34 protein-coding genes are annotated in these 52,393 nt (G+C 48.9%); 12 read left to right on the top strand and 22 right to left on the bottom strand.

Features of this window, described 5'->3' with window-relative positions; genetic code table 11:
- Positions 1–227: 227 nt before the first annotated feature.
- A complete protein-coding gene (locus tag ADIS_RS08900) occupies positions 228–1,451 on the top strand; it encodes a glycosyltransferase (RefSeq protein ID WP_155907315.1) in 1,224 nt (407 codons plus the stop codon).
- 5 nt (positions 1,452–1,456) lie between these two features.
- Here ADIS_RS08900 and ADIS_RS08895 read toward each other — a convergent pair whose 3' ends face one another.
- The 3 genes from ADIS_RS08895 to ADIS_RS08880 form a co-directional block, all read right to left on the bottom strand.
- On the bottom strand, positions 1,457–2,650 hold the full coding sequence (locus ADIS_RS08895) for a sugar transferase (RefSeq protein ID WP_010854117.1): 1,194 nt from the start codon (positions 2,648–2,650) through the stop codon (positions 1,457–1,459).
- Between the two features lie 10 nt (positions 2,651–2,660).
- A complete protein-coding gene (locus tag ADIS_RS08890) occupies positions 2,661–3,056 on the bottom strand; it encodes a response regulator transcription factor (RefSeq protein ID WP_010854116.1) in 396 nt (131 codons plus the stop codon).
- A gap of 383 nt (positions 3,057–3,439) precedes the next feature.
- Complete coding sequence (locus ADIS_RS08880) at positions 3,440–4,387, bottom strand: UDP-glucuronic acid decarboxylase family protein (RefSeq protein ID WP_010854115.1); 948 nt, start codon at positions 4,385–4,387, stop codon at positions 3,440–3,442.
- 260 nt (positions 4,388–4,647) lie between these two features.
- Here ADIS_RS08880 and ADIS_RS22960 point away from each other — a divergent pair, with 260 nt between their 5' ends.
- Together ADIS_RS22960 and ADIS_RS08875 are read left to right on the top strand one after the other, a co-directional pair.
- Positions 4,648–4,788 carry a hypothetical protein gene (locus tag ADIS_RS22960; protein ID WP_010854114.1) on the top strand — a complete coding sequence of 47 codons (141 nt, stop codon included), beginning with the start codon at positions 4,648–4,650 and terminating at the stop codon, positions 4,786–4,788.
- Between the two features lie 181 nt (positions 4,789–4,969).
- Positions 4,970–5,461: an SNF2-related protein gene (locus ADIS_RS08875; RefSeq protein WP_010854113.1), complete on the top strand. Its 492-nt coding sequence runs from the start codon at positions 4,970–4,972 to the stop codon at positions 5,459–5,461.
- A gap of 1,089 nt (positions 5,462–6,550) precedes the next feature.
- Here ADIS_RS08875 and ADIS_RS08865 read toward each other — a convergent pair.
- From ADIS_RS08865 to ADIS_RS08845, 5 genes are all read right to left on the bottom strand, one after another.
- Positions 6,551–7,462: a hypothetical protein gene (locus ADIS_RS08865; protein ID WP_238325416.1), complete on the bottom strand. Its 912-nt coding sequence runs from the start codon at positions 7,460–7,462 to the stop codon at positions 6,551–6,553.
- A gap of 92 nt (positions 7,463–7,554) precedes the next feature.
- On the bottom strand, positions 7,555–8,943 hold the full coding sequence (locus ADIS_RS08860; RefSeq protein ID WP_010854109.1) for an aminopeptidase P family protein: 1,389 nt from the start codon (positions 8,941–8,943) through the stop codon (positions 7,555–7,557).
- A gap of 45 nt (positions 8,944–8,988) precedes the next feature.
- Positions 8,989–9,909 carry a dihydrodipicolinate synthase family protein gene (locus ADIS_RS08855; RefSeq protein WP_010854108.1) on the bottom strand — a complete coding sequence of 307 codons (921 nt, stop codon included), beginning with the start codon at positions 9,907–9,909 and terminating at the stop codon, positions 8,989–8,991.
- Between the two features lie 65 nt (positions 9,910–9,974).
- Positions 9,975–12,206 carry a S9 family peptidase gene (locus ADIS_RS08850; protein WP_010854107.1) on the bottom strand — a complete coding sequence of 744 codons (2,232 nt, stop codon included), beginning with the start codon at positions 12,204–12,206 and terminating at the stop codon, positions 9,975–9,977.
- Between the two features lie 351 nt (positions 12,207–12,557).
- Entirely contained in the window at positions 12,558–13,433 is an 876-nt protein-coding gene (locus ADIS_RS08845) for an AraC family transcriptional regulator (protein ID WP_010854105.1), read from the bottom strand.
- Between the two features lie 189 nt (positions 13,434–13,622).
- Between ADIS_RS08845 and ADIS_RS08840 the strand changes: the two genes are divergently transcribed.
- Complete coding sequence (locus tag ADIS_RS08840) at positions 13,623–15,191, top strand: L-serine ammonia-lyase, iron-sulfur-dependent, subunit alpha (RefSeq protein ID WP_010854104.1); 1,569 nt, start codon at positions 13,623–13,625, stop codon at positions 15,189–15,191.
- An 85-nt stretch (positions 15,192–15,276) separates the two neighbouring features.
- Here the strand turns inward: ADIS_RS08840 and ADIS_RS08835 are convergent, their stop codons facing one another.
- The 6 genes from ADIS_RS08835 to ADIS_RS08810 form a co-directional block, all read right to left on the bottom strand.
- Positions 15,277–18,003, bottom strand: a complete 2,727-nt coding sequence (locus ADIS_RS08835; protein WP_010854103.1) for a DUF6797 domain-containing protein — start codon at positions 18,001–18,003, stop codon at positions 15,277–15,279.
- A 64-nt stretch (positions 18,004–18,067) separates the two neighbouring features.
- Positions 18,068–19,663, bottom strand: coding sequence for a sulfatase family protein (locus ADIS_RS08830; RefSeq protein WP_202900565.1), 1,596 nt, complete (start codon positions 19,661–19,663; stop codon positions 18,068–18,070).
- The gene (locus ADIS_RS08825) at positions 19,653–21,395 is read right to left on the bottom strand and encodes a hypothetical protein (protein ID WP_010854101.1); all 1,743 of its coding nucleotides are present in this window, start codon (positions 21,393–21,395) and stop codon (positions 19,653–19,655) included. Before ADIS_RS08825 ends, ADIS_RS08830 begins: the two co-directional genes overlap by 11 nt.
- An 82-nt stretch (positions 21,396–21,477) precedes the next feature.
- Complete coding sequence (locus ADIS_RS08820; protein WP_010854100.1) at positions 21,478–22,962, bottom strand: SusD/RagB family nutrient-binding outer membrane lipoprotein; 1,485 nt, start codon at positions 22,960–22,962, stop codon at positions 21,478–21,480.
- Between the two features lie 60 nt (positions 22,963–23,022).
- Positions 23,023–26,223: a SusC/RagA family TonB-linked outer membrane protein gene (locus ADIS_RS08815; protein WP_081634896.1), complete on the bottom strand. Its 3,201-nt coding sequence runs from the start codon at positions 26,221–26,223 to the stop codon at positions 23,023–23,025.
- Positions 26,224–26,585: 362 nt separating this feature from the next.
- Positions 26,586–28,850 carry a TIM-barrel domain-containing protein gene (locus ADIS_RS08810; protein WP_010854098.1) on the bottom strand — a complete coding sequence of 755 codons (2,265 nt, stop codon included), beginning with the start codon at positions 28,848–28,850 and terminating at the stop codon, positions 26,586–26,588.
- Between the two features lie 267 nt (positions 28,851–29,117).
- Between ADIS_RS08810 and ADIS_RS08805 the strand changes: the two genes are divergently transcribed.
- Positions 29,118–30,173 carry a linear amide C-N hydrolase gene (locus ADIS_RS08805; protein WP_035805313.1) on the top strand — a complete coding sequence of 352 codons (1,056 nt, stop codon included), beginning with the start codon at positions 29,118–29,120 and terminating at the stop codon, positions 30,171–30,173.
- A gap of 102 nt (positions 30,174–30,275) precedes the next feature.
- Here ADIS_RS08805 and ADIS_RS08800 read toward each other — a convergent pair whose 3' ends face one another.
- Genes ADIS_RS08800 through ADIS_RS08790 form a run of 3 tightly spaced genes read right to left on the bottom strand, consistent with a single transcriptional unit; the run spans position 30,276 to position 34,409 of the window.
- Positions 30,276–31,376, bottom strand: a complete 1,101-nt coding sequence (locus tag ADIS_RS08800) for a DUF6544 family protein (RefSeq protein ID WP_010854096.1) — start codon at positions 31,374–31,376, stop codon at positions 30,276–30,278.
- A gap of 25 nt (positions 31,377–31,401) precedes the next feature.
- Positions 31,402–32,760, bottom strand: a complete 1,359-nt coding sequence (locus ADIS_RS08795; RefSeq protein ID WP_010854095.1) for a M24 family metallopeptidase — start codon at positions 32,758–32,760, stop codon at positions 31,402–31,404.
- Between the two features lie 59 nt (positions 32,761–32,819).
- Complete coding sequence (locus tag ADIS_RS08790; RefSeq protein ID WP_238325415.1) at positions 32,820–34,409, bottom strand: FG-GAP repeat domain-containing protein; 1,590 nt, start codon at positions 34,407–34,409, stop codon at positions 32,820–32,822.
- A gap of 288 nt (positions 34,410–34,697) precedes the next feature.
- On the opposite strand from ADIS_RS08790, the gene ADIS_RS08785 reads away from it, so the two are divergent.
- The 3 genes from ADIS_RS08785 to ADIS_RS08775 all read left to right on the top strand — a co-directional run bounded on the left by ADIS_RS08785 (position 34,698) and on the right by ADIS_RS08775 (position 36,957).
- Positions 34,698–35,195, top strand: coding sequence for a L,D-transpeptidase (locus tag ADIS_RS08785; protein WP_010854092.1), 498 nt, complete (start codon positions 34,698–34,700; stop codon positions 35,193–35,195).
- A 113-nt stretch (positions 35,196–35,308) separates the two neighbouring features.
- A complete protein-coding gene (locus tag ADIS_RS08780) occupies positions 35,309–36,574 on the top strand; it encodes a Putative polyhydroxyalkanoate depolymerase precursor (protein ID WP_010854090.1) in 1,266 nt (421 codons plus the stop codon).
- A gap of 149 nt (positions 36,575–36,723) precedes the next feature.
- Complete coding sequence (locus ADIS_RS08775) at positions 36,724–36,957, top strand: hypothetical protein (protein ID WP_010854089.1); 234 nt, start codon at positions 36,724–36,726, stop codon at positions 36,955–36,957.
- A gap of 52 nt (positions 36,958–37,009) precedes the next feature.
- Here the strand turns inward: ADIS_RS08775 and ADIS_RS08770 are convergent, their stop codons facing one another.
- Positions 37,010–39,295 (bottom strand): alpha-amylase family protein, encoded by a 2,286-nt coding sequence (locus ADIS_RS08770; protein WP_035805311.1) that lies wholly within the window; start codon positions 39,293–39,295, stop codon positions 37,010–37,012.
- Between the two features lie 445 nt (positions 39,296–39,740).
- Here ADIS_RS08770 and ADIS_RS08765 point away from each other — a divergent pair, with 445 nt between their 5' ends.
- Positions 39,741–40,271 (top strand): hypothetical protein, encoded by a 531-nt coding sequence (locus tag ADIS_RS08765; RefSeq protein ID WP_010854087.1) that lies wholly within the window; start codon positions 39,741–39,743, stop codon positions 40,269–40,271.
- Between the two features lie 350 nt (positions 40,272–40,621).
- Here the strand turns inward: ADIS_RS08765 and ADIS_RS08760 are convergent, their stop codons facing one another.
- From ADIS_RS08760 to ADIS_RS08745, 4 genes are read right to left on the bottom strand one after another with little or no spacing between them, the layout of a single operon-like run.
- Positions 40,622–43,729, bottom strand: a complete 3,108-nt coding sequence (locus ADIS_RS08760) for a PVC-type heme-binding CxxCH protein (protein WP_010854085.1) — start codon at positions 43,727–43,729, stop codon at positions 40,622–40,624.
- Complete coding sequence (locus ADIS_RS08755; protein WP_010854084.1) at positions 43,726–44,598, bottom strand: phytanoyl-CoA dioxygenase family protein; 873 nt, start codon at positions 44,596–44,598, stop codon at positions 43,726–43,728. The genes ADIS_RS08760 and ADIS_RS08755 overlap by 4 nt, the downstream gene beginning before the upstream one ends.
- 32 nt (positions 44,599–44,630) lie before the next feature.
- Positions 44,631–45,389: a 3-keto-disaccharide hydrolase gene (locus tag ADIS_RS08750; RefSeq protein ID WP_010854083.1), complete on the bottom strand. Its 759-nt coding sequence runs from the start codon at positions 45,387–45,389 to the stop codon at positions 44,631–44,633.
- A gap of 33 nt (positions 45,390–45,422) precedes the next feature.
- Positions 45,423–46,727 (bottom strand): Gfo/Idh/MocA family protein, encoded by a 1,305-nt coding sequence (locus ADIS_RS08745; RefSeq protein ID WP_010854082.1) that lies wholly within the window; start codon positions 46,725–46,727, stop codon positions 45,423–45,425.
- A gap of 16 nt (positions 46,728–46,743) precedes the next feature.
- On the opposite strand from ADIS_RS08745, the gene ADIS_RS08740 reads away from it, so the two are divergent.
- From ADIS_RS08740 to ADIS_RS08730, 3 genes are all read left to right on the top strand, one after another.
- On the top strand, positions 46,744–49,818 hold the full coding sequence (locus ADIS_RS08740) for an FAD-binding and (Fe-S)-binding domain-containing protein (RefSeq protein WP_238325414.1): 3,075 nt from the start codon (positions 46,744–46,746) through the stop codon (positions 49,816–49,818).
- Positions 49,819–50,104: 286 nt separating this feature from the next.
- Positions 50,105–50,896, top strand: coding sequence for a toxin-antitoxin system YwqK family antitoxin (locus tag ADIS_RS08735; protein ID WP_010854080.1), 792 nt, complete (start codon positions 50,105–50,107; stop codon positions 50,894–50,896).
- Positions 50,897–51,086: 190 nt separating this feature from the next.
- On the top strand, positions 51,087–52,259 hold the full coding sequence (locus ADIS_RS08730; protein WP_010854079.1) for a GmrSD restriction endonuclease domain-containing protein: 1,173 nt from the start codon (positions 51,087–51,089) through the stop codon (positions 52,257–52,259).
- The last annotated feature ends 134 nt before the right edge of the window (positions 52,260–52,393 follow it).

Genomic DNA, 52,393 nt, shown 5'->3' with positions numbered 1-52,393 from the left:
AGTGGACTTTCACCACCTAGTTAGTTAACATGCACGGCACACCATCAAAAAGCTGCCTTCAATGGGCAGCTTTTTTTATGCCTAGCAAGTTAAAACACACAGATATAAACAACTGCTGAAAACGAAAAAACCATGACCCTCAAAACACAAATAGTCTAGGTATTATTTAGTAGATTTACCCATACGTTGGCATTCAGACCAATTTATGGATAAAATTTTTACCCTACATGCTAGTTCTCAAACAGCTTCCGATTGTCATGATCAGTATGTCCCGATGGGACGGTGACTTTTCTTCCGCAGCCTGGTCCTTGGCAAAAACCTTCGCAAAAGATCAGGTCGTGATCTATGTAGATTACCCTTACACCCTGTTGGATTTTTTCAGGGAACGTAGTAAGGCGTCGGTACAGCGAAGAAAGGAGGCTTTACTCTTTGGAAAAAACGCACTGCTCCCATTGACAAGGTACAGTAGCAACCTTTATGGGCTGACTCCCCGACTCATGCTACCGATCAATTGGCTCCCTCCCGGTGCGATCTATCGATTTTTTTCCAGAATAAATGACCGCATATTGGTCGCAAGCATTAAAAAAGCACTTAAATCACTTGATATAGAAGAATTTATCTTTTTCAATTCCTTCAATCCACTTTACCTCACCAAGCTGCCTAACGGGTTTTCACCCCGGCTATTTATCTATCAGTCCAGAGATAATATTCGTGCCCTCGAACCCTATCTGAGAAAACATGGTGCCCAAGCAGAGGTGGAAGCGATTCGAAACGCCGATTTTACCATCGTAACCTCCAGGCAGTTGCAATCTGATTTGGCGGAGCTGTCTGGCAAAGCAGTAAACTACCTGCCCAATGCAGCCGACTTCGATACTTTCAAGCAGTCCTACTTGGAGGAAATCCCTGTTCCTTCCGATCTTCAAGGCATTCCTAAACCAATAATCGGGTATACGGGCAACATTTGCCATCGTTCGGATTATGACCTTTTGAACCATATTTGCCAACAGCACCCGGACAAATCCGTTGTAATGGTGGGTCCCAGAAACCACTGGGCCAGCACGCAAATCGACCTGGACGCGATCCCCAACCTTTATTTCCTTGGACCAAAGCCCATCGAAAAACTACCGGAATACCTTGCCCATTTTGATGTACTGATCCTTCCCTTTCTCCTCAATGAGGTCACCAAAAGCATCTATCCCCTCAAAATAAACGAATACCTCGCCTCGGGAAAACCAGTTGTTGCCACCCCATTTTCCGAAGACATTATGGCTTTTGCAGATGTAATCCGTCTTGAAAAGGACCACGACGAATTTGTTCGGGCCATTTCAGAGGAACTGGAGGGAGATTCGATCGAAAAACGAGGCAAGCGCCACCAAGTGGCCTCGGAAAATACCTGGGAAAACCGGGTGGCACAGGTATGGAAAATGGCCGAGACCTTGAAAAAACAGTGATCACCCTAAACGTTTTCGGTTTGAAAGAGTGCAGGGATAGTGCGAAGAATGATTTTTATGTCAAACCAAACACTGAAATTTTTGACATAGTCATTGTCTAAGCTCAAGCGTTCTTCCTCCGACATTTCACCCCTTCCCCTCTTTTCCACTTGCCACAGTCCGGTAATTCCCGCCGGCCCCAAAAACCTGAGGGCATACCTATCGGTGGTGATTTTTTCCGCTTCGTAGAGAGGCAATGGCCGATTTCCAACAAGCGACATATCCCCTTTAAATACGTTCCATAGCTGAGGTAGCTCGTCGATACTGGTATTTCGAATGAACTTTCCTATTTTGGTAATACGGGGGTCATCCTTGATTTTTATGAACGCCGCCTCTTTATTGGTTTGTTTTTTGGCCATGTAAAGGCGCTCACAAACTATCTTTTTGTCATCATACAAGGGTTGCATACAACCCCCACCTGCCTGTTCGCAAAACTCGCAGATCTCCTTTACCTCTGCCTCGGGAGCAGCTGTGGTGCTTTGGACACTTGTATACTGATTGAGGTGCTTCAGGTTCTTCAGCTTAGCGTCTGCGTCGGTCTGCATGGACCGCAGCTTATAAAACTTGAAAATATTGTACCCAGTACCCACCCTGTACGAATAGTAAAATACCGGCCCTTTCGATTCCAGCTTAATCAAGATCCCGATGATAAGAAAAACAGGGGACAGCAACAATAATGCAAACCCAGATGCCAAGATGTCTACCAACCGCTTGATAAATGGGATTTTATATTCCTTCAGACGGGGATCCGTGCTTATCTCCCGCTTCTGATTGTTCAGAATAGGATACTTGGTTTGAAAATCCAAACGATTTCTTAACCTGTTTTTATTGACGGGCAGGACGAATAAGTCGGTCACACCGCCTTTCATTGCATCCCGAATATGGTCAGGTTTTACTTCATCTACTACCAAAAAAAAGGGGATATTGCCATATCCCAAGTCCATCATGGTCTTCCGCAAAGCCAAACCATGAACATCTCGTAACGCAGAAACACTCAAAACATAGTGAAATGTCTTCTTGTCTTTCGTCAAGGCATTGTAGAAAAAAATACCATTGGCAAAATGCTCGACTTCGTAATCTACCTCCAAGGCTGATATGATTTCAGTTGCCGCAGCTGATTCCGAGGAGATCAACGCAACCAAAGGCTTTACTTCATTCATAAAAATCGGTTTATAAATACTCCAGTTTTCCGAGTCGTCTTAAAATTGAATTAATCCTGGCCTCCAGTTCCTTGGGATTAAACGGTTTAACCATAAAGTCATCCGCCCCCGCATTCAAAATGGCAATCTTCTTTTCCGAGGATTCAGTAGCCGAAAGCATAATCACAGGAATCGATGAAAAGAAACCAGATGAACGTAAAAACACCACAAACTCCTCACCGCTGATCTCAGGCATGTTGAGGTCACAAATAATGAGATCAGGGACATTCCCATCCTGCATCCAGGTAATGGCATCGGCAGGTTTATTAAAAACTTTGACTTGAAACTTCTCTTTAAAATAATGCTGTATAATCAACAATACAGAAGGCTCGTCATCTATTGCCAGAATATTCAATTGCTCTTTCATTTCATTTCTTTTTCGTCTTCAACTCCTATTCCTCTGCATCTTCCAAGGAAGCGAGTGGCTAATCTATGGGCAACATTGCCCCCCTGAGTAAAATTCTCCCCTTTCTAGAAAATAGACACTTACAAAACGGTGATTACTGATAGTAGAGGTATCCTACCTGCTTCCAAGACTAAAGATACGATTCTAGCTAATATTCTGTACACATTATCCCAATATAAAAGGCAAAAAACCGAAAAAAAAACCGAAAAACCAACCAAATACAGAATAAAAAATTACAAATTACATTTTTTTAATCACAAAATTCATTTAATTGGATTCAAAAAATTAAAAAACGCCAAGCATTTTTTTGCACGCCTGGCGTCAAAAACCTGTTGTTGAACGTTCTATTCAACCAGGCTCGCCAACTCTTTGTCAAAATAACCGATTGTTTTTTCCAAGCCTTCGCGTAACTGCACTTTAGGTTCCCAATCGAGTTCCTTTTTGGCCAGATCTATCACCGGCTTTCGTTGCATAGGATCATCTTGAGGAAGCGGCAAAAACTTCAACTTACTCTTTGAACCAGTGAGATCGAGCACATTTTCAGCAAGTTCCAGCATGGTGAACTCAACCGGATTGCCAATGTTTACGGGACCGGTGAATCCGTCCCTGCTGTTCATAAGCTTATACATGCCGGATATAAGATCGTCTACGTAGCAGAAACTCCTTGTTTGCGTACCGTCTCCAAAGATCGTTATGTCCTCGCCCTTCAATGCCTGAACGATGAAGTTGCTTACCACCCTCCCATCGTACGGATTCATGCGCGGACCATAAGTATTGAATATCCGCATCACCTTAATCTTCAACTTATTCTGCCTATGATAGTCAAAAAACAGGGTTTCTGCGCAGCGCTTCCCCTCATCGTAACATGCCCTTGGGCCGGTCACACTCACGCTACCCTTGTAACTCTCCGGTTGGGGGTGGATCTCCGGATCTCCGTATACCTCACTGGTAGAAGCCTGTAGAATCTTTACCTTCAACCGCTTCGCCAGCCCCAACATGTTGATCGCCCCGATCACGCTGGTCTTGGTAGTCTGTACCGGATCAAATTGGTAGTGGATCGGACTTGCCGGACAAGCCAGGTTATAGATCTCATCCACTTCCACGTACAGAGGCATGGTGACATCATGCCTCAAAAACTCAAAATTTTTGTTTTCAAGTAAATGATGGATGTTCTTTCGCCGTCCCGTAAAAAGATTGTCCAAACAAAGCACTTCGTTCCCTTCATTCAAAAGCACATCACACAGATGGCTTCCTAAAAAACCGGCACCACCGGTAACTAAAATTCTCTTCATAACGATGAACCCTTAAAATGTTTACTAACCAATCTTTAAAATTAACCCCTGAATTTCCAAAGTTCCAAAACATAAAAATATGGATAAAATAAAAACTTACCCTAATTTTTACTCCCTAAATTTACGTAAACAAGAAAACACACCCAATACACCTCTATGTTATCTTCCTGTCTCGGATTAGCCAACGTATTCAACACCAACTTCGCAGTGGCACAGAAAAATCCATACAGCCGCGAGCTTGCGACAAAGTTTGAAAAGAGGTGACAAACCTTGCCCTCTGGGGATTGGATCTCAATCAGTGCCGCGGACTATCCGACGCGGTCATTCGGGAAGTGCGGGCGTTGATGGACGGAGAATGGGCTTGTCAGGTTTATGGAAGAAGTCCCATTGCTTTTGAGTGAGTTGTAAAAAGCTAAACGGAAAGTCATGGCCAAACTGAACCGCCGAATGTAAAACCTATACTTTTGGCTCGGTCTATTCCCCAGTTTGTACCATTTTTACCGGCAACCTGACAGCAACTTATCTCAATTTGCCTAAACTAAATCTTGAGAGATTTGCCTTTATTTTTGCATATTGCTTCAAATGAGCGTTCTTACTCCCTACCACGCCAAGTATTTTGCCTTTGAACTTATCAAACAGGTAGCTTCCGATTCGGTGGAAAAGCTGGCCTCTACGCTGCTGGATGCCCAAGTGGATTTTAACCCACATCAGGTGGAAGCGGCACTTTTTGCTTTTAGATCTCCTCTTTCAAAGGAGGCTATTCTGACCGATGAAGTGGGATTAGGAAAAACCATTGAAGCAGGATTGGTAATCTCACAAAAATGGGCTGAACAAAAACGAAAGATATTATTCATTTCCCCTGCAAACCTTCGGAAACAGTGGGGACAAGAATTACAAGATAAATTTTTTCTTCAGGCACTTATTTTATTATCCAAATCCTTTCTGGAGGCTGATTGCCACATCGCCTCAGCCATAACGGTTGATGGCCAAACCGTCCCGGCAGAGCCTGGGCCACACTTTTTTCCTTGTAAGCCACCGTACCGGAGCCAGCCTCACCAAATCAAGAACCTCTAGGCCGGCTAGTACAGATCAGCGATGAGCTATGCGAAGAAATGAGAGCCTACGCTGTGGAAGAATAGACAGCCTATTTTTCGGAAGAGTACGAAAAGCCCGACCATTGGGCGGACGATATGAAAATCACTTTGGAATAGAAATTAGCCCAAGCGGAAAAATTAGAGAAACTGCTACTCATTCGATAGAGAATAAGTTAATACATTTAGGATTGGGGTTCAGGTAGAAAATCAGAAAATGGAAACCAACGCTGCGTCTTATTTGCTTTCGTCCCCATGGGATACCATTATGGAATCCATAGAGCATTTGGAACCTTATTAAAAAAGCTTGCTGAAGGGTTAGAACTATCCTTAGAGGCTTTCGATTTGCATTTGGAAGGAAAAATAGCAATCACTGAAAAATGGTCATTCGCTTGGAAGAAGCGTTGGATATCCCTGCCTCGTTTTGGGAATAAAGGAAGGAGAACTTCAGAAACGATTTGAGCTTCAAAAAGGACCTGTAGTGGATAAATAACCGCGGCCAAAACTGGATTTATCCAGTCCTCTTGGTTAGTAGGTATCACGTTGGCATTTTATTCATATCTAATGATCTTTTCGTCATGCTCGGAACAGACGCCTAAATTGCCTTACTTTAGTTACCGGAGTTTTTCCCTTTAACCAATCCTTGGTTTCATTTCTATGAGGAAACAAGCCTTCGACACCTAAAAACACAAACTAATCTGGATAGGCAAGAGGAAAGAAACCTAGCTGGAACCACGTGTCCTGATCGAAAATCCCGGGTATAGCTATGGGGAACATCTTATCGAAAAAGTCCGCTTTGCATTATTGTAAATACGCCTCAGAATTCACCGTTCCCAATGGAGGCAAGCCGTGGAACCACCTGCTTATACAACCCCATGATGAGGTAAAGTTGACCGGTAGTTCTGGGTATTTTAGGGGAAGTTTTCAAGGTTAAAAATCAACATCTTGAATGACACCGTAGAGGAATAAAACCGTAGAGGAATAATACCGTACGAGGGTGAATTTTTATAGGCTTTCTACCCTCGTTACCCGAATGCAAATAACTAGTGCCTACGTAAACCAAGGGCCTTCCCTACTCCAACAGCTCCATAAAATAGAAAAGTGCATGCAGATGATCGATGTGGTCGGGAGCGGTGTTGCCAGCAAATGCCAGTACCTGAAAGTTTCCCGATTGGGACTGCCCTACCTGCTGCATTCCCAAAGGCCCTTCTCTCAATACCGGCTCCCTGGCAATCCCGTTTGCCCGGAGAAGAAGGTCGGCACACTCTGTGGTACTGGCAAAGGTGCCGGGAAACACACTACTGTGGGTTATAGCAAAGTGCTTTTTGCCCAAAATGGCGTCTGTCGCCAATCGCTGAAACGCATCCAAGTCCCGCTCGTCTATAGTACCTCCATCTGAAAGTGGTGTTCGATCGGGCACATAGCCTGCATGCAGGCCATCCAACAACAGCACCCCATCAATACTCGGGTAATGTTCGCTCCTCAAAATAGCCCTCACCGCCCCGTACCCTGCACTAAATCCGGACAGGTACACCAGGCGTATCGGCACTCCTACGCTTTCGGCAATCGCAGCCAGCAACGCTTCAAAGGCTCCGCTGCCCTCGAAAGGAGTCCCATAAGCGCGGGATCCGCTTCCAAGGTTAACCGATACGCCCACCCAGCCGCTGTGCTGCTGAATGGCATAGCCGACTACCGCTTCGCTTCCATGAAAATGGATCAGCAGGTTGACGGAATCCATACTCTCCGTAGCAGGCATAAACAACACGGGATCCCGGTGAAAAATCCCCGGCAGCACGCTCCGATCCCCTGTAAAACCCCCTTCTTCCACACGTGTGTGAGGCCGAATGAATTCCTCCATGGGCGAGGGATACTGTGAAAGCATACTGCCCTCCTGCCGAACCTTACAGGACAAAACACACAGCAGTAATCCAAAAAAGAACTTTATACCAATCCTTATACCCATTACTCCCACGCCAAATGCCATGGATAAATGTAGCGCGAAAGCAAGAAAAAACCAACCGGAAAGAGAGGTCTAGACTGGCATGGAAACCCAACAACCCAAAAAAAGGATCCTCCTTACAGTGCCCTGAGTGCCTCCACCTCTTCGATCTCAATCTCCAATGGTGGTCCCAACACCTCAGATCCCTTGGGAGTGATTAGATAGGCATCTTCTACGCGAATGCCTCCAAAATCCCGGAAATGCTTCAGTTCCCCATAGTTGATAAAATCGGTGTGCAGACCCGCTGCCTGCCATTGATCCATAAGCTGGGGAATAAAGTAAAGGCCAGGCTCTACCGTGACCACGAAGCCCGCTTCCAGTTGCCTGCCCAGCCGGAGGGATTTCAGCCCAAACTGGGTGCTTTTCTTTAACGTATCGGTATAGCCCACATACTGCTCGCCGAGGTCTTCCATATCGTGGACATCCAAACCCATCATATGTCCCAAACCACACTGAAAAAATAAGGCATGTGCGCCCTGCGCCACGGCCTCATGGGTATCGCCCTTCATCAATCCCATGGACTTAAGACCTTCTGTCAGACGGGCACAGGCCATCAAATGCACCTCTTTAAAAAACATCCCCGGCTTTAGGGCACCCACGGCGAGTTGATAAGCGTCCAGTACCAATTGGTATACCTCCCGCTGTTGGCTCGAAAAAGTAGGATCCACCGGAATGGTACGCGTGATATCGCCAGCATAGTGGGATGGAGCCTCTGCCCCGAAATCCCCCAGCAACATGCCTCCTTCCGCCAACTTGCGGGAATACACATGGTTGTGCAAGATCTGACCCTGCGTGGTAATGATCGGCGGAAAGGACAGGGATCCACCGGCAGCAGCCGCGCCCCCCATCACCTTGCCCAATAATTCGTATTCGTACATGCCCTCCCTGGCACCACGCATAACGGTTTTGTGCAACTCCACGGAGAGGCTGACCGCGTGGTTCAACTCGACCAGCTCTGCCTCCGATTTGATGGATCGGAGCGATACTATAGACCGGATAAAACTCTCCGAAACCAACCTGGGAACCTGTGGAACCGGCACACGGAACCACTCGGCGATCTTGAGCAGGTTTTCCGGTCTATAAGGCGGCAAAAGGTGTACACGCTCCAGAGACACCGTTTTGGAAAAGGTATCCATGGCCGCAGCCGGTCGGACAGAGGATACGCCCACGGATTCGGCAAGCGTACTTAGCGCCGGCACCGAACCGAACCAAACCGTATCCTCTGTACTGACATCGTCTCCAAAGATTACCTCCAGGTTTTGGTCCACATCGATGATGGCCACCAAGCCGGGAAGATCCAGGCCGAAAAAGTAGAGAAACGAACTATCTTGGCGAAAGGGATACCAGTTGTCTTTATAATTGATGGAGCTTTCCTCATTGCCCATAAAGACCAACACACCTTTGCCCATCAGCTGCTTTAGCCGTTTTCTTCGCTCTTGATATACCTCTTTTGGAAACAGTTTCATGGATTACCGCATTTTAAGAGAACGAACCCCGGTGAGGCCGACAATCTATTGAACAGTCTGCCGATCCCACACGGGCAATTCTGGACGCGAAATAAGCGATTCCTCTATAACTTTCAAAACATGCTTCCGCTCCTCTCCCACAAGGGTCAAACGGGGAGCCCGTACGTATTCCGTACCGATGCCCGTTGCTACTTCTGCCAGTTTGATGTACTGCACCAACTTGGGATGTATGTCCAGCTCCAGCAATGGAAAAAACCATCGATAGATCTTCAACGCTTCTTCAATCCTGCCTTCCTGAACCAGTCGATAGATCGCTACCGTTTCCTGCGGAAACGCGCAGACCAAGCCGGCAACCCAACCATCTGCACCCAGCACCAGGCTCTCAAGCGCAAGCGGATCCACGCCGCCGAACACTTTATACCGATCTCCAAAACGGTTTTTCATTTTGGTCAATTGGTTCAGGTCTCGGGTAGAGTCCTTCACAGCCAGAATATTGTCGCATTTGGTCAGCTCCTCAAACATATCGACCGTCACCATGATCTTGTAATCAATGGGGTTGTTGTAGATCATAATCGGGAGATCGGTGGATTGCGCGATATCCGTAAAATAGGTGATGGTCTCCCGGTCATCGGACTTATACCGCATGGGTGGCAGCACCATAAAACCAGCGATGCCGCTGTCTGAGGCCTCTTGGACAAGCTTCATGGCTTTCCTGGTGGCCTGTTCGGCGATGGTAAGTACTACTGGCACCCGTCCCTGCACAAAATCCACGGTCTCTTTTACCAATACTTCCTTCTCATAGTCGGTAAGTGTGCTGGCTTCGCCCAAACTGCCTCCTAAGATTATACCGTGAACCCCTGCATCCAACTGGGCATCGACTCCCTTAAGAAACGCAGGAATATCAAGTTTATCGTTTACGGTAAACTTGGTTGTTATTGCCGGAAAAACTCCCTTCCACTGTAACATAGCTTTAAAATTTGTGTTTATCGTGTCCTTTTTTTATCAAATTAGTAATTACATCCTACTGCCTGTTAGATGCCTCCGCTTGGAAGTTTCTCCAACAAAAATTTCTTCATCGTTTCACGCAAGTGCAGGGAGGTGTTTTCCCGTTCATTTATCCCATGCGCCCGCATAGGATAAGACATCATGGAAAACATCTTATTGTGCCTGATCAACTTATCCACCAACATTTCGAAACTCTGGTAATGTACGTTATCATCCGCGGTACCGTGCATGATCATCAGGTCACCTTGGAGCTTTTCCGCATGATGGAGCGGAGATCCTTCGCGATAGCCCCATTCATTTTCTTCCAGCAGTCCCATATAGCGCTCCTGATAGGTTGCATCGTATAGGCGCTGATCCGAGACAAAGGCGATGGCAATGCCTGTCTTATACACATCGGGATACCTGAACATACAGTTCATCGTCATCTGACCACCTCCACTCCATCCCCAAATGCCCACCCGCTCCGGATCAAGGAATGAATGGGTGCTTAGAATTTTTTTCGCAGCCCTGTGCTGGTCTTCCGAAGCCAAGATGCCTATCTGCCCATAGATGGACTTGCGCCATTCCCGACCACGGGGCGTTTTGGTTCCCCTGTTGTCGATGCTGATAACCACGTACCCCTGCTGCGCCATGTACTGATGCCAGAGATCGCCGTTCATCCAGCTATCCTGAACGGTAGATCCCGCAGGTTCTCCATAGACATAAAACAAAAGAGGATATTTTTTGGAAGAGTCGAAACCAATCGGCTTGATCATAAACGCATCCAATTCCACCTCCCCTATATCCACTTTAAAAAATTCTTTGGGATTGAGTTTTAATGCCAGGTATTTATCCAATAGCTCACGATTATCTTCCAAAACACGAAGCAATCGGTGATCGGGTAAGCTGACAACGGAATATAAGGGAGGTGTATTGGCATTTTGAAAGGTCTGTATGGCCAAGCTGGCATCCGGGGATATCTGATAGGAATGTTGTCCGGCATCGTCGATCGGGGAGATCCGCTCTGCTTTGTTCCGTCGATTCAATCGGCTCCTATACAAGTACCGTTGGGTATAATTATCCGGGGAGGCAATAAAATACACATAGCCTCCCTTGGGATCGATATGGCTTATACGGACAACATCAAAGTCACCTTCCGTAATCAATTCAACAGATTTTCCATCTCTGGACACCTTATACAGGTGTAACCAGCCATCCCGCTCACTGGTCCAGGTAAAATACTTGTCACCGTCCAGCCATTGGATATTGTCATGGACGTCAAGGAAAGCCTCATCCTTTTCCTCTATAATAACCTTAAGATCCATGCTGTCCACGCTTCCTACCCACACGGTATTGGTGTTTTGTTTGCGGTTAAGCTGCTGCACCATCACCTCCCTGGATCCAGGAATAAACTCCATGCGGGCCAGGTAATTATTTTGGGGGTCCCCGGGGAAGTCAAACCACTTGGTCTCTCCCCCACTCGCGGAGACTACCCCGATCTTGACCGACGACAGCTTCTCCCCTACCTTTGGATAGGGCAGTGGAATGGGCTTGGAATAGAGCGAATCGATGTTATTGATAAGGTAAAAGGTTCCCACGTCTTTGGTGTCCGAATGCCAATAGGCGATCGTCTCCCCATCCGGACTCCATCTAAATCCATCCCGACAGTCCAGCTCCTCCTCATATACCCAATCAAAAGTGCCATTGATGATGATATCACTTCCATCGTGAGTCAACTGCGTGATTTTGCCATCAGCCAGATTTTCTACAAAAATATTGTGCTCGCTTACATAGGCGACACGCGAAGCATCCGGTGAAAACTTCGTAAACATCAAGGTCCGTGCCGGCAGTCCTTTTCCCAACTGACGAAGCTGACGGGAGGAAATATCCATCACCCAATAATCACCGCGTGTGTGGTATCGCCAGACTTTGACGGTGTTGGTGAAAATAAGCAACTTTGAGTTGTCTTCAGACCACTGGTAGTCTGCGATTTTCAAAGGGCTATCTGCTCCCGCAGGGGTTAATTCCTCGGCAGAAAAGAGTACAGACCTGGCGCCACTGCGGGCATCGTACAATACAATATCATCGCCTCCGACTTGAGAGTTGGCTTCAATACTCGAATACCCTTTGGAGTCTTTCATCCACCGGATCGGGCCAAACCGCTTCTGGTCATAAGTTCCATGGCTGAAGATATCTGCTAGGGTAAGCTCGGCCTGTGGATAGACAACAGAAAAACATACACACTGAAAAAAGGCAACAAAAAGGAAAATACGCTTCATCCGTTATCTTTTTGATTTTGGTTGGCTTAATGAAATCAACTCGGCAGACCGGTAAGCTTTGGAAGCTCTTTGGGGACAGCCCAATTTATTTTAACGACTTTACAGCTTTAGTAGGTTGGTTTTTTCATAAAATGAAAGCCCCAAACAGGGACTTCGCTTTACGTGGTATAAAGTTAGCTCAATCGCGCCGATGAAGTATTCCAATTTATTAACCAAATCGTGTGGTATTTTAACGTCATCGGGTTTAACTGGCTTCTATATCCGTTTGAACGCAAGTACGTCCCAGTTGGAGCCTAGGACCAAGGCAGGAAGCCAAGCGCCTGCCCTGGGATTTTTTCCACCCCATGAAACCTAGTCAGGAGTCCTCGTTAGGCTATTTCTAAACTCTAGCGGGGTCATCCCTGTTACACTCTTAAAATGCTTATGGAAATTGGATAGGTTATTGTAGCCCGAATGATAACAGCACTCGGAGGTATTCAGATCATCCTGGCAAAGTAATTTACAAGCATTGGCTATACGCACCTCAATGAGAAAACGTGAAAAGGTCTTTTGACTTTTGTACTTGAAATACCGGCAAAATGCTGTGGGAGACATATTCACCATGGCTGCCACCTGTTTTAAAGTGATTTTCTCGTTGTAGTTATTTCGCACATAGTCAAACACCACGTTGATTTTGGGGATATTTTCCTGAACTGAATGTAGAGGAAGCCCAAGTGATGAGACAAAGTCAAGGTTGTTGTCCTTCGAGATCATCTCCAAAATCTCCAACAAACCCAAAAATTTCCCGAATGGGTTTTTGCTGGGGAGAGCCCTGAGGTATTGGCCTACAGACTCTTGCTTTTGATGGGAAACCCGTATGCCATATACAGAGGAATCAACCAGCTTTTGAACAGCATAAGCTTCGGGTATATCCGTCAAAATGGGTTTCAACACGTCTTGGTTGAAGAACACCGAAATGGCCTTCACCTTCTTGCCCTGACCTACAAAGAAATCCAATTCTCTGTTTCGAAATACATGGGGAAGGTTTTTTCCCAATAGGTAAATTTCTCCTTTTTGAAAGGGAACCACACTTTCGGAAACAAATAGAGACCCTTCGCCTTGTAGGATCAAGGTGATCTGAAATTCCTCGTGGAAATGCACAGGCTCGAAGAAACTGTCCAGATCCCAACATTCAACTCGAACCGTTTCTTCTTTTAACCGGGGTACTTTGAAGTAGAGTGGCTGCATAGTGTGTGTGTTTAAGAAATTGCCAATTATTGCTAACAGTACCTAATTTAATGCGATAAAAAAATTAAAGCAAGAAAGTATAAAAAATAGGCTCATTTTGCTAACATAGCATACAAATCGGCTAACATTTGAAAATAGTCCCGTTCTAATTTACGCTATCTTTATTACTGATAACTTACATCCTTAACCATGAGCTACCCGAGTATTTTCAACGACGTTGTTGGGCCAGTGATGCGGGGCCCTTCCAGTTCACACTGTGCAGCCTCCCTACGCATAGGCAAGTTTTGCCATGACCTGATGGCCGGAAGCATTTCGAAGATTGAAATTGAATTTGATCCGAATGGTTCCCTTGCAACCACCCATAAAGACCAAGGGTCAGACATGGGCTTGTTTGGTGGCTTTCTGGGCTGGGAAGCCTATGATGAGCGACTGCTCCATTCAGAGATGCACCTGGGAGCCGCTGGTATCCAATGCGATATCCACATTAGAGACATCGCAGCAGAACACCCCAATACCTACAAGATCAACCTGAAAAACCCCTGGGAATCCCACGAGGTAATAGGGATCTCCACGGGTGGCGGCATGATCGAAATTACGGAAATCGACGGAGCTCCCGTATCGCACGCGGGGGATTATTACGTCACGCTGATTTTCACAGAAGATTCGGCACCTTTGATGAAATTCATTGAAGACAACTGTGAGTACGATGAGATGAATCTTCGAGAAGGAAAGAAGCCGTTTATCGAAATAAAGTCACAACAGTTCCTAAACCCGTCCATAATCGACAAGATCAGCAACTTGGGCAACGGCAATGAGGTAAAGGAAATCCGACCCGTACTTCCTATCGGCGCCAGAAAAAACATGACCGTGCCCTTTATCACCTGTGAGGAAATGCTTGCCTACAACGAAAGCGAGCAGTTATCTCTATGGGAACTGGCCGTCAGGTACGAAAGCATACGCGGAGGCATCTCAGAACAGGAAGTGTTGGCCAAAATGGAGGAGATCCGGGTTATCCTGAAAAACGCTGTGGAAACGGGGCTGGCAGGAACCTCGTTTGAAGATCGAATACTGGGTCCACAGTCCGTCACGTTCAAATCCATGATGGATGAAAAAAAATTGGTGGACGGCCAGGTATTAAACAAAATCATCCTATACGTATCAGCCATCATGGAAGTAAAAAGCTCCATGGGGGTTATAGTGGCTGCTCCCACGGCCGGCTCCTGCGGGGCCATGCCAGGTGCTGTGTTGGCTGTAGCCGATACGCTCGGCCTGTCAGATGAAGACACAGTAAAGGCCCTGATGATTGCCGGTTTGATCGGTATATTTATCGCTGCGCACTCGACCTTTGCAGCAGAAGTCGGTGGTTGTCAGGCGGAATGTGGATCAGGCTCGTCGATGGCAGCTGCGGCCATCGTCGGCTTGGCAGGCGGATCGCTAAAGCAAAGTCTATCCGCAGCCTCCATGGCTTTGCAAAGTTCGCTGGGAATGATCTGCGATCCTATCGGCAACCGGGTGGAAGCCCCCTGCCTTAACAAAAACGTGATGGCTGCCTCCAACGCACTTTCCTGCGCCAATATGGCTCTCGCCAATTACGACCATCTGATCCCGTTGGATGAAGTAATCGAGACCATGTACCAAGTGGGCAAGAGCATACCCAATACCCTCCGATGCACCAACCTGGGTGGATTGTCAATCACAAAAACCGCAAAGGAAATTGAAAAACGGTTAGGACAGCAGCAGTTTTACAAAAGCTGTTGATAGGCAATCCAATAAACCTAGCAAATAGGAAAAGGGCGAACCGATAAACTGTAATCGGCTCGCCCTTTTTTTCGTATGGCGGTGACTATACCTCTCCCAAGGTATGTATCGTATTTTGGACAAGCCCCTTTACTTCCGATCCTTTCTCATTTAAGAGGTTGAAATCAATTTCCATTACCCAGGTGGGCTTTATTTCAGGTAAAAATAGCTTGACCGTTTTTCCATCGGCTTGGAGTTCCGCTCTTGCCACCGATAATTCCTTCTCATTGTGATGGCCTGAGCCGTATTTTCTGGATCGCAGCAGATCCCAGGTCTTTACCGTGTAATTAGCCACCTGCTGAACACTGGCTGCATCCAGCTTTTCGGAAAACGTCAGTACAATCCCGGATTTATCCGCCTTGATATCCACTGGGATATACATGGGTGTGTCGGTGACCCGGATACGATAGAGCCCCCCAAGCTGTGGCTGGGAAGATCCCCACGCGGAAAGCCCGCAGGCATACAGTTGGCCATCGCCCGGATTAAATCGTCCCCGCATAATACCCGTTGCAAACCGCTTTATGGGCAGTTCAAACACTCCACCTTGGTATTGCCCATCTACCTTTTCATGGGGTACCACAAAAATCTTTCCGTAGCCATACGAAAGATTCAGCAGCTTGCCGTTGAGCGGCCCCCACTTTTTGCTATCCACCCAAAGAAGCTCAGCCGGAGACCGATCGATGTCCCGTTCCACCCAAACCAAGGGTTGTTCCATGCCGGAATTAGTGCTATCAGGAGGTGTATTGTATCCAAACATATTTCCGTAAAAACCTCCCCTATGCACCCAGTTGATCCGGTTCATTGGGTTCCAATGTCCCTCCTGATCGGTTACAATGAAGGTGCCATCCGGGTTGAGACAGACGCCATTGGCTGCCCGGAAACCGGTGGCAATTGTTTCGGTGGTTTTCCCGTCACTGCTTACCTTAAGCAAGGTGCCATGCTGGGGCACCAGAGCCTCTCTCGCATGCCGTGCACTTTTGGCATAGTAAAAATTCCCCTCCTTGTCTGTCTGTAGGCCCATGGCAAATTCATGGAAATGGTCCGTAACCTGATGGTCGCTATTGAAGCTTTCATAAAAGTCGGTTTCCAAGTCTCCATTAAAGTCATGCAAGCGAACAAGCTGATCCCTACAGGTAACGAAAATTTGGCCTTTGATTACCTTCACCCCCAACGGTTGAAACAATCCGGAAGCTATACGTTGCCAGGTCAAGGTAGACGGGGTCTTGGTGAACCCCTCCACCAACCACACATCTCCGTCGGTAGAACAAATCACCCCCTTATTTGGATCGGCAAAAAAGTCAATTCCGCTCAAGCGAAACTGATTCTTCCAAGGGCTATCAAACGGAGGATTCAAAATATCGACTTGGAAGGGTCCCTCTTGTTCGCCAAGGATCGCCTTGGTCGTCAGCTTTTGGGGATATCTACCGGCTGCACCTTTCGTAAATTGCCGAAGCGGCTCCTGATTGCCCCATGATTTGGCAAGTTCTTCCAACCCATTTAGACCGGGCTTGCCCATCAAGATGGTAATCCGGCGATTTTCTCCAGGCTGGATTTCCAATCCTACCATCCCAGGCTGCTCTTTCAGCTCAGCCCCATTCCCCACTATGGCTACGGACGTACCGGTTTTAGCAACCATCATCGTCAGGGGAGTTTTGACGGAGGTCAATTCTACTTCTCGGACAAAAACCGGCGCATCTCCCAAGTACCTTAAACCAAAGGTTTCCAAAACGCTGGCAGAACCTACCGTGTAAGACAAGACAACCTTGTCGCCGTATTGGTAGAGCCCTTTATATTGGGTCCATTCCCGGGGCAGGGGGCCGAATTTACGGCCATCTCGGGCGGTGAATCGGGGATCTTCAAAACTTCCTGATTGGGGATGGGCCCACCCCGGAAGTGTTTTGCTTTCTACGTGCAGATCCCCGATCGTACGGGGCGAAATATTGTGTTTGCCGTTAAACAGAATGCCTTCCCAATCAATAAAGCCCTCTCCCGTCCATGCACCGGCCACACGCATCAAATCATGGTCAAACGCCAGCCAAGCCTTTCCGGCTGCGACGCCTCCCGCACCTTCATCCAATCGAACAGCAATGCCCTTATAGGCGAAATTGGCGTAGGAGAAATCCTCGTCCGGGAGCGGTGCCGGAACACCTCCTGACCTGGGACGTACCGGCGCATCCAGGCCGGCAAGTTCGTAGGTATTGATAAGAAAGTTGCCATAGTCCATGTCTGCCCAGGGATGAAACGCACCCGGCAAAGGCCCTGTATTTGTCCCTTCCGGCAAGGTGGCCAGGTAGGCATCATCTATCTCCGTGTACTGATCGGGATTGTCGTCCCGTAAAAAGCGTTCACGGATATAGTATATAATATCGTATTTTTCCAACGGAGTCAAATGGGTTTGGGGCGGCATTGAACCGTAACCTCTGGTAAGGGTTTGGTAAATGGAGTATGGATCCTTGCCTACCTTGAAAGCCTCGCTCCAAAATTTAAAGGCAGTAGGGATGGAACCTTCCTGATCCGCATCTCCGTGACAATTGAAGCAATTGTTGTTGTAAATGTAGTCACCCACGCGCAGCGCCTCATCCTGTCGATTAATGAGCCCCTCCAACAAGGTCTTATGATCGATATCCCGCTCGTAATCGGGTAGATCGTCCATACTTAAGATAAAATTTCCTGCCAGACCTGATTCTTCGGCACCTGTCCCAGACTGCTTGGTACAGGAAGTTAGGCATACCATAACCGAAACGAGACTGGCCAGTCCCCAATGCGCTTTCATCAATTTAAATGTTCGTTTTATCATTATGAATAATTCACCTATTTGTTGTCCTCAAATTACTACATTATTTGGAATCTCTCCCCCACCAGGGGCCCTCGTCCCGAATTTCCAGCCACAAACGTTGCATTTGGGGGATTAGATTAAGCAATCTGGACCGTTCGAGCAGGGACAAATCCTTTTGCTGTGCCCTGTCTGACCGAACATCGTACAGTTCAAAATCAATTGGGGTGGTTGTTTTTAGCCAATCCACTTTGGGGAAGGTTCCTTGCAAGGCTTCTTGGTTTCCAAGCTGATCCGGTGCAAACTTTCCGATGAGCACATAATCATCCTTTCGCATCGCCATCTGTGCCATGCCCGGCATGTGCGACGCGTCCAAGAGAAAAAACCACATAGCCGGAGTCTTCCGTTCATAGGCCTCTCCCAAAAAAGCCCGAAAAGCATCCGCCCCATCGATAGCTCGGTCAGTTGGCAGCGGTGTACCTGCCAATCCACAAAGTGTCGGAAGAAAATCCGTTCCATTGAACAACTCATCACTGACCGTTCCAGCGGGAATACGACCCGGCCACCGGGCAATTCCCGGTACACGGTGTCCCCCTTCGTAGGGGAAACGCTTCATGCCACGAAGTTCTCCGGGACTGCCAAAGCACTTGTCCCGTAGAGGGTCTTCCCATGCCCCCTTCGACTCATCGAAAGTAACCGGGTATTCGGGGCCATTGTCGCTGGTGAAAATCACCAAGGTAGACTCGCTCAGTCCACTCTCTTCCAGAAATTTCATCAGTTCCCCAAAGGAAGCGTCCAATTGCGAGACCGTGGCATAATAGTCGAGTAAGTCTTCCACATCGGCTTTTTCGGGACGCGTCACTCCCCCATAGTGGCCCAAAGCAATCAACTCAGCCTGCGGAATATTCCGGTAGATCTCCTTATAGGCCGGTGGCGGGTCTATGGGCGTATGGGGCTCGTGGCTGGATAGGATCATGAAAAAGGGGTTTTCGGGATTCCTCTTCTGGGAGATCCACTCCATGGCCTCGTTCGAAATGATGTCAATGTACCAACCCTCCATCCTTCCGACAGGAGCACCGTTGCGGACAAATCTCTCCGGGTTTTTGGGGCCGGTCCCAAAGGCATTGACAGACGTAGCCAAGGAATAATCGAAGCCCGCCTCATTGACCGTCATCTCCTTTTCGGACTCAAGTTTGGAAAGGTGCCACTTCCCGAAAAAAGCCGTTTCGTACCCCTGCTGCTTGAGAAGTTGTGGCAAGGTTATTTCTTGCCGTTGCAACGTCGCCCCAAAAAACCCGGTTATATTGTAAAAACCACTACGGTAGGGATTCCGACCGGTGAGCAGTGCCGCCCTGGCGGGCGAGCAAACCGTAGCGGCAGAATGCATGTCCGTCATCCTGACACCTTGCTGTGCAAAGCGATCCAGATGGGGGGTCTTGATATATGGATGCCCATAACAGCCCAAATCACCATACCCTAAATCGTCCACCAAAACGATTAGGATATTTGGTTGGGTCGGGTCTAACCGGGCTGCCTCCACAGGTGACTGAACCGTTCCCACTACGAGGAACGCTCCTATCAAGCAGCCTTTGAACCAACGAAACACCCCTAGGCTAACGCATCCCGCTATCAACGGTTTGCAGCATCTATCAACGTTCACTCAGCAATAGATTTTCTTGACGGATAACGATGGGTACATACCCATATTCCATGCCCTTCGGTGGCGTCACCAGCAATGCCGGATCAATCGCTACCAAACTACCTGTCGTAGGTGGAGCCATATATTCTTGGTCAATTCCCCAATGGCGATGGATATTTTCCACAAATGCCTGTAATTGTTTCTTCTCTTCATTACTCCAGCCCAACCGCTGAAAGGAGGGTTGATCTACAAATCGGTACCATTTGTAGGTGACGGTAGATCCATCCTTTAAAAGGACGGTGTATGCATCTGAGGATGGCCCCGGGCTTACCCATCCACCCGTGCTGGGCGTAGCGTAGGGAGCTTTCTTGTCAATTATAAAATTGCCCTCGACAATCTCGTTGCCATTTCTCCAATTCACATAGTTAGCCTCTGTTTCTGCTCCGGGAAATTCGGCTTTCAACAACGCTTCCGGTACTTCATCCAGCCGGATGGGAATACGCTTATCGCCCTGCTGCTTAAAATATTGCGGAAAATGACCTTGTTCAGCATAGGGATTGTCGCTCCATGCGAGGCCAAAGGCATTGGAATCAGTAACAATCGTCTCAAATACCCCCTCCAAGTTGGTTAAGTCCTTCTGGGCATTTTCCTTCGCGTCACGCTGGTCCAGTCTGATCGCTCTGGGACTCAGCTCCGGCTTCCAAGCATGGGTTTCATCGAACCTTCCGGAGTAGGATTTCCCAGACTTTTTCCATTCGAGCAAATAATTGAACAACGCATCTTTGGAGTAATAGGTCACATCCTGTACCAGCACAGACCTGCCACTTTCATCCAACGGGAACTGGAGGCGGGGAATCTTCACATAGACATCGCCATTGGCATCCTGCCATTCAAAGGACGGAACGGTATTGATTTCCATGGCTCCGCCACCTCCCATGATTCCTTCCCGAGCATCCAGCCCCATGCCTTCAATGATCGGATAGTCCTTTGAAAGACGGCTCCACATTTCAGGAATATAAAAGGCCACCGGACCTTTGAAATTCTCGGCATTCAAAAAAAGCGTCCAACTATGATCTCCTGTCGCAGGTGGTCCCGGCCTGGCCTCAGTGAGCGGGAGGGCCATGTGGGTATAGCCAAGAAACTTACCCTGAAGATCCCCTTCGAAGGTAATTCCATCGGGTGGCACCAACATGCTATTGCTGAGCTGGGCAATGCCCAGCTGATCCTCTGGAAGCGCCTCAGCTCGGTAAAAAAACGGCCATCCGGGAGAGGCTATTTCTGAATTGTAACAGTCCGGCACACCGTTCATGCTGAACTTGGGCGAACCGTAGTGGTACCTGTTCCCCCGCCAATAGCCAAGACCTCCCTCCTGCGTCTGGAACACACTGGACCACGTGGGCCCTCTAGGCTCCCAAGTTCGGGCGATGGTTCCTTCGGGACAGCAGGGAATGTCTTTGTTGTCTGGATTATCCGGAGTGATCCAGTTTCCTGGGAGGCCGATCTGAAAACCCGCGAGCGGCCTTTCCACCAAGGGCCAAACCGCGGTATAAAAACCTATCCCGGCTCCATATCCTTCAGGCCGGCGCGGGGTTTGGTATCCTATATATCCATGCAATCCATTGCCTCCTTTGACGATTTCCACCGGCGGATCCGTGGTTTTTCCGTCCGATGTAAAAACCCACCGCGCCGGCAACAGAACGGTCAAAAGTACCACCGACAAAATCAATACATATTTTGGGAAATCAAGCATCATACGCCTATCGTTTTATTAAAGAAAGATACGGGTTTTGGGATTGCCCCAAAACCCGTTATATGCACGCAACTGTAGGTTTGTCTTAAAAAACACCCTGCCGGGTATCCCACCACAGTTGCTTGCCATAGAAAATATCCACCTCCACAACCCTGTCAAAGGGGAAACTTTCGTTAAAGGCTATCTCGTTGGCCGGATAGGCCATCTTGAAAGGAGGGCGGTTATGACTCATGGCGTAGTCATTGCTTACGTTCACGAGTTTAGGCACGTCGGTCCTTCTTACCTCTGCCCAGGCCTCTACACTTTGTTTGTATAGGCTGAGCCAGTTTTGCATGCGGATCTTCTCCAGATTTGTGCTGGTTCCGCCACCCCAAGCAACCTCCGGCTCCAACAAATAGGCATTTGTGGCTTCCGTTGAGATACCGTTTTCCTGCATGGAGACTCGAATTCCCTGCTCATACGCTTCTCTGGCATTACCGCCTGAAATCAAGCCTCGCTCAAGTGCTTCTGCACGGATGAACCAAACCTGCGCTGCATGCATAAAAGGCGAAAATCCCCGATCGTCGTACCCAAACCGGTTTCCGATATGGGACACATTCTGGTTGTTGTTCAATGGAAACCCGGTCTGGCCGATGCCCATTCGGTACCCGTTGAAGAACCCGTTAAGGTTTTTATCTGCGTACACGGGCAATCTGGGATCATTCAGGTTTGACATGGGATCGATCAGGTCGTGGTTGGTGCGGTACTGATCCTGCTTGTTGGTAGGCACACCCAACCTCGCTCTCCAAGGCTCCAGGTTGTTGGTTGCAATGCCAGGCCACCATAGGTAGGCGTTGTCGGCATTGGTCTCAAAGATCGGAAAAGACGAGGGATTGCCAAAGATTTGGCCCAGTACCTGTGCGGCCGCAGCCGGCTCTACCAACGACATACGCATAGCGACCCTTAACCTGATGGAATTGGCAAACTTTCTCCATTTCATGATATCACCGCGATACAGAAAGTCCCCTTCACCGATCGCAGGACCAGAGGGGCTCAGCAACGCCTGCGCTTCCTCAAGTTCATTTAGGATATGCGTGTAGACCTCCTTGTGGGTATCAAAACGGGGATTTAGAATATCCTCATCTTGTAGGCGAAATGCCTCTGAATAAGGGATATCTCCCCACATATCGGACACCTGATGTGCGGTGTAGGCCTTCATGATCAAGGCCACGGCCGCCAGATTGGAATTTCCTTCTCGGAAGGCATGCCTCCTGGCGTCGGCAAAGTAGGCCATGGCCCGATACAGGTTGTCCCATTGTCCATTGTTTATGTCCACCCTAAACTCGTAGTCTCCCGCGCCAATGGCAGCCAACTGACCGGACCAGGTACCTGCGTAGTATATACCGATACGCTCTCCAAACAGTTGACCTGCCATGACGGTCATGCCGGAACCAAAAATGGTCGTAGCCGGTACAACAGAGGGCTGGTTAGGATTGATGTTCATTTCCGTCCAACTGTCCATACAGGAAGTGGAGATCAGTAGGGAGCAAAAGAAGATTGCTCGAATAAAATTGGATTTATAACTTTTCATAATTTCAGCATTTTAGGAAGGTAACGTATCTAAACCGGGTATGTCAAAAGCATACGCAGATTAGAAGGTCAGCCTAATGTTAAACCCGTAAGATCTGGTGGTAGGTGCCATGAAGTTTTCGAAGCCGGTTCCTCTTTCTCCACCACCCATCTGCGAAGCAGCTTCAGGATCAAGTCCCAATTCCTTCGCCTTTGCACTTCGGTGCAGGATGGCTAGGTTTCTGCCAAAAACGGAGAAATTCATGTTTTGAAACTTCCATGCCCGTAGCGTGTAGCCAAAGGTCAATTCACGAAGTTTCAGGAAAGAACCATCGATGATTGAGTACTCGTGGTTGTTCCATACCCAGGCACCGTTGAAGTAGTCTTGGGCAGAGATACGAACGTCATTGGGAGTACCATCACCCTTCACGCCTTCTACGATAATGCCTTCTGCACGCACATTGTTCTGAACCGTATTGACAAAGGCTCCGGTCGGATAGGAGTGCCAGTAGGTACCGCTGAAGAAGTCGCCTCCCACCCGTGCGTCCAATAAGGCACCAAAGGAGAACTGCTTATAGGTAAAGGTATTTTGCAAGCCTCCGATCCAATTAGGGGTCACGTTTCCGAGGATTTTCTGTTGGTTGGTGGTAGCAGGTGTGCCATTCGGAGCAATGACGATGTTTCCCGCATTATCCCTTACATAAGGCAAACCACTGATATCACCCCAGGGCTGACCAGGTGTTCCCACCATTCTAGCACCACCAAAACCAGGGCTGATTGTGATGTTCTCAAGTCCTTCATAGAGTTCCGCTACTAGGCTCCTGTTTCTAGCCCAGTTCACGGTGCTGTTCCAACTGAAATCACCCTTCTGCATCACCAAGCCCCTTACGATTAATTCGATACCGGAATTTTCAATTTTGGCAGCGTTGATCAGCTGGGAAGCGAATCCGGTAGAACGGGCGGTGGGCACATTCAGGATCATGTCTTCCGTCACCTGCCGATAGTAGGTTGCATCAAAAGACAGCCGGTCGCTGAAAAACCTGAAATCGGTACCAATCTCAAAGGAAGTGGTCATCTCCGGTCTAAGGTTTGCCGGAGGCCGAACAGCAGGAGAATTGAATATGGCTACGTTATTGAAAAGAGAGGTACTGTAGGTTCCCATCAACTGATAGGGCTCGGTATCGGCACCCACTTGCGCCCAACTGGTCCTAAATTGCATGTAGTTGAAGTTCTTCGAACCGATCGCAAACGCATCCGTCAAACTAAGGGACAGGTTGGCAGAGGGGTAGAAATAGGATCGATTGGCCTCTGGAAGTGTGGAACTCCAATCATTTCTGGCTGTTACGCCCAAGAAAAGATAGCCTTTGTAACCCACGGATGCAGAAGAGTAAATACTGTAGTTCTCCTTACGGTAGTCGATCATTCCCACCCCAGGGGTACCTCTTACGTTGCCGATGTTGAAAAGGTCCGGCACAATCAGATCCGGCGCGCTGAGAAACATGCTGTTGAATTTGTTCAACCTGAAGTTACCTCCTACCAGACCGATCAGATTGAGGTTGCTGTTCAGGTCTTTGTTCACATCCAAGCGGATATCTGTGTTGAATTCCTGTCGGTTTTCATCCCACTGTGAAAACTGCCCTCCCCTTCTGTTGTTGATATTGGCCCTTGTTCGGGACAGCGTAATTTGCTTTCTCTCTTCGTTATAGTAGTCCAGCCCCACAATGGTATTTGCTACTAGCCAATCGTTTATTTCATAGGCAGCGGTAAAGTTACCGAAAAACCGCTCCCTGTTCAGCGCGTTGGTTTGGTCCAGGTCGTAAAAGAAGTTGTTTACGTTCAGGTTGTACCCACTTCCCAATTCATTGCCATGCTCATGGTATATCTTTTTTACCTCATCCAATGGAATATGCCTAAAAGCACCCCAAGCCAGTCGGGTCATGGATCCGTAGGAAACTTCCGGGATGTTGTCGCTTTTACGGTTTACATAGTTGAAAGTCGATCCAACGGTCAACCTTTCATGGGGGTTCAACGTCACGTTCGCGTTAAAGGTATTTACAGTCTGATCCGTGTTCAGGAATATCCCCTGCATGGTTCGATTGGAGAAGGCCACCCGTCCGTTGGCCTCTTTTCCATTGGCGGTGACGGCCACTTGGTTGACATGGTTTGTACCGGTTTGGAAATAATGGTCCCTGATATTGTTGGGGTTGGAAACCCAAGGGCTGTTGGGACCCTTGATCCATTGATCAAGAAGTAGGCCGGCATCGTAGCGAGGGCCCCAGGACGTTGCGTTTTCGTTTACACCGCCACCTATGCCGTTTACGTAATTATAGCTAAACCGCTTGGCATACTCGTTGTAGGAAAGGTTCGATCCCGGATTGTTCTGAAGGTACATCTGCCAGTCGTACTCGCCGCCTCGCTGACCAATTCCGTACTCATTCTGGAAATTCATAAAGAAAGCGGGCTGGTCAAACACCATTGAAGAACTGACTTCTACACCCAAGCCTTGTCGAGTTTTGCTTCCCCGCTTGGTCTCGATCAGGATAACCCCGTTTGCAGCGCGGTTACCATACAAGGCCGCCGCATTGGCACCCTTTAGAACGGTTAAGGAGGCGATGTTTTCAGGATCAATGTCCGCGATGGCATTTCCGTAATCACGTCCACCTGCCCCATCCAAGTTACTGCTTGTATTGTCCATCGGCACACCATCTACTACAAAGAGAGGCTGGTTACCGGCAAAAGAGGCGTTGCCCCGGATTACGATTCTCGTAGAGGCGCCAATTTGGGAACCACTTTGGTTGATCTGAACACCTGCCAATTTTCCGCTCAGGGCGTTCAAAAAGTTATTGTCCTGCGTAGCCAGCAACTCATCCGCCGACAGGGCCTGTACGGTGTACCCTAGTTCCTTTCGTTCTCGCTGCACACCCAAGGCTGTGACCACTACCTCTTCCAAGCTTTTGGAATCCTCACGAAGCGTCACATTAAATACAGACTGCGAACCGATTTCCAGTGTTTGGGTTTCGAAACCAATAAAGGAAAACGAAAGCCGCTCTGAACCGGCAGGCACCATCAATTCGAACTGTCCTTCTATATTGGTCACCGTACCTGAGGTTGTTCCTACGGCCAAAACAGTAACACCCGGCAATGGTGAACTGGTCTGGTCCGAAACGGTACCGCTGACCCTCCGTTGCGCAAAAGCCTCCGGAACAAATCCGGCCAATAACAGCATGAAAACCGCCATGGGCCACATACTGCGAAATTTTAGTTTAGTAAACGTTGTGTACATAATGGTAAAGTTTGTAAGATTACCTTAAAGTTAAGGGGGATTAAATCCGAAACACTCCATCATCTTAGCCAAAAAATATGGTATCTTAGCTTCTTTCTTGTTTTTCGGAAAAGAAGGAATCAAATAAAAATATCATGTATCAAAAAAGTTAAATCGCCATCTTTTATTTGGCTGTATTCGATCGGTTTTCAGTGAAAAACACCCTTAGGTGATCAAGTTCTGATTTTTGTAAACAATACAGTTATTTAACAAAACATTCCGAATCCACGGAACGGCACATTCAACCGAATCGCTTTTATTCTCCCCCGGTAAAAGGTACGGGCTACCCCTCTGTCCCATCCTAAAGCCGGACAGCTACGCTCTTACCGAACCAGGTAATCGTGTCCTATCTCAACAATAAACTCGATGGCAAACCTGCTTTTTTCCCAAGGCACTTCCTGCCCAGTGGTAAGATCTACGATTTCGGGGTTTTCCCAAGTTGGACTATCTATGGAAATAACGCTTTTGGTTTCTCCATCCCTCCCAAAAAATACGGATTCCGCCCGCTCGGTTATCGGATAAACCCTTCCCTTGAGCACACCAGCTATCTCTTCCACGAGGATTCCCGTTCCACCTACGAAAAGGGGGGTCTTCTCCACCGGAATTTCAAAATCCTTCAACATAAGCGGACCGGTATAGGTATCTCCGGTATCGTAGTCCATCCAGGTTCCCTCAGGCAAGTAAACGTCCCTAGTTAGTGCCGTCTCGTAATCTTCCCCGTACAGGGGATAGGCCATGAGGGCATCTCCTATCATCCATTGATAGCCCCGAATCCGGTGATTTTCCCTATGGTGAACGGATGGGTCGTCCGGAAAAGCAATTGGAAGTGGCGTCATGGTATGCGGATAGCCATCCTGGTAGAATTTAATGGCATTGCTATATAGGTAAGGATGTAACCTCGCATGTAGCAACGCCGACTCCAAAAGAACCCGGGAGACCAAGGAATCCCGGTAGTGCCAAGGCCCTTTCCCCATGGACATGCCCGGATGCAGGGCCGCGATCCGCGCATTTCTCATCAAGTAGGTCTTGATTCGGTCAGATACCTGGCCATCAAAATCCCTGCCCCCAAACAGCCCGCCGATGATGTCCATATACGTTAATGGAAAACCGCTGTAGGCAAGGGTGAGGGAGTTGACCGGTCCCCGATCCTGATTCATGTCGTAGTTGAAGTCATCTATTCGGTGAAGTTCACCGGGTGAAGTCAGGTAGGCGTTTCTTACCATGATCATATACCCCTTCTCCTTCAATGCCACATTGACCGGATCAATTTTGTCGTCGGGGAATTGATAATAGTAATAGCCATACAGATCCTCCTTGAATCCATCTACCCCCCATGTATCGCATAGGTTCACATACCATTCCACGGCTTTCTCGTTATGGGCATCCAATAGGTGCACTGGATTTTCAGGAAAATCAATACGGTAGACTTTCGGTGCCCCGTCTTCCTGGATGAAGTAGCCATTCGCCACCCCTTCCGCAGTAAAGGGTCCGTCCAATAAAAAGGCAATCCGCAAGCCAATCAGGAATTTCAGCCCCTTCTCCCTAAAATAGTTTTTAAACTCCTCGGGGTTTGGGTACTTTTCCTTATCCCACATGCCAAAACTCGTGGTAGATTTATACTTATCCGCCGTCTGCGGCCAAAAACCTGAACCGACCACCATCCATCGCAAGGGGTAACCAAGTGCTAGGTACCTATCTATATCTTCCTTTACCGTTTCTTGGGAGGTTTTCCAAGCCAACGCGCCCCAAGCCTCCCAGCCAACCCCATAGAATTCGTAGGAAGGTTTCATTACGGGAAACCCATGTCTGTTCCTCGCGTCGAGGAAGCTTTTGTAAATCTGCGAGGGTGAGCCAAAGAAAAAATACAGGGCATCTATCTTTTGGGTATATCTACTCCCCTGAACAATGGCTTCTTCCGTGCTCACCACAATCTTGGAGCCCGGGTCAATATTGATCACGGCAAACTCATTGGCCGGATAAATGGCAAAATTGCTCACCATTCGGGAAACATCCCCACTCGACGAATTGAAATCGTAACTCTCAAAGCCTGTTATCTCCGTATCAAATCGGCCCTGATTCGCTGGTACGCGCTGCAGATTTGTCAATACATCACCCAATCCATATCCTGGACTTACTCCTGCCGTACGTAACGCCATGGCGATGGGTTCACTGCCCTCGTGTGCCAACTCAAACCAAGCAGCGTCTCTTGTCAGGCTCAACTTAACAAGGATCTTCAGATCGACACCCAAACCAACCTCAAACAGGTAGCCTCCGTCGGACTTCCCGAGATAGCGCGTTGTCTGGGCACCGCGCAGGTCTTCGGGAGAACCCGCCAAAAGACCGGACTCGGTGTGTGCCTGCACCAAGACCGTTCCGTCTGGCTTTCGGAAGCCAAACCGAAAGCCATCCTTGACCACCACAAATTCCAGTGACCTCTCCGCATGAATGACAACCTCGCCGTCACTCTCTGTAACGTCGGTTTCCTTATCAATACATTGCGAAAAAAACAGTAGCCAAGCAAACGCAAAAAACATCCTTAACGTAGCACGTAAAAAAAGGGCAAGCCCATGTGTTCTGAATTCTTGCATACTTAATTTTCGCGTTAGTTCCTAAGATAATCGAGGGTGATTTCGCCAACAAATATATTCCCTTTACGCTGATATCGAAGTGAAGTTCCCTTTACGGTTAGAATTTCAATTACGGAAGGGGATAAAACCTAGTAAAGTCCAAAGAAAACGTTTGGTTTGGAAAAACAAGTAAACCATCTTTATTCTATGTGGTTCTTTATCTTATTCTTTATATAAACCAATAATCGCAAAAAATATAAATGGTCAGATTACCAAAAAACTAAGCAAATGAAACTAAGAAATCGATTCCTCAACGCTTTTTGTATCTTGATCCTGTTGATGGCAGCAGGTTTCAGATCAAACGCCTGCACCAGGGTAGTGTATAAAGGCCCCAACAACACAGTTTTGACCGGGCGAACCATGGATTTCTCCATCGAGATCCCCGCCAATCAATGGATCTTTCCCAGGGGAATGAAACGGAGCGGTGAGGTGGGGCCGAATTCCATCGAATGGGTTTCCAAATACGGAAGCCTGGGCGTTAGCACCTGGGATATTGCCATTGCGGATGGCATGAACGAAAAAGGACTGGTGGCCAATATGCTTTGGCTCGTAGAGTCCGATTATCCCTCATTCAATAAGGATGGAGATACAAAAGGGATGGCAATCTCTCTGTGGGCGCAGTATGTCCTGGACAATTTTGCAACCGTTGCCGAAGCGGTTGAAGAACTGGGAAAGGAGTCTTTTGCCGTTGTGTCCGATTTTATTCCCGGAACAGACAAGTTTACGACCGTTCATTTGTCAATCTCGGATTCCGGTGGGGACAACGCCATTCTCGAGTACATAGAGGGCAGGTTGGTGATTCACCACGACCCTTCGTATACCGTCATGACCAATGATCCTCCTTATGAGCAACAGTTGGCCATCTCCAAATACTGGCAGAACATCCCCGGCAAAACCTTCCTACCCGGATCAGTGACTGCCGCTGATCGATTTGTACGCGCGTCTTTTTTTATTGAATCCATCCCTCAGACAGAGGATACCCGTATAGCGGTGGCGGGTGTGTTCAGCGTGATCAGAAACGTGTCCGTCCCCTATGGCTTCCAAATAGAGGGATATCCTAATTTGTCAACTACTCGGTGGCGTTGCGTAGCTGACCAAAAGAACCTCGTGTACTACTTTGAAACCTCTCTGACGCCAAATACCTTTTGGGTAGACCTGAAGAAAATTGACTTCAGCGAAAAATCAGGCGTTCGAAAACTGGATTTATCCAACCACCGAACCTATGCAGGCGAGGTATCTGCCTCCTTCAAAAAATCAAAGCCATTTGTGTTCGTGGGGCTATAAGTTGGATAAGAGCACTTGGCGTTTTGATGGGTTCATCGTTCGCCAAGTTCTTCTCCATGAACAAGTAAATGCATCACAATTTCCGGAGGCTGACCCACTGGTTCATTTGAGTGCCTCACCATTGACCCTAAGGTCGGTCAGTGCCAATTTCAGCCATGTCCAATCCCCATCGGGAAGCCTCCATGTAGCGGTCATCTCGGAAGGTACCCGTACCCCTCCAAACTCGGTATTGGCATCGACAGACAAAACCCATTCGGAACGGGAAGCATCGATTTCATTGCCCCGGTACCGCCACGCGGTGAACCGAATAAAATCCCCCGAAGGCGAAAAGTGGAAAACACCACTTCCCTGCGTGCCAGCATAGTTCATGGTTGCCTTGGCGCTGTTTTCATCCAATGGTTCCCAGGTTATGTAGGGGCTAAGTGCCATGGAAGGATACCAAACCACCTCCCCCAAGTACCGCTGTAGGGTTCCTTCGTCGATTTTTTCACCTCTTTCGTTCACTACGGGAAGCAGGGCGTTCAGCTTGATCAACATCTCCCCTTTCCCATCCATATAGCGATCCCTGCCCACAAATCCCAGCATGGGGTTCAATTTCAAATCCACAGACCAAACAAAGCCCGGCGGGTCAAAGGTGCTGTACTGAACCGCTCTGGCATCATACCAGCTCGATTGATCCTGCTGCATTTTCATCGCGGCGTGCTGCTCAACCCGCCCAACCCGAACAAAAGGCTTCCCTACTGCCCCCGAAGTCGATAGCCACCGCCGTACCGGATCCGGCAATCCACCTATATCGGCTTCCGTAAGAATCCTGGGTTCCGGCCTATGTGCCCGGTGGGTCAACTGGGCGATTTCAGCCGATAGGCTGGCTTGGAAATAGTAGGAACCAGCCAATACGATGGAAACCAACAGTATAACTGCATTCGGAAAGGTCCCAAATCTGGCGTCCTGCCAATGCATGAAAACAAGCAGCTGTGAAACCAATACCGCGGCAATCCCAAAAACCCATGCATAGGTGGCTTTGGTGCTATGTAGCCAGGCAAAAACAAAAAACAAAAGCATCCCGGCCAGCCAAAGTACGCCCATAGGCTTGGAAATGGAAATGGTAAGTTCCTTCACATCCTTCCACCCAAACGCCTTTACAAATCCCAACAGGTGGATGGATCCATGGATAAAAACCAGCGCCAAAAAAAGAGTCTTCATCGAGGTATCGGTTTAATGGCTATCCCTACTCACCCAAATACGTCCTAACCCGCGGAATGGTAAGCCATTCGGTTTGTCTCCCGTTGAGGTAGGTGACCGATTCGCCGTCAAAGTAGGCACCTTCCTCCAAGAGAATCCGTACTTCTTTGCCCCATTCGGGCAGGAAAACCAGGGCATTCAGCTCGATTGCGTAAGCCGTATGGGGGTAGAGGGGATAATCACCGGCACCGGGTGTATCCCCCTGATTGTCCCACATGCCTATGGTGGGCCCTGACGCATGTCCATGATAGCCCATGGGGTGGGAATAAATACTGCCCCGTATCCCTTCTGCCTGCATTTGTCTACGGGTTTCCCGAAGGATCTCGTTCCCTGTACGGCCCGTTACAAAATGCCCCGTGAGGATATCCTGTAGGCGGTTGCCCACGCGGAGGGCGTCCTTCAGACTTTGCGGCACATCGGTCTCCCCTGGCTTTAGTACATAGGCCAGTTGCTGGGTATCGGTCATTAGTCGCAGGTAGGAAATGCCAAAATCTATGTGGAGCAAATCCCCCGGCATGATCACCTCAGATGCTGCGCGCACGGCAAAAGAACTGTTTTGTCCCTCATTGGAAGGATCCGCACGCTGTATGTCCACAGTAGGGTGAAACCATGTATCCAGTTTAAGTTCCTTTATGCGCTCCCGGTACCACCAGACGACGTCGTCGGTGGTCGTAATACCGGGGGTGATGACCTTTTCCGAAAGACCCTCTTGGATAATATCGTGCGCCATGGACTGTATATGCCGGTAGGTCGCCATTTCCTCGGGTATACGGGTTTCCAACCATCCGACGGCCAGATGCTGTGCCGATTTGATCCGTTGATGGAAGCTCTCCGGCAAATAATCCAGCAACAGGGTCCGCTCTGTATAGGTCAGTCCGTCGGCATGCCCAAAATCATCCGAAAAATTAAGCCCTATTGTGGATGGATTCCACTCGACGATAAGTTCGGCCAATTGCCTCCACTGATCGGGCTGGGTGTCTGGATCCCAGGCTTTTCGGAAGGATTTGCCCACGTCATAGCGGGCCACAGCCAAGGCCTCCACCTCACTACTGCCCGGAGCCTTGTACAGCATCAACATGGTGCGACGCCTGGCCGCATGCCAAGTAGCCGGTAAAAAAGTCCGGATAACCGGGTCTTCGTTGTACTCCCTGGAGATAATCACCCACATGTCTATTCCTGCACGGTCCATCAACGTGGGCAGCAGGGTTTTGATCCGCTCTTCCAACCATCGGTCTACTACCGCGGCCTGTTCGCGCTGGGATAATACATGGTGGGATTGCGCCCGAACCATTCCAAAGGAACCGCATCCAATCCAGAGCAAAAGCAGTAAAATTCTTGAATTCATGGTAAACATCGTTTTGATAAAGATACAAGTAGGAGCTGGAAATCACAACGCTCGGCAAATCAGGGCTTGTTTTCCAGGATAAGAACACTGGGGATTTCACTGACACCCCTCATCAGCAATTTGCTATATTCCAGCGTATTGTGCAGGTAGGCTCCCAGGACAATATCGACGTCCCCATCGCCATCCAGGTCTCCCACATCCATGGTGAGCCATTTGCCACCGGCAGCCTCGGGAACATAGTAGGGACGGAAATTCATTCCACCGAGGTTTTCGAATAGCAAAAACTGCTCTTCAGGACGATCCAGTTCGTCGTAAAAAGCGATGGTAGCGAGGTCCAGGTCTCCATCTCCGTCAAAATCAACCGCCATGGCTTTGGCAGCGCCGTATTGTGGGTAAAACCACGCTTCCCGAAATTCATCGTTGCCTAGGTTTTCGTAAATCCGAAAGCCATGGTAAGGCTTGGGAACGGCGGAATAATCCCAATTGTCCCCATTGCTAACCAATAGATCCAATGCGCCGTCACCCGTGAAGTCATGCATCTCAAAATAACTGCTGCCCATCACGGGAGCAAACCTCAGCAGCACTTTTTCGGGCCCAAAATTTCCCCCGCCCAGATTGTAAAAAACAGAGATGCGCTCATCTCCCTGGCAAAAAAGCGCAACAATATCGGGTTTACCATCCCTGTTCAGATCCACGACCTCTACCCTTCTGGCACCGGGACCGCCCAGCCGAATCGGGACGGAAGCCATAGCCCCTCCCCGGTAAACGGACAGATTGCCTCCGTTATGGCCATAATTGCTGATCACCAAATCCGCTCTGCCCTGCTCAAAGATCGATGCCCACACACCATCCACCGGACGTTTTAGCTGTTGCAGTACCTGACTCCAGGCACTGACGTTCAAATCCATCTCGTAGAGCGCACCCGCCGCAAGGTCGCTGGGTGCTATGGAACCGATCGTCAGAAATTGATAGACATTCGGTGCTTTGCGGATAAACTGCACAGCAGGACTGGATATCTCCGGAAGGGTAAACAGTTCATCATTCAGTACCTTCACGTACAGCTGATTGGTTGTTGCATCGGAAATAAAGAGCTCCTCCCGCTCTTCATTGATGGCCACCATACTCGTCTTTGGGCTTTTTATCCCTTCTATAAACAGGGACTTGGGGCTAAATCCCTTCAACCGTTCCGGTTGTTGTCGTACGGCCTGGTTCGGCAGCTCTTCCGGAGCCGTTGCGTTGTAGAAATCCATAATCTCCCTAAAATCAGTATGGCTTATCAGGCTGGAAGAAGGATAAACCCCTAGGCTTTTGACGATTTCGATTTCCTCCTTTGATTTCTTTTCCCAAACCCCCAGACTATCCTGCGCTTCGCGAAATCCCATTAGGGCCGCCATTTGGGGGAGGACACTGGATTTCCAAATGCGCTTGGGAAGCAGATCGGGAGATGCATAGGCATGACAGGTGCTGCAATAGCTCCTGGCCAGGATCGCCCCCCTCTCCAAGGCCTCCTCCTGCGCATATAGTGATGTACTTACCAGAAGCCAAAAGAGCAACAGCATCCACTTTCGTCCTTTGGCTAAGCCAAACGAAACCCCAAGGCGTCGAACTGCTTTCTTTGGGTGGTTCTCAAATTCTAGCTGTTGGCTCATGCTGTTGTTTCTCTATACGTACGCCCAAATATAGCTGATTCCAAGATTCAGGCCGGCTTTTCCGTTTCCAGTGATTTGAGGGATTTTGCTCGAAAACCACCTTCCCAAAAAACCGTTTCCAATATACGGGGAAGCCGGGTTAGTCGAAACTTTTTCACGCGGGAATAATTCCCTATCTTCGATTTTCGGTGACTTTCATCTAGATTCATTTACCTTTTTGAAGGTACACTTTATGACCCTGTAACCAAACACTGATCCTTTCATTTACAAAAAACCGAACGTATTTCCATGATAAAACTGAAAATCAACCTAGTAGCATTCTTTATGTTCTGTTCCATCTACGGATTTTCGCAAAACAGCGACCCCCAGGAGCAGAAGCGATTAGCCGAATTGGACGCCTTCTGGACGGAAGTATCACGCACCATTGCCGAAGGTGACTTTGAAGCCTATGCAGAAACGTTTGACGAAAAGGCAACCTTGGTTTCCGGCATCGGCGAAAAAGCCTACCCTATCGCCACGGCCCTGGCCGGCTGGAAGAAGGAATTTGACGATACCAAGGCAGGCCAACGAACATCATCGGTGGCTTTCCGCTTCAACCGGCGATTAGGTGACCCGACCACTGCCTATGAAAGCGGTATCTTCTACTATTCGTTTGAACAGAACGGTGAACAGAACGGCTATTACATCCATTTTGACGGGCTGTTGATCAAAGACGGTACCTGGAAAATGATGCTGGAATACCAAAAGAGCCGGGCGAGCAAATTGGAGTGGGATGCACTGAAATAGGCCAAACCACCCGGATTGACCCCAAACACCCTGAATCGGACGGCACAGCTTTCAAAGAAAAAGGTACCAACCCCGAAGAAGACCAAAACCAACTAAGTTTATAACAGAAAATAATGAAGCATCTTTTCATACGCTCACTTTTTGTGATGGCTATGCTGGTAGGCTGCCATGGACAGCAAGCCAGCTCCCAGGAACTCCGACGGGAGTTGGAAGATTGGCTGGCCGTAAAGAGTGCTGACCGGGAACCACTCGAAAGACATGCATTCTCGCAAAAGCCACTGACAAAGGCCGAGGCGGAATTTAGCATCGACCTGCTGTTTCAAGACAAACAACGCCAGCTCCTCTCCGATTTCGGAAATCAATGGGAGTCCCGGGAGCTTAGCTACCAAGGGCTGCAAATGCCATTCTTTTACCAAACATTCGGGGATGAACCCGCGGAAGGCCGAAGCCTGTTTATCTCCATGCACGGAGGCGGCAACACCCGCCCGGAAACCAACAACCGTCAGTACGAAAACCAAAAACACCTGTACGATGAGGCCATGGGCAGCCTGGAAGGCATCTACCTGGCCCCGCGTGCGCCAACCAATACCTGGAACCTTTGGCATGAAGCGCACATCGATGATTTTTTCTCCCGTCTGATACAGCTTGCCGTGGCAAAGGAAAAGGTAAATCCCAACAGGGTATACCTCTTGGGATATTCCGCGGGCGGCGACGGCGTCTTTCAATTGGCTCCCCGCATGGCGGATCGCTGGGCGGCCGTATCCATGATGGCGGGTCACCCCAACGAAACCTCACCGCTGGGGCTAAAAAACACGCCCTTTGCACTACACATGGGGGCATTGGATGCCGCCTATGACCGAAACAAAAAAGCGGAGGAATGGAAACAGCTGCTGGACAGCTTGGAGCGCAATGCCCCCGGTACCTATATACACCAAGTGGTACTTCACGAAGGCAAGGGCCATTGGATGCAACTGCAGGATGCTTCCGCGCTGGCATGGATGTCCGACTTTACCCGAAACCCGGTACCCGAGAAAGTGGTATGGAAGCAGGATGACCGGCACCACACCGACTTTTATTGGTTGGGGGTTCCGGAAGAGCTAATTGAAACCGGCGGGGAGGTCATCGCCGAATACAATCCCTCCCGCAACGAGGTAAACATCCTGTCCAACTACAGCAGTAGGCTTCACATCTACCTCAACGATCAAATGCTGGATCTGGACGCACCCGTTACCATCAAGTACCAGGGTGCTACCATCGCCAAGAAGACCTTCCACCGATCCCTTCCGGTAATTTACCGTACCCTATCGGCAAAGGGAGACCCTCATTTGGCCTTTTCCTGTGTACTTACGGTCATCGATAATAAGCGGTTGGAGGAGTAAACAACCGAAGCAACCAAACGAGCAAGCACCGGAACATATCGCCGGTGTCCTCGCCGAATAGCGGTCATGCCAGAATACAGATTCCAAGAAAAACAGCTTGAGTTTTCTAAATTAGCGAATGCTTTTACGATATTCAAAAATCGAAAGACATGAGAACACTATCTATAAAGCTTGACGATATCGTTTACGAAGAAACCGAGCAATTACTAGAAAAAATAAAAACGCCAAGAAATCGATATATCAACGAGGCACTAATCTACTATAATCGGATTCAAAAAAGAAAGATCATTTCCAGCCTGCTGGCAGGAGAATCCATTCTCGTGAGCGAAGAATCTATTAAGGTGCTCTGCGAATTCGGAAATCTGGACGAACATGACAGCTAAGAAATATGAAGTAGTGCTATTGGCAACAAAAGATAGCGTAAAAAGCAGCTAGTCATACGTATTCGGCTTCAAGATAAACTGCCACGAAATCTTCCAACTTTTCTATTTCAATCGTAACAAAACCAGGCTCTCCAACTACGTGTATGCTGCCCTGATTCTTTAGTATTTTATGTGAAATAAGTTGTTGGCCGGGAAGGGGCAATCTGAAGCTTAGTTGATGTACAGAAATCAACTCCCTAGTGGGTCTTTTTGGTCCAGAACTGGTATTTACCAACGAAAAAACATACTTCCCGGGTGTCTCGATCGACCTTGTCCACCCCATATGTACTGAGGACGGGGCATTGCTCTTAGGAAGATTTTCCTCCCCTACTAAATAATTTACCGCTCTGGCCAATACATTTCTGGCATCACCATGTCCCATCTGATGGGTAGTGACATCCGGCTGATTGGCAAAATAAATGACCTTACCTTTTCCAAACGCATGCTCCACGATGGTGGGATGCTCACTGGCAAGCCGCTCCACCCAAGCTTTGTCGGGGGGTTGGTTATGTACCGTAGGCACCGCATGGCAGATAACCTTGGCAGACGATAGCGGCATGGTTTTTAAGGTATAGGCATATTGATGAAGCAGTTGGGTCTTCACAGCATCCTCCGCAACCAAGGGATGCTCGGGTGCAGAAATAAACTGGTAATTGTCCTTTCGGGTGTTCCATCTTTCCCCACCATAATTCACCCCAAATAGCTGTGACAAGGCAAAATCCTTCCTGGGATTTCCTTCTTGGTCCAGCAGGCTGGTAGCATAGGTTGCCAGCAGGTTTCCTCCCCCATTCACATAATCCGTTAGGAGCTTCACCTCTGCTTCGGCCATGCAATGCACATTGGGTAGGATAACCAAGTGATAGGCTTTCAACTTATCCGCACTGACTTGTTCAGAAAGGATAAAATCATGGGGAATGTGACTTTCTATGAGTACCGCTTCCATGCCCTTAATTGCCTCTCCGAATTGTTCTTCCTCCAATAGCTCATTTCTGTAATGCAGACGGGTGGGTCGGGAATAATAGATCCCAATCCGGGAAACGGGCACATGCCCTGCCAGCAATTCCGCATGTTCCCTCACAAAGTGGTTGGCATCTTCCTCCACAAAAGCGTTTCGCGTGTCATAGGCAATCGTGGGTACATTGGTGAAGTAACAGTTCCAGAACCTGCCACCTACCGCGAGTATTTCCCAGAGCCAAATTTTGACATCCAAGGAAGGCTCTATAACCAACCTGTGCGAGGTGCCATTGCCGCCATACATGACCACCGCTTCCCGTTCCGGAGCTGCCGATTTGAGAAACTTGATGATAGACTGTGCGTAGTTGTAATCTTCATAATGAATATTTTCTGCATTTTCGGTGAGGAAGGCTACGCTTACCAGAATGTCAAAATGGTCAAAAGCATTTTTCAGGTCTATGCCGTTGTTCACCCTTCGCCCCACCTCATACATGCTGAACACCTCTGCGGTGTACACCTTATCCTCCCCATAGGATTTGATGGTTCTCTTTATTTTGTCCATATAGGCGTCCGCCGCATAACGCTTCCAGCCCATATACGCATCCAATTCTTCCGTCGAAGATTCCCCCATTACGGGGATCGTCCTGCCATTGTAGGCTTTGTAAGCTTCCTGACAATAAGGACAGTAGCAGATACCATCATACCCGGGGCTGTTGTGCCAAATACCATCCAAATCATACGCCTGCAACACCCTGCCTATATATTCGTTGGCATAGTCATTTCGGTAGGGGGTATTGTAGCATGCTATGTGTAAATGAGGTTTGGTATACGTCATCATCATAGGACGCTGATCCCTGTTTTTGGCAAACCAATCAGGAAACTTTTCATAGACCTCCGGCACTACACCTCTAAAATCCACCCGGCCAATTACCCGGATGCCTTTAGCTTTACAGGCTTCGCTGATATCCTTGAGGATATCCCTACCTTTTAGAAATGGATTTAGGTTGGCCGCAGGCAAGGGATTTTGCCAAAAATCAGTAATGCCACCCGCATTGACGCAAAGGACATTCGCCCCCGACTTCAACACATAATTGGTTACGATATCTACGTCGTAGTCTTGTACGTCTGTCTCCCGTAACACCGTGTGCATAATGCGCAGGGGCAGCTTAAACCAGGGCACCTCCGTTCGCAAGGAAATCTCCTTAGCACTCCCAAAGGTTGGCAGGGTAGGAAAAAGCCACATCCCTCCCAAAAACACTGCCCCTGCACGGATGAATTCTCTTCTACTTCTTGATTCAAGATCGATATCCCTGTACATACCCATAAAAACTCCTTTAGATGCCATTTCTTTTTACCAATTTATTCTCCAGCTTCTACTGCCTTAGCGAACAGAAAACACACCACTTATCGTTGATCCATAGATGAGGCAAATGAGCCATAAGAAAAACAAAGCCCATCACTAGATGAAATCGAGCATGACATAGCCGTCACACACTGGGATGACTATCAACCATGCGAGATTCCATGTGACCACTGAAAAACAATTATAGACACATGAAAAAGCAGGTCATTGAAATAGGACGTACTGTTAAAGCCTGTGGAATCCTATCCTAAAGTTGCTCAAGAATACCCCATTTACCAAATTATCGATTATAAACTAAGATTTTATGGTAGCAAAAAAAGCAACGCCTGATAATACGATGCGACGGAGTTCAACAAACCTGCTGCAAAACCCCTAACTAGCTACATTGGGATAGAAACGGTCGGATTACCAAAAAGCCAACTAAAAAATGGATCGTAGAGTTCCTCAAATGAAATCACCTAAAATCCATGAAAAATCTAAAAGTCTACATCCTGATACCCTTGATTTTCTAGGCACCAACCCCAAAGAAACCTCACCGTTGGGGCTAAAAACCACGCCCTTTGCACTACACATGGGAGCACTGGATGCTGCCTATGACCGAAACAATAAAGCGGAGGAATGGAAACAGCTGCTGGACAGCTTGGAGCGAAATGCCCCCTGTACCTACATCCACAAGGTAGTGCTTCACGAAGGCAAGGGCCATTGGATGCAATTGCAGGGTGCTTCCGCGCTGGCATGGATGTCCGACTACAGCAATCGACTTCACATCTACCTCAACGATCAAATGCTGGATCTGGACGCGCCCGTTACCCTCAAGTACCAGGGTACTACCTTCGCCAAAAAGACCTTCCACCGATCACTTCCGGCAATTCACCATACACGATCGGAAAAGGGAGACCCCCATTTGGCCTTTTTCTGTGTATTTACGGTCATCGATAATAAAAAATTGGAGAAGTGAAGGCTGAACCTTGAACGCTCAAGCCACAATCCTGAAACCCTGAACATTTGAACCCTAAACCCTCCGAAATTCATCCCACCATGCTTTAAAAATAAAGCAGATCCGATAGAAATGCGCTGATCCTGATTTTTGCACAACAGAAATCCTAAATTCCGCACAATAAAAATCCTTAAATCTGCACAACAAAAATCCTAAATCACTGAACTTCATAGCAGACACAGGAATGAGTTATAGAAGACCTGATGGAATAAATGTGATATCTTTAACTGCCTTGGGAAAGTAATGCCCACGGATACATCGAAAAGGAATTCGTACCTTCACGGTTGATCGGTAGGAAGCTGCCTACTTTTCTACCGAACAGCACCTATCCCATCCGGTAGGGACTGTAGAAAAGCCATCAGATCGCTGATCTGACCGAGGGTTAGGCGTTCCTCCCATCCGGCCGGCATCAGGGATTGCTCCGACTCCCGGATCTCCAAGATAGACTCCTCTGCGATACGCCGAAAAACCCCGGGACCAATCTCCAATACCAGTTCGCCGGCATCTTTTTCTTTGATGATGCCCAGCCAGGCACCCGAAGCAGTCCTCACTTCCACCGACTCATACTCCCTCGCAAAGCTCGCACTGGGATACACCACCGCTTCCAGCAGGTCGTGCCTAGAACGGATCTCTCCTATATTGCTCAGGTCTGGACCGAAAACCGCCCCCTCCCCCGAGACGGCGTGGCAATCCCCACAACCGGCCTCTCCGTAAAAGACATTCCTCCCTGCCAACACATCTCCTGGGATCAATCGCTCCTCCAAATCATGAAGGCGGGCCAGTCGTTCCTCCCGTTGCCTTCGGATTTGGGAAAGCAACCCCGCCACCTGATCCTCAAGACCCGGTAATTCTCCCGAAAACAGCTGCGCCACCTGGTCCTCGGATAGCTTGTCCATTAGGGTGGGTTTGGAAACCAAAAAAGCAAGAAGGCTGCCGCCAAGCTGCTCCGAAACCTGCCCTTCGAACAATGGGAGCATATACGGCACATAGCGGTCCTCCAGTCGGGGCAAGATGGCCTCCGAAAGGTATAGCAGGGACGCATCATCCAGCTCCATCCTGCCCAAAAGCTGGATTGCCTGGGTCATTTCCTTGCCCTCTGCTTCCTGCACCAGACCGTCCATCAAGTCCCGTAGTTCCTCAGCCGGCGGACGGTAGCCCTCCCGCGCCAAGGCCTGCAGTGCCCGAACCCGAAGCGAAAAGGGGGATGTTGGGTCTGCCATATCCAGTAGGTAGGCTTCCATACCGGTTAGGCTACCCGTAAGTACGAAATCAAGTGTCTGCGAGCGAAGGGCCTGCGAACCCGTTTGCATCCACTGTCCCAGGATGGGCTTCCAGCGCTCGGGAAAGGGCCTTACCGATGCACCCTGCAAAAGCTCCAGGTACAATTCCCGCAATTCATCCTCCTTACTCGCTGTCAGCACCTGTTCAAAACCCCGTTGAAAAACCTCCTGACCACTGAATACACGAAAAAGCCCCTGCAACTCCGTCAACCCTTCCGTGGTCACCTGCCGAAACAGGGGCAGGGCAAGCGCTGACCAATCCAAATGCCTGCCTAATACCCAACGTCCAGCCTTTCTGTCCTCCTCCGCTTCACTAGTTAAAAACGCCAGCAGCTCGGGTTGGGTAAGTGCAGCGTGGGTTACCTGTTCCAGGGCGATCAGCGCACCCGTGCGCACACCGGCTTGGGCATGGCGCAGCGCTTCGCGCAAAACCGGCACTTCCCCAAGTTGCCACAGAGAAAAGATGACCGCATGCCGAACGTAGCGGTCCTCACTCCGTTCGAGCACCGAAAGAAGCGCAGCGGAAACCCCTTCCTTGCCTAACCGGCCCAAAGCTGTGGCGGCCTGCCTTACCACGGAAAGAGAGGCATCCTCTAAAAGGCCCACCAGAGTTGCCTGTGCAGAAGTCCAGGGAGCAAGTCCGACAACCCTAGCATACGCCGCTCGAACCGAGTCTGAGGGATCTTTCGCCGCTACTTCCAGGCCCTCCAGCACACCCAAACGGTATAAGAGGAATACCAACTGCGTCCGAACCTCGGCATCAGGATAGGCGGTAAGTCGGGCCAGCAAATGGGGAACGGCCGCTATACCCTGCTGTAGGATGGCCTCCTGGGCACGTTTTCGAATAAACGGCCCGGGCACCGAAAGTGCGTCCACCAGGGACGGGATAGCCAATTGATCCCAAGCCTGCTCGTTGCCATAGGGATCGGCTACCGGTCGGGCTGCCTTCTTACGTATGCGAAAAATACTCCCCTGTATGTCCGGTTTCGCCGTGCGGGACAGCGGACATCCGGCGATAAACCACCCGCCCGTATTGACGACCAGCAAGCTTCCATCTCCATCCTGCAATACATCCGTGGGGTGAAAATCCGCCGCCTTGGATTCCAAAAAATAAGTATCATTGCTTGCAAAGCTGGCTCCGGTCTCTTCTACCACACTGCGCACAATTCTTCCCGTATTAAACTGCGCATGAAACAGATTGCCCTCGAAGCCTTCCCCCCAGAAGTCCCCCTCATAGCGCACCAGTCCGGAGGGGGAAACCCTCGCCATCTTGGACATAACGGGCATAAGATCTCCCGTCAGTACCAACCCGTCCTCCTCTATCACCGGGTTAGGCTTGGGAAAAACCCCTCCTTCCACCCAGTGCATCAGTGCATCGCGGTAGCCGCCTTGGGGATCGACAAAATAGGTCATGGTACCGAACACCTCTCCGGAAGGAGTAAAAGCCAGCTCAACGGCATTGTCAAACCCGCCGCCGGCAAAGGATTCCAACCGGGATCCATCCGGCAAACAACGCCAGATGCGCGCACCCTTGCCCGAAAGTTGCTTGCCCTCGTTGGTGGTGATATCGAAGCCCCTCCGGGCATCGGCCATATACAGCCATCCGTCCGGCCCCATAAATGGGCCACTAAGGATGGCTGCGTTGTGGTTTAATTTCCAACCGGAAAGCAGTATTTCCTTTTCCTCCGCTACCCCGTCACCGTCTGTATCGGTAAAATTCAGCAGGTCCGGAACCGCAGTAACATACAGGCTGCCCTGAAAAAAGGTACCTCCCATGGGAAAGGGCAGGCTATCGGCATAGACCGTGCGGTGGTCAAAGACCCCATCCCCATCCAGATCCCGAAGCAACAGGATGCGGAAATCAGGACGATCCAAAATTTCCTGGGTACCATCTGTGTGCCCGCTGGATTCAAAAACAAACAAGTTGCCCGAGTCGTCGAAACTGGCAAACATCGGGTAGCTCAACAGTCCGGGCAACACCGCCTCTGTCATTTCGAACCCCTCAGGGAGAATGAAAGCTTTTTCCCCTTGCAGGGAAGCCTCCTCCGACACAAGCGTCAAAAACAAATAAACGGCCAGTAGCAATATGCCCAGGACCGCTCCCGCAATCAGTCGATTACCATATCCCCTAAAGTTCATGGTTCAAAGAGAAGCGGAAAGAACTGCCCCTCCAACTTTTCACCGGTAGGTATCACCGGTACTCCGTCCAGCAGCACGCCGTCGGTATTGGATCGGGTGCCATCCGCAAACACGTTGATTACAAAGGCCCTTCTGGGGCGTTCGGAATAATTGGCATAAGATCCGTGTATAGCCAAGGGATGGTGAAAGGTAGCATAACCTGCCTTCATTTCCACCGGAACGGGATGAAACAACGATTTCTGCTCCGGCGTGAGCATCTCCATGAGGCCGTCCATCTCACCGGCCAGCTCGGGCTTGTCCAACAGACCCCAGGTATGGGATTTTGGAATATAATGCACACAGCCATTTTCTACCGTGGCATCATCCAGGCCTACCCAACAGGTAAGGTGCTGCATGGGTACGCTACGGGTCCAGTAGGAATAATCCTGGTGCCAAGCCACCACGCCCCCATGCTTGGCAGGCTTACAAAACAACTGGTCGTGCCAGAATCGAACGGGCTTATCGTCCAGCAGCTGACTGGCGGCCATCACAAATGCAGGATTCCAGAGGATATCGTGAAAACCTTCCTTGATGCGCCAATGTCCCAGGGAGTGGAAAAGTACCGTATTCGGATCGCTTGACTCGTTGGACTTAAACTCGTAAAACAGGTCAGAACCCGCATAATCCTTGTCCAAAAACTCCGCCAGTTCCTCGTTCAACCGGTCTACCTGCCACTGATCCAACAACTTGACGTTGTGGAGGTAGCCATTTTCCTTAAAGAACGCTACCTGCTCCTCGGAAAGACGAAAGGCATCCCAGTCGCTCTCCCGCTCGGGCCAGGTAAACAAATCGCCTATCAGCTCATGTATTTTTGAAAGATCTCTACTCATGTTGGAATGGATTAAATCAATGCGGTCACGGATTAATGGTTGGGCAGTAGGGGGGCTATTTGGTCCATGGTGGTGACTCCGGGCGGGAGCTCCGTGACGGTAAGGTTGCGGAAATGTATGGGCGCACCCTCAGACTCCAGGCAGATGTATCCCTTTTTCTGGGAGGACTGGGAAATGCCGTTCACAAACTTGCCGTTGACGGACAGCTTGATCACACCGTCCACGCAGACGACCACGTAGGTATTCCATTCCCCTCGGGGCAGGCATCGGTTTTCGATGGATTTACTCCGCGTACCTCTGGGGTTATCGGGAACCGTTTCCACACCCCCCACGCCGAAGAGCTCTCCATGGACATACGCAATGGGGGGCAGTTCGCCCTTATCGTTCTTGTTTTGGTTGACCCAATCCAGCTCCAGCATCTGCACTTCTACCCCATCGGGCAGTCGGTTGCTGCCGGGGACGGCACTGCTCCACACAAAGGTGCCGGAGTTTCCTCCCAGTTCCTGGTGGCTCCACTCTACGTACATGATGAAGTTTTCATACTGCTTTTCCGAGCGGATCACGCCGATAGGCAGTCCCTCGCAGACCAGCCGATCTTCTTCGAAACGCCAGGTTTTCTTTTCGGTATTCACATTAAACCATTTGATCGGTTGTTCGGTGGGGGTCTTTCCACTGATCACCGCCTCTAGGCCTTGTTCTTTGCCAAATTCAAACAGGTATTCCTGGGCCATAAGGCCAATGGGCATCAGGGAAAACGCTGTGCCAAGGGCAATTTTTTGCAGAAGGTGCATTCGGATTATCTTAGGTAAAAGGGTGAAGAAAAGTTAAACCACTTTGGTGACTCCGGGAATCGCCACGGGCGGTACCGGCCACTTGAGGTCCCAGGCATAGGCCTGCATATCGGGGCCGAGTACTTGGTTGGAATTCATGGCCTCCTCCCAGGTGATGGTTTGCCCGCTGTAGCCCACCATGCGGCCAAGTACGGCCAACATCGTGCTGTTTGCCATAAGCTCACCTTCATTCAGCGGCTTACCGGAGCGAATCGCCGCAAAAAGATCCTCATGTTGGGTTTCGTAGGGGTTGTTGTATTCTCCCTGGTAATCCCATTTATTGCGTCCATAGGTGGCATGGATCCGCTTTCCGATGTCCACGGCGGCAAATCCGTCCGTACCGGAAATGTCTACCTTATTAGTATTGGAGCAGCCTTTCTGTTGCCGGCTGAAGTGTACGCCTTTCAGGTGGTTGCCGTAATCATACTCGATGGCGAAATGATCGTAAATATTGCCAAAGTTTTCTTCGGTGCGGGACTGCCTGCCGCCGGTGCCCGTGGCGCTTAGCGGCAGCCTGTCGCCAAAGGCCCAGGACATCATGTCCAGGCTGTGGACCATCATCTCCACGATGTAATCACCGGACAGCCAGTCGTAATAGTACCAGTTGCGCATTTGGTATTCCATCTCCGTCCAGTTGGCCTGCCGGGGTTTGTACCACAGTCCACCGCCATTGCGCGCGGTAAACACGTTGGTCACCTCCCCGATCGCACCCGACTGAATCCGTTCAAACAGCTCCCGCTTGGCAAAATCGTACCGGAAGGTAAAGCCAGACACCACCGATAGGTTCTTTTCCTTGGCCTTTTTGGCCGTCTCCAGAACCAATCGAACGCCCGGGGCATCCACGGCCACTGGTTTTTCACAGAAGACATGTTTCCCCGCGTCTACCGCTTCCTTGAAATGGCTGGGCCGAAAGGCCGGCGGCGTGGTCAAAATCACCACATCCACCCCGGAATCCAACACCTTGCGGTAGGCGTCAAATCCCACGAATTTATGGGCCTTGTCCACCTTCACCTGCGTGGGGTTGACCTTCATCAGCGACTGATAGGATTCCTCCAAGTAATCTTCAAAAACATCCGCCATACAGGTGAGCACGGCATCTTTGTCTGCCTTGAGGGCTTGGGCTGCCGCACCGGTACCCCTGCCCCCGCAGCCAATCAGCCCAACTTTCAATGGCTCCCGGCGGGAAGCCATACCGCTGGCAATGGCAAATGGCATGGGTAGAACGGTACTGCCTACCAAAGCGGCACCGGTGGTTTTCAGGAAGGTTCTCCTTTCATTCTTATCAGCTTTTTCAAACATGGTGTGGAATGGGTTTATGAAACGTGTACTAGCTGCGAACCCAAAGAGTAAGCATGGGGAAAATTACAATTTGTGTCTGCCATTTCAAACATTTTTTACACCAATTGCCGAATTTGCTACCCTTTGTGCCAATCAGCCTTGCAAAGCGCAGGCAAAAAACAATATATTTGGCATCCATGCGATAACCCCAAAAACCATTGCCATGTCCCATACCGCTACCGAACAAAGCACCTTTATCCAGTCACTTTCCGAACGTATTGCCGGCGACGTGCTCGTCGACGACTATTCGCTGGGCATATACAGTACCGATGCCAGCATCTACCAGATCCGGCCACTGGCTGTGGTATTGCCCCGTCACGAGGAGGACGTAAAAACGGCCCTGAAGCTGGCCGCGGATCACGGTGTGTGCATCCTGCCCCGGGGAGGAGGTACCAGCTTGGCCGGACAGACCGTGGGCAAATCCATGATTTTGGATTTTTCCAAATACATGCATGCCACCCTGGAAATCAACCAGGAAGAGCGCTGGGTGCGGGTACAACCGGGAAAGGTACGCGACGTGCTCAACGACGAACTTGCGCCCCTAGGCCTTCATTTCGCCGTGGATCCGGCCACCTCCAGCCGCGCCAACGTGGGGGGCATGACCGGCAACAACTCCTCGGGCACCAAGAGCATCCTGTATGGCAAGACCGTGGATCATGTGCTGGAGGCCCGGGTGCTGCTGGCCGATGGCACGGAAATGACGCTTTCGAAAAAAACACCCGAAGCCTACCGCGAGATCGCCGCAAAGGACGACCGGGAAGGACAGATCTACCGGGAGTTTGGGCAACTGATTGAAACACACCAAGAAGAAATCAAGGCCCGCTTCCCCAAGGTCATGCGTCGGGTGGGCGGCTACAACCTCGATGAATTCGTCTACACCGACCAATGGAACCTGGCAAAGCTGGTAACCGGCAGCGAGGGCACCCTGGCCACCACACTGGAACTCAAACTAAACCTGGAACCCCTACCCCAGTACAAGTCTGTCTGCGTGATCCACTTTTCGGACCTGCTGGAAGCCATCGGATCGGTCACCTCCATTCTCGGCTACAACCCCTCCGCCGTGGAGATCCTGGACAAAATCGTGGTGGACCTCAGCCGGGAAAACTTGACCACCAAACGACACTGCCACTTTATCAGCGGCAATCCGGCCGCCATCCTGATCGTGGAGTTTTACGGGATCAGCATGGATGACGTGATGCAGCGGCCCATGGCGATGATCCAAGACCTACAGGAAAAAGGCCTGGGCTATGCCTATCCCCTATTTCCACAGGGCGAGGCCTACGAAGACGTGTGGCTCGTCCGCAAAAAAGGCCTGGGTCTGATGCTGGGCATAAAGGGCAAAAAGAAGCCCCTGCCCTTTATCGAAGATGCTGCCATCCCTACCGACAACCTCAAAGAATACATAGACCGCACGCTGCAGATCTGCGAAAAGCATGGGGCAGCCGTATCCATGTATGCCCACGTGAGCGTGGGCGTGATCCACGTGCGGCCCATTTTGGATCTGCGGGAGGCGGACGATATCGAACGGCTTAAAAACATAGCCGAAGACACCTTTAATCTTGTCTTGGAATACGGTGGATCCTGGAGCGGGGAACATGGCGACGGCCTCGTGCGAAGTGCCTTTAACGAACGCTTCTTCGGCAAGGAACTGTACCAGGCATTTATCCAGGTCAAGCGCCTCTTTGACCCCGAAAACCGGATGAACCCCGGCAAGATCGTGGAAGCCCAGACCATCGAACACAACCTGCGGTACGGAACCCAGTACCGGGACCAGGTGCCAAAGGCCAGCTACCACTACCGCAGCGAACAAAGCTTTGAAGAAGCCGTGCACATGTGTACAGGCGTGGGGGAATGCCGCAAATTGCTGGGCGGCACCATGTGTCCCAGTTTCAAGGCCACCCGCGACGAGGAGCACTCCACCCGGGGCCGCGCCAATGCCCTCCGCCTGGCCATGTCCGGTCAGCTCGACAAGGATGGCCTTGCGAGCAAACGCCTTCAGGAAACCCTCTCTCTGTGCCTTTCCTGCAAGGCCTGCAAATCCGAGTGCCCCAGTAATGTGGACATGGCCAAGCTGAAAAGCGACGTGATGCAGCTGTACTACGACCAAAACGGCACCAGCCGCCGTGACCGCCTGATCCGTGATTCCGCCAAGGCCGCCCGGCTATTTTCTGGCCCCTTTGCCAAGGCCGTCAACGCCCTGCAGGCCTCCAAGCCCTTCCGCAAATCCCTGGAAAAGGTGGCCGGTTTCTCCAGCGAACGCACCCTACCGGCCTATGCCTCGGAACCCTTTTACCGCTGGTTTGACAGAAATGCCGCCCAGCCCGACCACCTGCAAAAGGAGGTGGTACTCTTTGCCGATACCTACCTGAACTTCCACGAACCCGATATCGGAAAATCGGCCCTGAAGCTCCTCAACGCCTGCGGTTACCGCGTGCACTTGGCCAACGTAGGCTGCTGCCAGCGGCCCAAGATCTCGCACGGCTTCCTCCGGGAGGCCAAGGCCCAGGGCAACGAGACCATCCGCCAACTGTTGCCCTACCTGGATCGTGGCCTTACGGTGGTGGTCTGCGAACCCAGTTGTGCTTCGGCTTTCAACGACGACTTCCCGGACTTAATGGATTCCCCGGAGATTGCCCAAAAGCTAAAAAACCAGGTGCTGATGATCGACGTGTTCTTGGCTCGGGAAAAGGATGCCGGTCGGCTGGAGCACACCCTACGACCCAAGGATAAGCGGATGGTCATCCACGGCCACTGCCACCAAAAGGCCCTCTACGGCACCCAGAGCATGAAAAAGCTGATGGGGAATGCCCATCAGGTGATGGAAATCCCCTCGGGCTGCTGCGGCATGGCAGGATCCTTTGGCTACGAAAAGGAGCATCTGGAGCTGTCTCGAAAAATCGGGGAAGAGATCCTCTTTCCGGCTGTACGCAAGCTGGAAGCCGGAAATTCCCTGGCTGCCTGCGGCTTCAGCTGCCGCCATCAGATCGACCACTTCACAGGAAAAAAAGCAAGGCACTGGGTGGAATTGGTGGAGGTGGTAAAGGGGGAGTGATACTCTCATATCTCATTTCCCAACTTAAAACTCCCAAAAATACCCATTTGAGTCCGAAAAATACCCCGATCAGGGTATTTTAAACATGGGAATTAAACCCTATCTTTATCAAAAGGTGTTGGAAGCAAAATCTTCGCATCGTTATTTAAATCAATGGAGGAGACAGGATATGCTCGATGAGTGTCGAAGAAATAGGCAAAACCAACATGCGCCCAGGCAACCAGTAAGAAGAATTATAGGAGCAACGGCGTTGCGCCTATAACAGAGTTATGGCACATAAAAAGAAATGAAGAAACTAGCAATTTTGTTGTTAATAATATTTTCTTGCTCAACTGAAAAGTCATCTATAAATATCATTGAGCGAGATGGAATTATGTACGAAATAGAAACTAATAGCCTTTTCCAAGGAATTCGATATGAATACCATGAAAATGGGACTCTTTCTTTTTCATGTCAGTATAAAGATGGGCTAATGAATGGTACAGCCAATTTTTGGTTCGAAAATGAAATAAAACAATCTGAAGGCCTAATGCAAAATGGAAAAAAAGAAGGAGAATGGAGATTTTACTTCCCAGAAGGTTCTCTTCATAGCATTACCAATTTCTTGAACGGTTTAGAGCACGGGAAAAAAATTGAATATTTCGAGAATGGTTCATTATCCGGAGAATATAAGTTTGTTGATGGGCAATTAGATAGTATCAGTACGGAATATTATCTAAATGGACAGATAGAAACAGTTGTAACTTGGAAAAATGGAGTGCCCCATGGAACTGTGAAAAATTACTTCGAAAATGGGAATCTTAAAACTGAATTTTCTTATACCGATGGTCTAAAGCAAGGCAAATGCCTAACCTATTATGATAATGGGCAAGTAGAGGTTGTGAGTTTTTACGAAGACAATTTATTAAATGATTCATTAATAGTTTACAATAGTAATGGATTGGTTATAGGTAGGACTTTCCATATTAAAGGCAATCCTGAAGGAAAATGGAAGTATTATAATTCACAAGGAGAACTAATTGAGGAGCGGTTTTATAAAGATAGTTTATTAGTAAACACTATAGATTATCGAAAATAAACGTGCCATAACATCACCTTGGAAGACAGCGGGCGGTTCAGAGTAAATAGAAAGTTTAGTATCTTTAAGAAGTTAGGAGTAGGTTGGAAGGGAACGGCTCCGAAAGCCCGCCGTCTCCAAGCTGAATCCCGTTACCGGCAACCGTAGGGCGACAAACATTTAAAAAACAGAATAAACAAAATAACAAGACATGAGTAAGGAATACACAGAAGACATTGAAAATGATAATGACGAAATTATTGAAGATATTGCCCCATTTGAAACATCTTCAATAGTTGTCTATTCCCGTGACTGGACAATAGAAACAATGTTCAGTCAAATAATCTCCAAAAACATAGATTTAAATCCTAAATATCAAAGGAGAAATGCGTGGAATGATGACAAAAGAAGCAAGTTAATTGAGTCTATTATCATTGGTTATCCAATACCAGAGATTGTTCTAGCCGAAAATCCCTTACAAAAAAAGTCTTTTGCGGTTATTGATGGCAAACAACGCTTATTGACGATTGCTGGTTTCATCAATCCAGAAGAATTTGGCTATTGGGACAATGGTGGAAAATTAATTAAACTAACCGTACTCAAAAACCTAGTTGGTTACTCATACAATGACATCAAAAGCAATGAGAAACTATCCAATGAATTTCGAGAATTTTTAAATGCGGCTCTTAGGTGCACAATAATTACAAACTTTCAAGCCAATGATGTCCTATATGACATTTTTTATAGATTAAACTCAGGCTCGGTATCCCTCTCAACACAAGAACTTCGGCAAGTTTTAAATCGTGGTGAATTTGCAGACTTTTTAATTGAAACAACAAATTCTATTCAACCTCTTCATTTGGTTATGAACTTATCAGAGCCTGACAAAAGGCTTAGAGACATTGAAGTTTTACTAAGATGCTTATCTATGATTGAGTTTTCAAATACATACAGTGGAAACTTAAAACAATTTTTGGATGGCACAATGGCTATTATGACAAAGGAATGGGAGAGTTACAAAACCAAGGTTGCAACAATATATCACCTAATCAACGATTCTATTGAACTTTTAAAAGACATTTTTGGTGACTACAGATTTGTAGGACGTAAATTCACCAACGACAAGCCTGAATCAAGATTTAATAGAGTAATACTTGAAGCACAACTTTTCTTTTTTACCCGTTTACCTAAAGAATTGATAAATGAAAACACAATCGATAAATTTAAAATAGGCTTCATAAATCTATGTCAAAACGATTCAGAGTTTAGGTCATCGGTTGAATCATCAACAAAAAATATTGACAGTTACAGAGTGAGATTTCAAAAGCTCCAACATTTAATGAACGAATCTTTTGGCTCAAATCTAAACATCAATCCTTTCTAGTATGATTGCTCAAGACTTTGATAAAATTTATAAAGATACGGAAGCATATATCCAAAGTTTGGAGACTTCATTTATTAATCGTCACTTAACTAATACTACTTTACGGAGTTAAAAATTTTGGCCAATAAGGCAAA

The organism is Lunatimonas lonarensis (assembly GCF_000390185.1).
In the GTDB taxonomy this organism is placed as follows: Bacteria; Bacteroidota; Bacteroidia; order Cytophagales; family Cyclobacteriaceae; genus Lunatimonas; species Lunatimonas lonarensis.
The sequence above is the reverse complement of the archived record's forward strand: the minus strand, read 5'-3'. Positions and strand labels throughout refer to the sequence as shown.

What these genes read in the sequence shown, in the direction of transcription:
- ADIS_RS08900 (WP_155907315.1), top strand. Translation starts at nt 228, where the DNA reads ATGCTAGTTCTCAAACAGCTTCCGATTGTCATGATCAGTATGTCCCGA.
- ADIS_RS08895 (WP_010854117.1), bottom strand. Translation starts at nt 2,650, where the DNA reads ATGAATGAAGTAAAGCCTTTGGTTGCGTTGATCTCCTCGGAATCAGCT.
- ADIS_RS08890 (WP_010854116.1), bottom strand. Translation starts at nt 3,056, where the DNA reads ATGAAAGAGCAATTGAATATTCTGGCAATAGATGACGAGCCTTCTGTA.
- ADIS_RS08880 (WP_010854115.1), bottom strand. Translation starts at nt 4,387, where the DNA reads ATGAAGAGAATTTTAGTTACCGGTGGTGCCGGTTTTTTAGGAAGCCAT.
- ADIS_RS08875 (WP_010854113.1), top strand. Translation starts at nt 4,970, where the DNA reads ATGAGCGTTCTTACTCCCTACCACGCCAAGTATTTTGCCTTTGAACTT.
- ADIS_RS08865 (WP_238325416.1), bottom strand. Translation starts at nt 7,462, where the DNA reads ATGGCATTTGGCGTGGGAGTAATGGGTATAAGGATTGGTATAAAGTTC.
- ADIS_RS08860 (WP_010854109.1), bottom strand. Translation starts at nt 8,943, where the DNA reads ATGAAACTGTTTCCAAAAGAGGTATATCAAGAGCGAAGAAAACGGCTA.
- ADIS_RS08855 (WP_010854108.1), bottom strand. Translation starts at nt 9,909, where the DNA reads ATGTTACAGTGGAAGGGAGTTTTTCCGGCAATAACAACCAAGTTTACC.
- ADIS_RS08850 (WP_010854107.1), bottom strand. Translation starts at nt 12,206, where the DNA reads ATGAAGCGTATTTTCCTTTTTGTTGCCTTTTTTCAGTGTGTATGTTTT.
- ADIS_RS08845 (WP_010854105.1), bottom strand. Translation starts at nt 13,433, where the DNA reads ATGCAGCCACTCTACTTCAAAGTACCCCGGTTAAAAGAAGAAACGGTT.
- ADIS_RS08840 (WP_010854104.1), top strand. Translation starts at nt 13,623, where the DNA reads ATGAGCTACCCGAGTATTTTCAACGACGTTGTTGGGCCAGTGATGCGG.
- ADIS_RS08835 (WP_010854103.1), bottom strand. Translation starts at nt 18,003, where the DNA reads ATGAAAGCGCATTGGGGACTGGCCAGTCTCGTTTCGGTTATGGTATGC.
- ADIS_RS08825 (WP_010854101.1), bottom strand. Translation starts at nt 21,395, where the DNA reads ATGATGCTTGATTTCCCAAAATATGTATTGATTTTGTCGGTGGTACTT.
- ADIS_RS08820 (WP_010854100.1), bottom strand. Translation starts at nt 22,962, where the DNA reads ATGAAAAGTTATAAATCCAATTTTATTCGAGCAATCTTCTTTTGCTCC.
- ADIS_RS08815 (WP_081634896.1), bottom strand. Translation starts at nt 26,223, where the DNA reads ATGTACACAACGTTTACTAAACTAAAATTTCGCAGTATGTGGCCCATG.
- ADIS_RS08810 (WP_010854098.1), bottom strand. Translation starts at nt 28,850, where the DNA reads ATGCAAGAATTCAGAACACATGGGCTTGCCCTTTTTTTACGTGCTACG.
- ADIS_RS08805 (WP_035805313.1), top strand. Translation starts at nt 29,118, where the DNA reads ATGAAACTAAGAAATCGATTCCTCAACGCTTTTTGTATCTTGATCCTG.
- ADIS_RS08800 (WP_010854096.1), bottom strand. Translation starts at nt 31,376, where the DNA reads ATGAAGACTCTTTTTTTGGCGCTGGTTTTTATCCATGGATCCATCCAC.
- ADIS_RS08795 (WP_010854095.1), bottom strand. Translation starts at nt 32,760, where the DNA reads ATGAATTCAAGAATTTTACTGCTTTTGCTCTGGATTGGATGCGGTTCC.
- ADIS_RS08790 (WP_238325415.1), bottom strand. Translation starts at nt 34,409, where the DNA reads ATGAGCCAACAGCTAGAATTTGAGAACCACCCAAAGAAAGCAGTTCGA.
- ADIS_RS08785 (WP_010854092.1), top strand. Translation starts at nt 34,698, where the DNA reads ATGATAAAACTGAAAATCAACCTAGTAGCATTCTTTATGTTCTGTTCC.
- ADIS_RS08780 (WP_010854090.1), top strand. Translation starts at nt 35,309, where the DNA reads ATGAAGCATCTTTTCATACGCTCACTTTTTGTGATGGCTATGCTGGTA.
- ADIS_RS08775 (WP_010854089.1), top strand. Translation starts at nt 36,724, where the DNA reads ATGAGAACACTATCTATAAAGCTTGACGATATCGTTTACGAAGAAACC.
- ADIS_RS08770 (WP_035805311.1), bottom strand. Translation starts at nt 39,295, where the DNA reads ATGGCATCTAAAGGAGTTTTTATGGGTATGTACAGGGATATCGATCTT.
- ADIS_RS08765 (WP_010854087.1), top strand. Translation starts at nt 39,741, where the DNA reads ATGGATCGTAGAGTTCCTCAAATGAAATCACCTAAAATCCATGAAAAA.
- ADIS_RS08760 (WP_010854085.1), bottom strand. Translation starts at nt 43,729, where the DNA reads ATGAACTTTAGGGGATATGGTAATCGACTGATTGCGGGAGCGGTCCTG.
- ADIS_RS08755 (WP_010854084.1), bottom strand. Translation starts at nt 44,598, where the DNA reads ATGAGTAGAGATCTTTCAAAAATACATGAGCTGATAGGCGATTTGTTT.
- ADIS_RS08750 (WP_010854083.1), bottom strand. Translation starts at nt 45,389, where the DNA reads ATGCACCTTCTGCAAAAAATTGCCCTTGGCACAGCGTTTTCCCTGATG.
- ADIS_RS08745 (WP_010854082.1), bottom strand. Translation starts at nt 46,727, where the DNA reads ATGTTTGAAAAAGCTGATAAGAATGAAAGGAGAACCTTCCTGAAAACC.
- ADIS_RS08740 (WP_238325414.1), top strand. Translation starts at nt 46,744, where the DNA reads ATGAAACGTGTACTAGCTGCGAACCCAAAGAGTAAGCATGGGGAAAAT.
- ADIS_RS08735 (WP_010854080.1), top strand. Translation starts at nt 50,105, where the DNA reads ATGAAGAAACTAGCAATTTTGTTGTTAATAATATTTTCTTGCTCAACT.
- ADIS_RS08730 (WP_010854079.1), top strand. Translation starts at nt 51,087, where the DNA reads ATGAGTAAGGAATACACAGAAGACATTGAAAATGATAATGACGAAATT.